The 57,671-nt window shown below is 50.9% G+C and carries 42 protein-coding genes; 18 read left to right on the plus strand and 24 right to left on the minus strand.

Going from position 1 to position 57,671, the window contains the following annotated elements:
• Positions 1-331: 331 nt before the first annotated feature.
• Both QWI17_RS00915 and QWI17_RS00920 read right to left on the minus strand, forming a co-directional pair.
• Positions 332-979, minus strand: a complete 648-nt coding sequence (locus tag QWI17_RS00915; protein WP_302720607.1) for a glutathione S-transferase — start codon at positions 977-979, stop codon at positions 332-334.
• 54 nt (positions 980-1,033) lie between these two features.
• Positions 1,034-1,954 carry a LytTR family DNA-binding domain-containing protein gene (locus QWI17_RS00920; RefSeq protein WP_302720608.1) on the minus strand — a complete coding sequence of 307 codons (921 nt, stop codon included), beginning with the start codon at positions 1,952-1,954 and terminating at the stop codon, positions 1,034-1,036.
• A gap of 267 nt (positions 1,955-2,221) precedes the next feature.
• Here QWI17_RS00920 and QWI17_RS00925 point away from each other — a divergent pair, with 267 nt between their 5' ends.
• Positions 2,222-4,627: a TonB-dependent receptor gene (locus QWI17_RS00925; RefSeq protein WP_302720609.1), complete on the plus strand. Its 2,406-nt coding sequence runs from the start codon at positions 2,222-2,224 to the stop codon at positions 4,625-4,627.
• 47 nt (positions 4,628-4,674) lie between these two features.
• Here QWI17_RS00925 and QWI17_RS00930 read toward each other — a convergent pair whose 3' ends face one another.
• Both QWI17_RS00930 and QWI17_RS00935 read right to left on the minus strand, forming a co-directional pair.
• Positions 4,675-7,068: a PVC-type heme-binding CxxCH protein gene (locus QWI17_RS00930; protein WP_302720610.1), complete on the minus strand. Its 2,394-nt coding sequence runs from the start codon at positions 7,066-7,068 to the stop codon at positions 4,675-4,677.
• Positions 7,069-7,070: 2 nt separating this feature from the next.
• Complete coding sequence (locus tag QWI17_RS00935; protein ID WP_302720611.1) at positions 7,071-7,766, minus strand: 3-keto-disaccharide hydrolase; 696 nt, start codon at positions 7,764-7,766, stop codon at positions 7,071-7,073.
• 526 nt (positions 7,767-8,292) lie between these two features.
• Between QWI17_RS00935 and rsgA the strand changes: the two genes are divergently transcribed.
• Both rsgA and QWI17_RS00945 read left to right on the plus strand, forming a co-directional pair.
• A complete protein-coding gene (gene rsgA / locus QWI17_RS00940; protein WP_302720612.1) occupies positions 8,293-9,327 on the plus strand; it encodes a ribosome small subunit-dependent GTPase A in 1,035 nt (344 codons plus the stop codon).
• 85 nt (positions 9,328-9,412) lie between these two features.
• The gene (locus QWI17_RS00945) at positions 9,413-10,276 is read left to right on the plus strand and encodes a 3-keto-disaccharide hydrolase (RefSeq protein WP_302720613.1); all 864 of its coding nucleotides are present in this window, start codon (positions 9,413-9,415) and stop codon (positions 10,274-10,276) included.
• A gap of 152 nt (positions 10,277-10,428) precedes the next feature.
• Here QWI17_RS00945 and QWI17_RS00950 read toward each other — a convergent pair whose 3' ends face one another.
• The 3 genes from QWI17_RS00950 to QWI17_RS00960 form a co-directional block, all read right to left on the minus strand.
• A complete protein-coding gene (locus QWI17_RS00950) occupies positions 10,429-11,376 on the minus strand; it encodes an alpha/beta hydrolase (protein ID WP_302720614.1) in 948 nt (315 codons plus the stop codon).
• A 144-nt stretch (positions 11,377-11,520) separates the two neighbouring features.
• Positions 11,521-12,498, minus strand: coding sequence for a hypothetical protein (locus tag QWI17_RS00955; RefSeq protein WP_302720615.1), 978 nt, complete (start codon positions 12,496-12,498; stop codon positions 11,521-11,523).
• 90 nt (positions 12,499-12,588) lie between these two features.
• A complete protein-coding gene (locus tag QWI17_RS00960) occupies positions 12,589-12,924 on the minus strand; it encodes an ATP-binding cassette domain-containing protein (protein ID WP_302720616.1) in 336 nt (111 codons plus the stop codon).
• Between the two features lie 65 nt (positions 12,925-12,989).
• Between QWI17_RS00960 and QWI17_RS00965 the strand changes: the two genes are divergently transcribed.
• The 4 genes from QWI17_RS00965 (at position 12,990) to QWI17_RS00980 (ending at position 16,109) form a co-directional block, all read left to right on the plus strand.
• Positions 12,990-13,547, plus strand: a complete 558-nt coding sequence (locus QWI17_RS00965) for a shikimate kinase (protein ID WP_302720617.1) — start codon at positions 12,990-12,992, stop codon at positions 13,545-13,547.
• Positions 13,547-14,122 carry a CPBP family intramembrane glutamic endopeptidase gene (locus tag QWI17_RS00970; protein WP_302720618.1) on the plus strand — a complete coding sequence of 192 codons (576 nt, stop codon included), beginning with the start codon at positions 13,547-13,549 and terminating at the stop codon, positions 14,120-14,122. The genes QWI17_RS00965 and QWI17_RS00970 overlap by 1 nt, the downstream gene beginning before the upstream one ends.
• A gap of 101 nt (positions 14,123-14,223) precedes the next feature.
• On the plus strand, positions 14,224-14,460 hold the full coding sequence (locus QWI17_RS00975) for a DUF5062 family protein (protein ID WP_302720619.1): 237 nt from the start codon (positions 14,224-14,226) through the stop codon (positions 14,458-14,460).
• 122 nt (positions 14,461-14,582) lie between these two features.
• Positions 14,583-16,109 (plus strand): cytochrome-c peroxidase, encoded by a 1,527-nt coding sequence (locus QWI17_RS00980; protein WP_302720620.1) that lies wholly within the window; start codon positions 14,583-14,585, stop codon positions 16,107-16,109.
• A gap of 8 nt (positions 16,110-16,117) precedes the next feature.
• On the opposite strand, the gene QWI17_RS00985 is transcribed toward QWI17_RS00980, so the two are convergent.
• From QWI17_RS00985 to QWI17_RS01015, 7 genes are all read right to left on the minus strand, one after another.
• A complete protein-coding gene (locus QWI17_RS00985) occupies positions 16,118-16,456 on the minus strand; it encodes a cupin domain-containing protein (RefSeq protein ID WP_302720621.1) in 339 nt (112 codons plus the stop codon).
• Positions 16,453-17,679, minus strand: coding sequence for a heme biosynthesis HemY N-terminal domain-containing protein (locus tag QWI17_RS00990; protein WP_302720622.1), 1,227 nt, complete (start codon positions 17,677-17,679; stop codon positions 16,453-16,455). Before QWI17_RS00990 ends, QWI17_RS00985 begins: the two co-directional genes overlap by 4 nt.
• A complete protein-coding gene (locus QWI17_RS00995) occupies positions 17,676-18,818 on the minus strand; it encodes a uroporphyrinogen-III C-methyltransferase (protein ID WP_302720623.1) in 1,143 nt (380 codons plus the stop codon). The genes QWI17_RS00990 and QWI17_RS00995 overlap by 4 nt, the downstream gene beginning before the upstream one ends.
• Before the next feature lie 95 nt (positions 18,819-18,913).
• A complete protein-coding gene (locus QWI17_RS01000) occupies positions 18,914-19,696 on the minus strand; it encodes a uroporphyrinogen-III synthase (RefSeq protein ID WP_302720624.1) in 783 nt (260 codons plus the stop codon).
• Positions 19,693-20,640 (minus strand): hydroxymethylbilane synthase, encoded by a 948-nt coding sequence (hemC, locus tag QWI17_RS01005; RefSeq protein ID WP_302720625.1) that lies wholly within the window; start codon positions 20,638-20,640, stop codon positions 19,693-19,695. The genes QWI17_RS01000 and hemC overlap by 4 nt, the downstream gene beginning before the upstream one ends.
• Positions 20,641-20,712: 72 nt before the next feature.
• Entirely contained in the window at positions 20,713-21,438 is a 726-nt protein-coding gene (locus QWI17_RS01010; protein WP_441294575.1) for a LytR/AlgR family response regulator transcription factor, read from the minus strand.
• Positions 21,439-21,461: 23 nt separating this feature from the next.
• A complete protein-coding gene (locus tag QWI17_RS01015) occupies positions 21,462-22,544 on the minus strand; it encodes a sensor histidine kinase (RefSeq protein WP_302720626.1) in 1,083 nt (360 codons plus the stop codon).
• Positions 22,545-22,750: 206 nt separating this feature from the next.
• Between QWI17_RS01015 and argH the strand changes: the two genes are divergently transcribed.
• The 3 genes from argH to QWI17_RS01030 all read left to right on the plus strand — a co-directional run bounded on the left by argH (position 22,751) and on the right by QWI17_RS01030 (position 29,721).
• Positions 22,751-24,142, plus strand: a complete 1,392-nt coding sequence (gene argH / locus QWI17_RS01020) for an argininosuccinate lyase (RefSeq protein WP_302720627.1) — start codon at positions 22,751-22,753, stop codon at positions 24,140-24,142.
• A gap of 210 nt (positions 24,143-24,352) precedes the next feature.
• Complete coding sequence (locus tag QWI17_RS01025) at positions 24,353-26,836, plus strand: PAS domain-containing hybrid sensor histidine kinase/response regulator (RefSeq protein ID WP_302720628.1); 2,484 nt, start codon at positions 24,353-24,355, stop codon at positions 26,834-26,836.
• Positions 26,836-29,721: a class I adenylate cyclase gene (locus tag QWI17_RS01030; protein WP_302720629.1), complete on the plus strand. Its 2,886-nt coding sequence runs from the start codon at positions 26,836-26,838 to the stop codon at positions 29,719-29,721. The genes QWI17_RS01025 and QWI17_RS01030 overlap by 1 nt, the downstream gene beginning before the upstream one ends.
• Here the strand turns inward: QWI17_RS01030 and QWI17_RS01035 are convergent.
• The 7 genes from QWI17_RS01035 to QWI17_RS01065 form a co-directional block, all read right to left on the minus strand.
• A complete protein-coding gene (locus tag QWI17_RS01035) occupies positions 29,713-31,215 on the minus strand; it encodes a tryptophan halogenase family protein (RefSeq protein ID WP_302720630.1) in 1,503 nt (500 codons plus the stop codon). The genes QWI17_RS01030 and QWI17_RS01035 overlap by 9 nt on opposite strands.
• Positions 31,216-31,231: 16 nt before the next feature.
• Positions 31,232-32,737 carry a tryptophan 7-halogenase gene (locus QWI17_RS01040; RefSeq protein WP_302720631.1) on the minus strand — a complete coding sequence of 502 codons (1,506 nt, stop codon included), beginning with the start codon at positions 32,735-32,737 and terminating at the stop codon, positions 31,232-31,234.
• An 8-nt stretch (positions 32,738-32,745) separates the two neighbouring features.
• Complete coding sequence (locus QWI17_RS01045) at positions 32,746-34,239, minus strand: tryptophan halogenase family protein (protein WP_302720632.1); 1,494 nt, start codon at positions 34,237-34,239, stop codon at positions 32,746-32,748.
• A gap of 78 nt (positions 34,240-34,317) precedes the next feature.
• Positions 34,318-37,635 carry a TonB-dependent receptor gene (locus QWI17_RS01050; RefSeq protein WP_302720633.1) on the minus strand — a complete coding sequence of 1,106 codons (3,318 nt, stop codon included), beginning with the start codon at positions 37,633-37,635 and terminating at the stop codon, positions 34,318-34,320.
• 480 nt (positions 37,636-38,115) lie between these two features.
• Positions 38,116-39,447, minus strand: coding sequence for a xylose isomerase (gene xylA, locus QWI17_RS01055; protein WP_302720634.1), 1,332 nt, complete (start codon positions 39,445-39,447; stop codon positions 38,116-38,118).
• Positions 39,448-39,513: 66 nt separating this feature from the next.
• Positions 39,514-40,458 (minus strand): aldose 1-epimerase, encoded by a 945-nt coding sequence (locus tag QWI17_RS01060; protein ID WP_302720635.1) that lies wholly within the window; start codon positions 40,456-40,458, stop codon positions 39,514-39,516.
• Entirely contained in the window at positions 40,424-41,908 is a 1,485-nt protein-coding gene (locus QWI17_RS01065) for a xylulokinase (protein WP_302720636.1), read from the minus strand. Before QWI17_RS01065 ends, QWI17_RS01060 begins: the two co-directional genes overlap by 35 nt.
• A 271-nt stretch (positions 41,909-42,179) precedes the next feature.
• On the opposite strand from QWI17_RS01065, the gene QWI17_RS01070 reads away from it, so the two are divergent.
• The 3 genes from QWI17_RS01070 (at position 42,180) to QWI17_RS01080 (ending at position 46,567) form a co-directional block, all read left to right on the plus strand.
• Positions 42,180-42,911, plus strand: a complete 732-nt coding sequence (locus QWI17_RS01070; protein WP_302720637.1) for an NUDIX hydrolase — start codon at positions 42,180-42,182, stop codon at positions 42,909-42,911.
• A 185-nt stretch (positions 42,912-43,096) separates the two neighbouring features.
• A complete protein-coding gene (locus QWI17_RS01075; RefSeq protein WP_302720638.1) occupies positions 43,097-45,967 on the plus strand; it encodes a glycosyl hydrolase 115 family protein in 2,871 nt (956 codons plus the stop codon).
• 159 nt (positions 45,968-46,126) lie between these two features.
• Entirely contained in the window at positions 46,127-46,567 is a 441-nt protein-coding gene (locus tag QWI17_RS01080; protein ID WP_302720639.1) for a DUF6491 family protein, read from the plus strand.
• A gap of 11 nt (positions 46,568-46,578) precedes the next feature.
• Here the strand turns inward: QWI17_RS01080 and QWI17_RS01085 are convergent, their stop codons facing one another.
• A complete protein-coding gene (locus tag QWI17_RS01085) occupies positions 46,579-48,171 on the minus strand; it encodes a sensor histidine kinase (RefSeq protein ID WP_302720640.1) in 1,593 nt (530 codons plus the stop codon).
• An 11-nt stretch (positions 48,172-48,182) separates the two neighbouring features.
• Positions 48,183-48,992 carry a substrate-binding periplasmic protein gene (locus QWI17_RS01090; protein ID WP_302720641.1) on the minus strand — a complete coding sequence of 270 codons (810 nt, stop codon included), beginning with the start codon at positions 48,990-48,992 and terminating at the stop codon, positions 48,183-48,185.
• Between the two features lie 181 nt (positions 48,993-49,173).
• On the opposite strand from QWI17_RS01090, the gene QWI17_RS01095 reads away from it, so the two are divergent.
• Positions 49,174-49,965, plus strand: a complete 792-nt coding sequence (locus QWI17_RS01095; RefSeq protein ID WP_302720642.1) for an AfsA-related hotdog domain-containing protein — start codon at positions 49,174-49,176, stop codon at positions 49,963-49,965.
• Positions 49,966-49,979: 14 nt separating this feature from the next.
• Positions 49,980-50,654 carry an HAD family hydrolase gene (locus tag QWI17_RS01100; RefSeq protein ID WP_302720643.1) on the plus strand — a complete coding sequence of 225 codons (675 nt, stop codon included), beginning with the start codon at positions 49,980-49,982 and terminating at the stop codon, positions 50,652-50,654.
• 62 nt (positions 50,655-50,716) lie between these two features.
• On the opposite strand, the gene QWI17_RS01105 is transcribed toward QWI17_RS01100, so the two are convergent.
• A complete protein-coding gene (locus QWI17_RS01105; RefSeq protein ID WP_302720645.1) occupies positions 50,717-52,816 on the minus strand; it encodes a putative bifunctional diguanylate cyclase/phosphodiesterase in 2,100 nt (699 codons plus the stop codon).
• 697 nt (positions 52,817-53,513) lie between these two features.
• Between QWI17_RS01105 and QWI17_RS01110 the strand changes: the two genes are divergently transcribed.
• The 3 genes from QWI17_RS01110 to QWI17_RS01120 all read left to right on the plus strand — a co-directional run bounded on the left by QWI17_RS01110 (position 53,514) and on the right by QWI17_RS01120 (position 57,547).
• Positions 53,514-54,974 carry a TolB family protein gene (locus tag QWI17_RS01110; RefSeq protein WP_302720646.1) on the plus strand — a complete coding sequence of 487 codons (1,461 nt, stop codon included), beginning with the start codon at positions 53,514-53,516 and terminating at the stop codon, positions 54,972-54,974.
• A 211-nt stretch (positions 54,975-55,185) separates the two neighbouring features.
• Entirely contained in the window at positions 55,186-56,493 is a 1,308-nt protein-coding gene (locus tag QWI17_RS01115; protein ID WP_302720647.1) for a beta/alpha barrel domain-containing protein, read from the plus strand.
• A 100-nt stretch (positions 56,494-56,593) separates the two neighbouring features.
• The gene (locus tag QWI17_RS01120) at positions 56,594-57,547 is read left to right on the plus strand and encodes a GGDEF domain-containing protein (RefSeq protein WP_302720648.1); all 954 of its coding nucleotides are present in this window, start codon (positions 56,594-56,596) and stop codon (positions 57,545-57,547) included.
• Positions 57,548-57,671: the final 124 nt, after the last annotated feature.

Genomic DNA, 57,671 nt, shown 5'->3' on the forward strand with positions numbered 1-57,671 from the left:
GCTTTTAGGCGCATAATTCATTCCGGGATAGGTGTCATGGGCTGATGCCTATCCCGGCTATATCCGTCACAGCTAAGTTATTGAAATACCGTTGTTATTTTCATTTTATCAAATAGTTTACCGAAATAGGCGTCGCGCCGACTATTTTGACTATCTGGATAGACCGTACTGCCCTACTTATGTATGCATAGTCAGTGTCACTTGCGAGTCGCTAGCCCCCTTTTTGATGGTTTTAGTAGAGCAATGGCAGAATGGCTTACCACTATAGGCACCATCAACGGCGAGCAAAGTTTACTCGGCTCGCCAGATTATAGTATCGGAACCTGGGCCTTTACGACGGGAATACAACCGGCTTATCACCTTGCTGCCATGCGGGCAACTTAACCATGGCGTGAACAAATAGCGGGTGCTGTAGCCAGTTTGTAAGCCAGCGTTGTAAATTAGGGTATGGGAGGCGGTAAAACATGTCTGTGTCGACATGGGCGAACTGTCGTACAAACGGCATTACGCCGATATCGGCAACCGATATGCTGGCACCTAGTAAGTAGGCGTTATGGGTAAGCCGACGTTCCAGCTCTTGTAAAAAAATTTCGCCTTTCTCCCGGTAGTCAGCCTGCGACATGTCGGGGTGGCGGTCGGCGTATTTGTAGCGATCCAGCCAGTGTTTGAATTCGTTGTCGTTTTGCGCAATCAAGTCGCAGGCCTTATGCCATTCACCCGTTTTGAGCAACCCTTGCGGGTCACTCTGGCTAAGTGCCCACACCAGAATATCCCAGCTTTCATCAATCACTGTGCCATCAACAAGCTCCAGTACCGGCACCGTCCCTTTAGGGCTAATCGCCAACATCGGCTCCGGTTTGTTTTTAAGCACCACTTCGCGCAACTCAACGTGCAATTGCGCAAATAGAAGCCCTAAACGGGCCCGCATAGCGTAGGGACAACGGCGAAACGAATACAATCGGTGGAGCGGTTCAGTCATGAGCGGTTAACTAATATATTGGCGTGTTGTTGGCGACGGCGCTACGGTATGGGTTTATTGGACACGTTTCAAGGGCGCCGCTGCATTGGCGCTGACTGCCCCCTGCAGAGCCACCGCCGAATGGTTAAGCTGACCAAACAATGCTTTAGCCAACTTGCGGTTAGCGCGGCTAATGGGAACACGCTGACCTGTGTGGGTTAAACAGTAGGCATCTTCGCGACTTATACAGACCTTTTTAACCTGTTTTTTCATCACCCAATGCGAGCGGTGCAGCTGTACCCCCTCTTCACCAAACGCCTCTGCAATGTTTTTAAGGCTGCCAAGCACCATCGCCTGCCCCAGCTCGGTGTATACGTTCAGGTAGTGCAAGTCCGAAGATATAGCGACGATGTCGGTGCCGATGACTTCGGGCAGGGAATCGAAGAACTGATCGCGCCGCTGCTTCATCTCTTGCTCTGTATCCGAGGTAGGCTCTGGATCGGACGGGTTATCGCCACCACCATCGCCGTATACCGTTGGGCGAGCGAACAATAAGGGTAAATTTATGGCAATCCAACACACCATAAATTGCGGCATTGCCTCGACAGCCTCTGCCGCTATGCCGTGCCATGGGCCACGCGCGCCAAGCACATCCCAGTAGCCATCCGGCTCGCTATGCTCCAGATGGGGCGCAAACCCCAATTCCAACAACCAATAAACAGGCGCTGAGAGCAGGCAGCCAAATAAACCCAAGCTTACCACCAGCCACCACAGTGGCCAGCGCGTTGGATTGAAGCGCCGAATAAGGGCGCTCACCACTAAAATAGCGAGTAGCGCTGTTCCTATGTGGGCACTCCAAAATAAGAGCCGCGCCAGCGCGCCCAAACCTGCCGAGGCCTCGGGCCTGGAAACCGTAAACAGAACTGTCAGTACTACGCCAGTACCCAGCAGGCTGTTTTGAATGGGCGCCAAGCCTAGAATTGTTCGTTGTAGCACCTTAGTGGCTCCTGTCATGTTTACTCGATCCTTGTATTAAGGCGCCACTATACAACTAAATAACGGTATGGTTTCAGGGCATTGTATGAAATGGCTCCGTCATGCATAAAGGGCATTGTCTTCATATAACCGAATCACTAACCCACTCGCGTCAGCACCATTACCCTTTATACAAAAAAACCACCAGCGGTACAGTAGCGGTCATCCAGACAGAAGTTCGAGCGTATAGTCACTGAGCTTCAGCCGCATGAATTCAAAGGACGATGTATGACTCAGCGCAAACACTCTCAACCACTCAAGCTCACTCGCGCCATTGGCCTCGCCACTGCCCTCACGGCCACGCCACTATGGGCGGCAGAATTAGTGGTAGATATTAGCGACAAAACCAGCCAGCGACCGCTGGGCGAGACCCTTATTACGATTACCAGCCGCGATAATCAGCAGTGGCAAATTCAGACAAACGAACAAGGGCGTGCCCGAATCGAAGCTCTTGACCCCGGGCTTTACGAAGTGACCGTCAGCCGTGTCGGCTATATTGGTGCTCGTTTGCCCAGCGTGCGTTTAGTAGACGATAAAGCGACGCCAGTGAGCCTCACTCTGGCCACATCGACCAAGCAGGTAGAAGAAATTGTCGTGGTGGGCAACAGCATAGGCGGCGACTGGCTCAGCTCAGCCGGTGCGAGCACGCGCGACCGCGAAGCTTTGCGCAGCTCTGCCGGCAGTGGCAGTGATGTATTGCGCGCTTTAGATGGCATGCCCGGTTTGTTTTCCGACGGCGAATTTTCCAGCTACACCGTGCGCGGCAGTGGCCCACGCGATAACTTAATACTGGTAGATGGTGTGCCCTTTGAGCGCGTTGTCCACTTTAGCGATAGCTTTGGCGAGCTGGCCGATGCGCAAGACGGTGGCCGTTACAGCGTGTTTGCTCCCAATACGGTGGCACAGGCAGATTTCCAGCCCGGAGGCTGGTCATCGGCCTATGGTGGCCGGGCGGGCTCCTTACTGCAACTGGATGTGGCCAACGGCAACCCCGAAACCCCCTCTTATACAGCGCGGCTGGATATTGCCGGGCTGGAAATCGGCTACGACGGGCCCAGCCGGGTGCTCGATAACACCAGCGTGCTGTTTTCCGCGCGGCAGCTTAATTTTGGCCGGCTGTTCGAGACGGTCGGCCTCGACGATATTGGCGAGCCAGAAGTGACCGATGTGATTTTTAAAACTCACACTGAATTTGCCAATGGCGATGAATTTAATGTGCTCGCCATTTACGCTCCGGAATCCTTCAGCCGCGACACCGACAATGTGCTGGCCTCCGACGAGGACGACCCCGGCAATTACGAGGACGTTGAGCTGGTGGAGCAGGAATCCGACAACACCTTACTGGTGGCAACCTACCGCAAACTGCTGGGCCAAAGTGCGCAGTTGACCAATAAGATTTACTACCGCCACTTTAGTGAAGACAGCCAGGTGGGCGAAGCCTACCCTGAGCAAGTCGCGCTGGATAGCAGCGCCTCCGATGTACCGCGCCGCTTTCCCATTATTACGGCCAGGCAGGACGACACCGAGTTCGGCTGGCGGTTAGACTTCAGTTACGACAATTCACTCGGTCGCTTCAGTGCAGGGACTCGCCTAAGCCAGTCCGACTTGACTCTGGAGCGATTCATTGACGGCCCATGGAATCGCTATGAATACGACACCGACAGCTTCAGGCCCAACCCGGAACAACAGTACGTTGTCTTAACCGGAGCCGGCGTCGACACCAACTTTAGCGCCGACGCACTACAATACGCCGCCTATTTCGATCAGGAATTATCGTTAGGTATTTTCGACGTGCGCGCCGGACTGCGCTACGAAGGTGATGAGTTTACCGAACAAAGTGGTGTATCACCGCGTTTAGCCCTATCGTGGCCACTGAGTGACTCGGCAAGTGTCAGCGCGACGCTCGGTCGCTATTTACAAATGCCACGCCTTGACGACTTTGCCAGCAACACCAACAGCACAACCCTTGACTACGAAATTATTGATCAAGTAAGTTTGGGGCTGAACTACCAATTGAGCGAACAGTGGGCACTTTTTGTCGAACCGTATTACCAACAACTCAATGACTTGGTTGTACAAACAGACGCAGTAACCCAATCGTATAATAACTTAGGTGAAGGCACCTCCTGGGGTGTGGACACCGCCATCACCCGCCAGTTCGGCAACGGCTGGTCCGCCAGTGTTGCCTACTCGTATAACGAAGCAGCTTTAAAAGATAGCCCCAATTCAGCCGAGTACGATGCCGACTACAGTCGCCCGCACTCCTTTAGCGTTGGCGGCGTGTGGGAAATTAATCAGCGCTGGAAGCTGTCCGGCCGCTGGAAGTGGGCCTCGGGCCGACCTTACGGTGAATATATTGTTCACGACAATGTGTTGGGCGACGGGCAACCACTGCGCTATAGCCGAGAGACATTAACCAACAATACCGAGCGCTTTGATGATTACGGCTCCATTAACGTGCGCTTGGATTACCGCCGTATGTTGGGCGGCACACAGGTTATAGCCTTTATTGATATCATCAATTTGCTGGGCGAAGAAAATCCCTCTGACATAGATTTTAACGAGCGCACCGGTGAAGTTCTGACTGAGGAGGGCAATCTTCTGCCACTCATAGGGTTACGATTCGAGTGGTAAGGATTTACAAAAATTGTTATACCGCTGCCAGGGCAGCGGTAGTTTACTTATTCAGAAAAGTCGTTTTCCGTATAAGGGATACGGCGGCTTTGCGTTTTCTGACGTAACTCCGCAAACACATCTGCAGTCATACCGTCGGCTTCGCCAAACTGATTACCCCAGCTATTGCGAATATAGGTTGCGATAGCACTGAGATCAGAGTCATTTATATCTGTGCGCGCCGCAAAACCAGGCATGACTGTGGGCGTTTCCCACCGACGGCCCGCCACCGCAATCGGCCCACTTAATCCGTGCAACAGAACTTTGGCCAGACGCTGCTCGCTCTCTACCCACTCACTGCGCCATAGCGTCGGTGCCAACCCGGTATTGCCATTGCCGTATTCACCGTGACAACCAGCGCAGGCAGCTCGCCCGTTGTAAAGCGCCTTGCCCTGATCGAACAGCTTTCTACCTTGGGAAGATAGTTGTGCCCTATTGGTTTCATCCTGCACTCGCTTACCTAAATTGTTCAGAAGATAAAGCGTTTTATGATCCGAAAAATTTTTCGGTAGACTGGACTTGAAACTATCAGCTTCACTGCCCAACCCGCTGATAACAGCGTCGCGTATGTAAGGTTTCTCACGGTATTCATCCAAAACGTAAAGCGAAATATTGTGCCCGCCCGGTATTGAGGCCACCGATATAGCCGCTTGCAACGCCCGCGGATAACTGTGTTGGGCCATGCGCATTAGCAGCGCCCGATACTGTTCTTGCATTGACGCGGGCAGTGCTTCCCCCACTGTCGCTGCCGTAATGGCAACCCAGTTGTCATCGTGATTAATAAACCGGCTAACCGTTGCCAGATCTACCGCATGCAAGCCACGCAAAGCCCAAAGTAAGTTAATAATGGATTTCGAATCCTCAGTGGCTTCGAGTGATTTTTTAATCGCACTGACCACTGCCGTTTTATTATCTAAGCTCGCTTCATTTTCAATAAGTAGCCGCCTCGCGGTATCGCGCTGCCAAGCATTTTTGTGACTTAAAAAGGCAACCAGGTCAGAGGCGCTCAGGGCCGACATGTCGGGAACTTTAGCGGCTTCATGCTGCTGCCAACGCAAACGATAGACCCGGCCCATAGTGTTGTTATTTTTATCAAGGTCGCGAGATTTTATTTGATCGGCCAGATAACTGGTTAAGAACTCCCGATGCTGCAAAATGCCGTGATACATATCGACGATATACAAGGTACCATCAGGTGCATTGTATAGATTGACAGGGCGAAATCGTTCATCCGTGGAGGTTAGTAACTCTTGGCCGGGGAAAACCGCCTCGCCGGTAAGCTCGCCGTCACCTTCTTTAATAAAACGCGCGGACAATAAATTGCCCGCAGGTTCGGGCGTAATGCCAATGCCATAATACTCAGAGGGAAAGTTACTGCCGCGATACACTATGCTGCCACTGGCGGCTGTAAAGTTAACCAGTTTGCCGCGATCTGCACCTTCTTTTACCAGTATGCCATCCATATAGCCGCGATTAACCCCCGGGTTCATGCGTGACGGGTATACACGATTACTGCCAATGGCGTGCGCCGGTGCATCCGGCCAGAAACCCGGATTGCGCCGCAAAGCTCCGGGCCGCAAAAACTCACCGTGGATAGGCGAGCTATTCCCGTTGTGGTAAAGCCTGCCGAGATCATCCATGGAAAGACCCCACTGCCCCCGGTAATCAGTTTCTGCCTTTACCAGCTTCCAGTACTGATTGCGGTAAATCTCTTCAGCACCCTGCGGCACGGCTGCAGTCAGAGGTAACGTTTGGTATTTCTTGTCGCTGCGGGCGTTGTAGTACCAATTGTCTATGCCATAGAGCATGGTATTGGTTTTATGCTCTAAGCTTCCGCCTGCGGCGTACTCGGCATCGACCACTTCGTGTAAGCCGAGCCTAATGCCCTGTTCGTCTTCTAGCACTTCGACAAAATACAGCTGGGTGTGGTCAGCGTAGAAAATACCACCCTTAACCATGGAAACGGTGCGGGGCAACAACACACCAGAGACAAACACCCGGCGCTTGTCCACCTGCCCGTCACCGTCGGTATCTTCCAGTAAGGTAATATTGCCTTGGGCCTGCATTTCTCCTTCGCCAAATACATCTGGCATATAGGTTGTCATTTCCGCCACCCACATTCGCCCCTTGGCATCAAAGCTCAGTGCGACGGGATTAAATATATCTGGCTCGGACACCACAGACTCAACCACAAACCCAGACTGAGCCTGAAAGGTTTGAAGGGCTTTGGCAACGGGTAATATTGGCGCGGCGGGAATATCTTCCTTTGGAATCACATCGACCATAGTATGGCCTTCACGATCCCCTTTAAACGCCGCCGACTCTTCGGCCTGCCCCGGCACACAGGTCAACAATATAAAAGCTGACACTAAGGTGTTCAGCCGATATTTTACAGATCTCATAATCACAACGCTTGTATATAAATATTGCGAAATTTAACGGTATTGGCGGTGTCACCCGACTCAGTAAAGGCTTCGCTGCCATGATGCTGAATACCGATATGACCTTCGCTGAACTTAGTATCTTTTATATGGGTCGTTAGTACACCATTCACCCAAACTTTTATCTCCGGACCCTGCGCGCGAATGCGGTAGTGATTCCAATCCCCCACGGTAAATGCGTTCTTTTTATCGTCGGTCCACTGCGGTGATAAATTCTCCTGTAAGTGTTCACCTGGCGCCGAGCGTTCGGCGTGTAGCGGAAACAACCATTGCCGCTCAGTGCCCTGCTCGTAAAGGCCCCCACTCCAACGGCGGTCCGATGGATCAACCTCGGCTTGATAGCCAAAGGTGTAATAGCTTTCGATACTTTCCTGATAGGCAATCTGAGAGCGGAAAATTATTCCGGAATTGACGTATTCGTCGAGTTTGGGCACCTTAACTTCGAGCTCAAGCTCAAAATCACTGTAGCGTTTTTTGGTGAGGAAAAACCAATTACCGGTCGACAACAAATGAATTTCATTACCCAACCAGTGGGCCTCACCGTAGGAAGTCACATTCATCCATAAATTGGGATCACTACCAATACTGATTTTTTCGGCCTGAGCAGCGGCACTCAGTAGGCATCCAATAAGAGCGGCTGTGAATCGATAACGGCGCATACTTAACCTGCTTAGTTATGTGTTATTTTGGTCCTACTCTAGCATAGAGATGCACCGCGCTCTCGCCACTTTTGCAAAGATTAATCAACCACCTCGGCCGACACATCATTAGCGTCGAAACCCGCTTGCATCGGGCCGCCCGCCGTGCCTATTCGCAGCAGGTGCCTTACCGCTTAGATTAGCTCCGTCGCTGACACTTTGCATAAACCGCTGTGCCAGTACTGACAACTACTCTAGACCGTCCTATCCGCACCGGCGCAACCGAACCAGCATCCCAGCACAAATGGCGCGCTGGCAATAGATACTGCGGTAGTTTCCTGCTACAGTTTGCCGCTAAACCCAAAAAGTTAGGAGATAGCTGATGATTGTCGTTACCCCTAACCGGGCGCGTGCCGCTTAACATCGTCTCGCCCGGTTTTAGTGAACCGGGGCTTTTGTAGCCCTCAACTTCTTATTACCCAGGCGTTCGGATAAGCTGAGCTTTTGGGTACAGAACATTACGGTATTAATACCGTAAGGGGTAGCTGTGGACGCACTTTCTCTGGCCAACTTAGGTTGGCATGCCTATTTTCAACAGCAACTCTCCCTCGAAGAGTGGGAGGTTGCGATACCTGTACGTGTAATCGCGGCCCACCGATCGCAACTGGATGCGACAGGCGATTTGGGCCTTATATCAATCCCACTTGCAACCGATATGCCAGCCATCACTGTGGGCGATTGGCTGTTGTTAAAGCAAGGCCGTTTTCAACGCCTGCTTGATCGAAGCAGCGTATTTACGCGCAAAGCACCGGGGCGAAAAGCGCAGGAGCAATTGCTGGCCGCCAATGTAGATACCGCTTTTATCGTCTGCTCACTGAACGATGACTTCAACCTTAACCGAATTGAACGCTACTTAACGCTTTGCCACGATGCGGGCGCGGAGCCTGTGGTTGTACTTACCAAGCAAGACCTCTGTATGGACGCGGATGAAAAACGCCAACAAATTCAACAATTGGACCCACTTCTGTGCGTAGAAACTGTGAATGGGCTCGATCCCGACAGTGCGGCACAACTCCAGCCTTGGTGTCGCGCAGGACAAACCATTGTCCTTCTGGGATCTTCCGGTGCAGGCAAATCGACTCTCACCAATACGCTGCTGAACAAACAAGAGCAAGTAACCGGAGGCATTCGCGAGGCTGACGACAAAGGGCGCCATACGACGACAGGCCGCACACTACTGTCTATGGCGGGCGGCGCCCTATTGATCGATACCCCGGGGTTACGCGAACTACAGCTTGCGGTAGACGATGAAGCAATTGCAGCGACATTTTCCGATATCACAAAGCTTGCCGACCACTGTCGTTTTAGCGACTGCCAACACAACAATGAACCCGGCTGCGCGGTACTCAAAGCTTTAGAGTGCGGCGACTTGGACGAGCGTCGTTACCGCAGCTTTGTTAAGCTTAGTCGCGAGCAGTCGCGCAATCAGGCCTCACTCGCTGAGCGCCATAAGGCGGATAGAGCACTCGGTAAATTTTATAAGCGCACTTTAGCCGATGGCCATCGCCTTAAAGGCCGGTAACCTCGCGGCGAGAGCGTCGGTTCGCGCTCTCGCCACTTATCCGCTAATATCCAACCAGCATAAAATTGAACTTTTGGGAGTCAGCATGTCCATAAATTCGGTCTTACACAAAATTAAGAATTACCCGTTAATCGCTCTATCCTGTGCCCTTTCGGTGAGCTGCTCGCAACAAGACAGTACGCCCCAGCAATCCATTAACGACCCAACGCAAGAGCAATGGCAAACCCTGTTTAACGGCCAGGATTTGGATGATTGGATTATAAAAATTGCCGGTTACCCATTAAATGAAAATGCACTGGACACCTTTCAGGTAGAAGACGGCAAGCTGATTGTTAACTACGATCAATACGACGAGTTTGAAGGCCGCAATGGTCACATTTTCTACAAAGAGCCGTTCTCTTATTTTCGCATCAAAGTTGAATATCGCTTTGTTGGCGAGCAGGCCAAAGACGCGCCCGGTTGGGCATGGCGCAATAACGGCATTATGTACCACGCACAATCACCAGAAAGTATGGCGTTTGAGCAAGGATACCCGGCCTGCATGGAGGTTCAACTGCTTGGCGGCAATGGTACCGATAAGCGTCACACCTCCAACCTGGTAACTCCCGGATCGCATTCTGTATACCAAGGCGAGTTTCGCGAGGATCACATTATTGAGTCATCGAGCAAAACCTACCATGGCGATATTTGGGTAGAAGCTGAAGTAGAAGTCCATGGTGGTGACCTGGCTGTGCACTACGTAGAGGGAGAGGAAGTGATTCGTTACAGTGGTATGCAATTGGATGATGGCACGCCATTAACGCAAGGCTATATTGCACTGCAAGCCGAAAGTGCGCCAATAGAATTCCGCAAGGTTGAAATTTTGAACCTCAAGGGCTGTATGGACTCGAAAGCGACGAACTACAAAACCTACTATGTCGCCAATGATATTGATAGTTGTGAGTACTGATTACGGTTGACGGTTGACGGTTGACGGTTGACGGTTGACGGTTGACGGTTGACGGTTGACGGTTGACGGTTGACGGTTGACGGTTGACGGTTGACGGTTGACGGTTGAAAGAATTATTCGCTAGCGGCATTTCTATGCCGCTAGCGCGTTGACTAAAAACCTTCGGCGCCCATCCAGTCAATCATTACCTCAAACCAGTCTATTGGGTTACGCATACCAAACCCGTGCCCTCCTGTAGGCATAACAACCACGGCTGCACTAACGCCGTTATCCTGCAGAGATTTGTAGTAAGTTAATGAGTTGTCCACAACCACGGAACCGTCGTCACCAGAGTGTGCCAAAAATGCAGGCGGTGTATCTTTTGTTACCTGAAGCTCGCTAGAAAAATAGTCGATTAACTCTTCAGTGGGGCTGTCACCTAATAAATTTCGGCGCGAGCCCATATGCGCGATGCTTTCATCAAAGCTAATAACTGGGTAGATCAACACCTGAAAATCCGGCCGGACATCGCCCGGCTGCCAGTGCGGCAATACGGGATCATCAAAATGCACCGCGACAGAGGAGGCAAGATGGCCACCGGCGGAAAAGCCCATAATACCGACCTTACCTGGATTAACTCCCCACTGCTGCGCATTGTCTCGTACTTGCACTAGCGCTTGTTGCGCGTCCTGGAGAGGGCCGAATTTTTTATCCTGCATATTGGCATCAAGTGGGTCACGATACTTCAACACAATCGCCGCAACTCCCTGTTCATTTAAGCGCTCGGCAACTTGATAGCCTTCTTTTACAACGGAAACACCGCCGTAGCCACCACCAGGCAGTATCACCACTGCTGTACCCGTTGCCTTATCGCGCGCGGGCAAATACACCGTCATAGTCGGATAGGTGACACGCTGAATAAATGTATCTGGGTGGCTCGGATCTCTAACAACTTCAAGATCATCCGTGGCTATCGAGCCGGGTATGTCACCCGTATAAAGATCCATTACCTTGGGTTCAGCCGTTTCCATTGCATGTGTGCTGCCAAATTTCTGACCGGTGGTACAACCAACCACGCTAATCATCACCATACTTGCCAATATACTCAGCAATCTATTCATTATTGAATACCTCAGAAATGAGCTCAGTATGCGACATCGCGAACACTGGTTAGAAGCGCGACAGTAAAAGCCATTTTTCAGTCATCTATTAAGCTTTCTTCGTAACTGTAAACTGACCCTGCCAATTCCCAACAATAGCCACACTCAGGCAGATTGAGACTCTGTTTCTGCCTTACTGCCCCCCACATAACTGGCAGCCTTCTCCCCCATTTCGCGGAATTTATCTGATGCACCCGACAGCTTTTGATCCCACTCAGGGTTTGGTGTTTGTCCTTCAATGGTTTTGAAATAAACCTGCATCATCGCGGCAACCGCAAGAGGCTCGAGTACGGCCGCCTTAATACTCCAGGCCAGTATCACTGCAAATATAACACTCAGCATAGCCCCGGGAGAGCCAGGGAACAGAGCGACCAATCCGGCAACAGGTGCCACCACAACCAGAAAAATAAGGAACGCCGTCACATACATAAACAACATTAAAAATACGGCATTTTTAAGCATGGTTTTATAGTTCTGGGCGTAAAGAATGAGTGCATCTTTACTGGACTGCCAGGGGTTGTCACTACCGATTTTAATGTTGTAGGCCAATATGACTTCATCAACGTAAGTTAAAGACACATTAATGATTTTGTTTACAAAGCCCACCAAACCACTCAGCCCGGGAATCGGTATAAAATTAGAAATCATCATCGTCATGCGGTTAAGCGCACGCAAGATACCCTTAATGAGCTGATCTAAACCGAAAAGAATGGATGATTCTTTAAAGCGCTCTTTAACCACTGCCTGGCCGTGTTCAATCTGCGAGCGCCCCTCAGGAAGTTCTTTGTCCTGAATTAGCTCTACCAATACGGCTATATGACCGGCCTTTATCAGGTACAGTAAGTATTCGCGCGCAAAGTAAAGCACAGCACTGACCAGGCCAAAACCGATAGCGCCACCGATAAAGGCGCCACCGCCTTGACCGTCCCCGAACGACGTAACCCCATAACCAATCCCGGCGCCAACCCCGGTTATCAGGATGTAGGCCAATGTAATTCCTACATAGACAACCAGGCGCATCAATAAAAATGGCACGGTTTTTCGCATTAGACCAATGGCTTCGCCAAGATTAAAATCCCACATACCGTCACTCCGTTACTGGTTGCATAAACTACGATCATACTCTCCTAACGCAGGCAATCAAGCAAAGGTACCTTGCCACTGAGGTCCAAGCTATTGCGCCGCGTCGCTACGACTTTCAACACGCATGCCTTCAAGTAAATTGAACCCATGGTAAAGCACCACTCGGTCACCCTGCGAGAAACCGTTGAACACTTGCAGTACGACGCGCCCAATGGTGCTATGGAGTGCACCGGTGGGTCCATCATAAAACCGTACTGTAGGCCGCCTGGCAATGGCCCGGGTAATGGCAACACGTTGTTGCTCACCGCCGGAGGGCTGCGCAGGAAAACGATGACGGCGATGTTCCAACCCGACCATGGCCACGGCGTTTGCCGGGGTCAGTGGCTGGTGTTTAAAGGCGTCGATATAATATTCCCTGTCAATCAATGCGCGCCCGTGAAGTTCGCAACAATATAGGATAGTATCCCCGACTGATCAGACCAATACAAACCATGCGAAAAATTAATGTTATCGGCACCAGCGGCAGCGGTAAAAGCACATTTGCACGCGCGTTAGCTCAGGCCCTTGATTATCCTTATATTGAAATGGACGCGTTGTTCTGGAAGCCCAATTGGCAGGAGTCCGGCGACGCGGAGTTCTTCGCCAAAATTCGCCACGCTACCGACGCGGATGCCTGGGTACTCGATGGCAACTATACACGCAGCCAGCCGATTAAGTGGCGCGACATTGATACCATTATTTGGATTGACTTTGGCTTACTTCGCACTTTTTATCAAGCCCTCAAGCGAGCTCTATCGCGCATTTGGACCGGCCAAGAATTGTGGCCCAATACCGGCAATAGAGAAAGCTTGCGCCTGTTGTTTTCACGCCACTCCATTTTGCTGTGGACCTTGCGGATGTACCCCATCAACAAAAAACGTTACGCCACTCTAATGAACGACCCGACACTGGCGCAGATTAATTTTGTGCGCCTGACATCGACTAAACAGTGTCAGCTGTTTCTCACTCAACTTGCCACTAGAGCTAAGCAAAGCAATTGGGACACTTAATGAACCGCAAGACCTTTTGGGTCATGGCCCTGTTTGAAGGAGGACTAGGCGTCGTAGCGTTGGTCGTTTTACTATTACTGCAGGCGCCAATCCCCCTGCTGGGCAATACAGGAGTTTGGAGTTTATTGTGGGGCGCCGGCGCGGCGTTACTAACCTACGCACTACTAGTGGCGGCGCTGCGACTTTGGCCTTTTTTTCAGGCCAAACTCTCGGCACATATTTGGCAGCTGCGGCAACTATTTGTATCACTCAGTTTGATCGAGTTTGCGTTTATAGCGACATTGGCGGGAATTGGGGAGGAGCTGTTGTTTAGGGTACTGCTGCAATCCTGGCTCGACACCTGGCTACCGGCAAGCTTTGCAATCATCATATCTGCCCTAATATTCGCCGCCATGCACTGGCTGTCTGTTACCTATCTCACGGTGACACTGGTCATGGGGCTGGTTTTTGGCGTCGTCTATCACATTACCCAAAGCCTGGTGTTGGTTGCCAGCTGGCACGGAATATACGACTTTATCGCGCTGGTCGTCGTCTCACGGCGGCCGCACTGGCTATTACCTACTAAAGACCAATAGCAAACAATGTGCTTGTGGGGGTTTCTATTGTATTCTAAGTACAAGACTCGCGGGCTGCAGAAATACCTTCATGACCCCGCCCAATTGACATAGGCCTTGCAATGAAAAAGCTCGACAATGAAAAAGAACTGGTCAAAAAGGCCCTTAGGGTTGGCTCGGTGTACGCAGAAAAACGGGGCGCGGCAAAGTTTGAGGCTAACGATTCAGCCGCTGACCGCATGCTGTACATCTATCGATTGCTGGTTCACGACAAGCTAGTCCAACCACTTCCGGAAGATCAGGTCTCACAAAAATCCATTCAGCATAAACTGGCCTTATGGGCATCTCGATTAGATTAACACCGCTAGGCTATGTTGAGCTGATACAATAATAGTGAGCGCTTTCCAACTCAGCGCGCACTGGTTTGCAGGATTTGGGGGCAAGCCAATAACAAAACAAAAATATACAGAGGAAGTACTCCGTGATTCGTTTTCTTTCCTTCTCGCACCGGTTAACCAAACTGGCGCTGGCCGGCCTTATTGCCGCTTTTTGCACCGCCTGTGGCAGCGACTCCGATAACACAAGCCAGCAAGATACACTCGACGACGCTGTTCAAGCAGAAATTACCGATCGCCAATTAACGGGCGACCCGAGCACTGGCCGTAATTTACCATCCATTGATACCCCCAAGGCGCAACTGGGCAAGCACTTATTTTTCAGTAAGGCGCTCAGTGGCGACATGGATACCGGTTGCGTCACCTGCCACCACCCAACGCTGGGCGGCGGCGATGATCTGAGCTTGTCTGTTGGTGTCGATGCCGACCTACCCGATGTACTCGGCCCCGGTCGGTTACACAGTGGCGCCGGCGACCATTTCGATGGCGGCCCAACCGTGCCGCGCAATGCCCCCACAACTTTCAATATTGGCATGTGGGACAAGGTCCTGTTTCACGACGGCCGAGTAGAAAGTTTGGGTAAAACAGCGAGTATGGGCGGCGCCGACGGCATGGGCATTCGCACACCCGATGTGCCTTTCGCCAGCGCTGACCCAGATGCTGGCGCAGGCCTCGTAGTGGCACAGGCCCGCTTTCCGGTTACCTCCCCCGAGGAAATGAAAAACTTTGGCTTCTTCAACGGCGCAACCAACCAGGAAGTGCGTCAATTTTTACAAGAACGCCTCGGTGACTACGGCACCCCACCCGGCGGCCCACTGGCCGTAAACAGTTGGCTGGAATTATTTCAGGACGCCTACGGCCCCTCCGGTAACTCTGAGGAGGTAGTCACTTTTAACAACATGGCCGATGCCATCGCCGCCTACGAAAACTCTCAGGTTTTTGTCGATACGCCTTGGAAAGCCTACGTGGAAGGTGATACGACTGCGCTGACCCAGGCGCAAAAACGTGGCGCTTTGTTGTTTTTCCGCTCTGTCGATGAGGGCGGCGCAGATTGCGCAGCCTGCCACACCGGCGATTTCTTTACCGATGAAGACTTCCACAACGTAGCGATGATTCAAGTAGGCCGGGGTAAAGGCAACGGAGCAACAGGTACGGAAGATTTCGGACGCTTTCGCGAGACGGGACTAGAGAAGGATCGCTTCGCTTTCCGCACGCCAACTTTGCTCAACGTCGGTGTAACCGGTCCTTGGGGCCACGCCGGTGCCTTTACCAGTATGGAAGCGTTTATTCGCCAGCACACCGACCCCGAGCGAGGCCTGGCCGAATACGACTGGCATCAAATCGACGCCAATGTTCAGGTTGACCACGCGCAGGCCAACTCACAGGCGGCACTGGATCACTGGCTGGACTTGTTGGCCAACGGTGAATCCTTACTGCCTATAGTTGAGCTAACCGATAGGGAAGTGAATGATCTGGTGGCATTTATGGACGCGCTTACCGACCCGTGTGTCGAAAGCCGCGAGTGCCTGGCGCCGTGGATTCCGGCCGATGATGAGTTAGATCCGGACGGCATGCGCGTCATAGCCGTCGATATGTATGGCGAGTATCTGTAGCGTTTAGGCTATGCCCGCACGGCTGGCGGTATAAACACCGCCAGCCATATTGTATTTTCATCGGCCAAAGTGCCTTCCACACGGTGACGAGTACCGGCGGGTATCATTACGTAATCCCCCGGTGCCAGCGCCTGCTCTGCATCGTTTTCCCAGCGCAGCACCGCGCCACCACTTAGCAGAATAATCCACTCGTGCTCGTCTTGCTGATACCAAAAGTCGGGGGCACTGCTGTGACCGCGCGAGACGATGCGCTCAATGCGAACACCGGCCACACTCGCTAACGTTGTAAACAACTCTTCGGGCAGCTGTTCGGGAATATCCGCCAATATTTGCCCAACAGGTATCACGACGCCGATTCAACCTTAGAATCTTGTGCCGCTAAATACTGTAAGCCCTGACGACACAGGTCGGCACTTTGCTCTGGCTCACCGAGCCGTTCAAGCAGCGCAGCGTAATCAAGATACACATCAGCGCCAGGTTTCATCTCCAGCGCCTGTCGAAAATAGTCGCGCGCCTTGCCCCACAGTTGATTGCGCACGCATAACCGCCCCAATGTTGCCATCATGGCGCCATCTGCATCGTGTTGTTTCTGCCAGCTCGTGGCCACTTTAAGTTGGTACGCAGCATCAGCTTGAACCAACCCATAGCGCTCTACCCAACACGAGTGCCACCGCTTTTGCAGTGCTTTGTGTAACAGCGGCTCTGCTTCATGATCACACCCCAAACGATGCAGTGCCATTGCAAAGGCCGCCATTAATTCAGGCTCTTGACTAAGCTTATTGGGAACCCGCTCCCATATTGCATCCAACTCCTGTTTTTGTACCGCGTCCGACCCGTCTTTCTTGCGACGGACCTCTAACTTTTTAAGTTGGCGCAGGTATACATCCACCTCCAGCTGAATAAGCCCTTCACTGCCTTTTGCAGACAAACGATGTAAGGTAGGCAACAGTTCCTCGAGTGCATCAATGTCATCCAGTGCCCAGTAAACATCTGCCAGCAAATCCAGCACCACCGGATGCTCCGGGGCCAACCGTTTAATTCGTTTTAGTGTCGCCAGACACTGCTCGTAACGTTTGCTTCCCAGCTGCATGCGCGCTTGGGTTAACGCCACCGCCAGTTCACTTCCCGGCTGACTCTTCTCAGCTTTGTGCAGTAAATCCAAAGCGCCAGGAAAGTCACCTTGCTCGTAGGCGCAGCGGGCAGCGGCAAGATAATTGACCAATGGGTTGGCCGAGCGGCTCGCGCTTTTCACCAATTGCTTGCGCGCCAATGGCCAGTTGCCTTCAATAAACTTCACCAGAGCACTGAATGTTTTTTGCTGGCTGCGCGGTGTCTGTTTGCGCTCCCCCAGCACAAATCGGCCAAAGCGACGCGAACCGCTAAAAAAACGCCACCCCCAATAGAAAATAACAAACCCTAGCAGCCATAGACCAAGGGCCGTCCAAATGCTCATTTCGACGCTGGTGTGCCCCCACGACAGCAATACGTAACCACGATCACTGCGCATCAGCTGAAATAATAGAGCGCCCCCCACCATGCTCGGCAATAGAAGTATCAACCGTTTTTTCACGAATTGCCCTCCGGCTGAACTTTATGCAGTCGTTCAATATAGTCTCGCAATAGTCGTTGAGCTTGATCGACATCTGGCAACTGCACCTGTACCTCAAGGCCAGATAGTTCCCTCAATTCAGAGACCAGTACATCCGCCGAATCCGACAAGGCGAAATAAGTATCCAACCAGGTAATCGCCTCGTGCATACTCTGCTGATACACAGGCTGCGACTCGCGCAACAATGCCGCCTGCGCTTGCTCTAACATTAGGCGTAAATTTTGACGCAGAAAATAGCCTTGATCAGGGGCAATGAACGGCTCTACGGGCACATCGTGGCGAGTGACACGAATCAAGCTTCCCAGGTTGCGCCATGCGCGGAGTACACTGTTTTGCACTTTGGGCCACACACCCGTTAGCTCTGCTGCCCCGTCACTTGGCTCTGCAACTGCCACTTGCCGCTGGTACGCTTGCAACAGGGGCAGTGCATCGATTTGATCAATAATCGCTTGTAAGCGCAGGTAGACTCCTTCTTTATCCACCGACTCGGCCAGCTGTAACCGGGACATCTCATCTGCCAGTACCTGACGCACGGCAAAAAGGCCCGGGTCATCTTGCTCTTTTAATATTGCGTCCGCCGCCCGGGTCATGGCTAGCGCTTCCACACTGTTATGCTCAAGTAGTACTTTTTGATTCGCCATTCGCAGCAAAAAGGCCGCTTCGGCCAATTTCCAATCATTACGGCTAGTGCCTGTCATCGCATTCAAACGACTGTCGACTGATGCGATTTGACGTGCCAATTGAGTCAGAGCACGCTTGCTAGCCTCGTCATCGCGCGCCTGTTCCGCTGGATTTTCCAGACTTAGATAGCGCTCGTGCAACTCAGCCAGTTGGCGCTCAAACGGAGCAGGGTCAAACGGCACTACTGGCTGTGGCTCGGCAATCGCGTCCATTTGCTGCTCGAGCGTTTGCACCTGAAGCCACAGTTGCCAGCCGTACCAGCCGCCAACCCCACCGACGGCAATCAGCAAAAAGAGGCTTAACATTGCCAGCCCCGCGCCAGAGCGCCTCGGCGGTGCAGACAGTGACGGCTGCTCCTCCCCGCTTACCTTGGTTTCTACCGGCAATTTTTGATCGTCATGTTGCGGCGTTTCAGCCATGGTATTGAGTCTCCTACCAAGCGCTATAAGGGATTAATTACATCATTGAATATTTTGACACGGGTTGTCTTAATCTCGGATGCCAAAATAGTACGTCATTTCACAAGCGTCTCAAGCGCTTTTTGCATTGCCTCATCACTGGCATTGAGCGCTGTTACCACAGGGTCAAAGCACAGTTTTTGCGCGATTGCGGCAACCCGCTCACCTGGCACCACTAACGGCTGTGCCTGAAGTTTTTTTAAAGCGTCGACCGCATTGGCCACTGCAACAAGATTTTCTAAACTCTCGCCACTGTGAACAGTTATAACAGCGTCATCGGGCGCGCAGTCTAACAGCCACCAGCGCAGCTGATTGGCAGCTTGGTCGGGTATCCGCCTGCGATACAGCGGGCAGGCGTTCACCTTGGCGCCTCGTGCCGACAAGGTGCGCTCAATTAAATCGCGCCCCCCTTCGCCTTTACACAGCAAAATGCGCTCACCTTCGACCCGCTGCAAACCAGCACTGGCCAGCAAAGTTTCACTGTTCATCGGCGAGCCTACCCCGCCCAAAACCTGCGGTGTAATGTCGGCGTCCCGAAGTGCCTGCGCCGTACTTTCACCAATAGCAAAGTACTCAATACCGACCGGCAATTGTGGCCAATATTCGTCGAGCCAATTAAGGGTATAAGCCACGGCATTGCGGCTGACAAAAATCACCTTGTGAAATTCATCAAATGCCAACACCTGATTTTTAATCGCTTGCGCAGCGGTGCGATCGGTGAGCGCCTCAATCGCCATACAGCTGACAATATCCGCCTGCCAACCTCTCGCCGCTAAACTCGCTTGCCATTGATCGGCCGCCGGTTGTGGCCGGGTAATTAATATGCGCATTCGGGTCATTGCAGCTCGCGGCCGTAAACCTCAGCCAGAATTTTATCGGCGCCGGCGGCGAGTAAGCGTTCGGCGAGCTCAATCCCCATGGCGTTTGCCTCAGCTACCGGGCCTGTGACCTCATCAAACAAAATAGTCGAGCCATCGATAGCACCTACCAGCCCGCGCAACCTGAGGCCGGCCTCACAATGCTCTGCGTAGCAGGCAATAGGGACCTGACATCCACCTTCTAAACGACGATTCATAGCCCGCTCGGCTACGACACACTCCGCTGTGGAGGCGTGATGCAGAGGTGCCAGCAGCCGGTGCAGCTCCTCGTCGTCGCTGCGACACTCAATGCCCACGGCGCCCTGACCGCCGGCGGGCAGCGATAACTCCGGAGCAAGGTAGCTGGCAATACGCGGCTCAAGTTCGAGGCGAAGCAGGCCGGCACTGGCAAGGACAATGGCATCGTATTCGCCGTTGTCGAGCTTTTGCAGGCGAGTTTGTACATTGCCGCGCAGAAATTTGATTTCAAGATCGGGTCTGGCGGCCAATATCTGGCACTGCCGACGTAAACTAGAGGTGCCAACAACCGCACCTGCGGGGAGTTCATCCACCGTTTTGTAGGTATTGCTGACAAAGGCGTCGCGCGGGTCTTCCCGTTCGCAAATAACCGACAAGCCCAAGCCCTGCGGAAATTCCATAGGCACATCCTTCATTGAATGCACGGCGATATCCGCACTGCCATCGAGCATGGCCTGCTCCAACTCCTTAACGAACAAGCCTTTGCCGCCGACTTTGGCCAGAGGAACATCGAGAATTTTGTCACCCTTGCTTTTAAGTGGTAGCAACTCGACACCAAGGCCGGGGTGATGCCGCTCCAGCTCAGCTTTTACGTATTCTGCCTGCCACAGTGCCAATAGGCTTTTACGGGTGGCAATTCGGATTCGTCTTGGCGCAGCTACACTCATAGTCGTCTCTTTTCTGGAAAGTCTGTGTCCGCCGAAGCAGGTTGAGGCCGAGCGGGGCCACATGATACCAATTCACAGGCTTTGTAACAGAGCCTTCACTTCACTCGCATGACGGCGACTGACCACGGGCCGGGTGTCGATATCTGACAGCCGCACCTGATAACCCCCTTCGGCGGTTCGCTCAAGGGCCTCAATAAACTGGCAAACCACCAGCGCATTGCGATGCACACGAATCATTTGCCCCGCAAATTCTTCTTCCAGCTCCTTTAGGGTAGTGTCGAGCAGGTGCTGGCCTTGGGTATGGTAAACGGTGACGTACTTTTGATCCGCGAGAAAATAGCGAATATTAGCCACCGGAATACGCTCCATACCCCGGTGGGTTTTAGCGGTGATACTGGTACGTGCGTGCTCATTAGTTGCCGCGGCACGCTGTATTTTGTTGAGCTGGGTTATTTTAGCCAGCGCTTGTTGTAACTGCCCCTGACGTACAGGTTTTAACAAATAGCCAACCGCTGAGGTGGAAAACGCGTCCAGCGCATACTGCTCGTATGCGGTGCAAAAAATAACCGCCGGAGGATCTTCCAGCGCCTCAATCTGTTGCGCCACCGTTAGGCCACCCGGCCCAGGCATTTCAATGTCCAGCAGTACAATGTCCGGGTCGAGCCGCTCAATTTGCAACAGAGCCTGACGGGCATCAGCGGCCTCACCGGCGACATGATACTCTTCGAGGCCCTCCAGCATGCGCATTAAGCGAGAGCGCGCCAGAGGCTCATCATCGACAATTAGCACTTCCAACATTCTCGCCTTCCTTACCTTAGTTGTTATCTCGCAGACGGTTCACGCGAACAGGCGCTAAGACCTATATTGATAGAAACCGTAAATTCATCTTCTGTCGCATTCAGCTTAAGCTGGGCCGCACTACCGAAATGCGCAGCGAGCCGGTGCTGTATATTCAACAATGCCATACGATTGCCATCGGCAGGCTTATCAGAGCGTTGAGCTGGCTTGGGGTTGGTTACCGAAAGAGTCAATTGATCACCCTCGACTGCGGCGCGAACTGTTAGTGCGCCCCCTTGGGTGGAGGGCTCTATGCCATGCTTAATGGCATTCTCTACCAACGGCTGCATTAATAAATTAGGCAAAACCAGCCCGGCTGGTAACTCCTCCACCTGCCAGCCGACCTTCAGCCGCTCACCCAGCCGCGCCTGCTGAATGTGCAGGTAGCTTTGGCACAACTGCAGTTCGCGCTGTGCCGGAATGAGTGCGGCCTCGGCAATACTGGCGCGCAACAGGTCGCTCAGATCCTCCACCTGCCGCTCGGCCAGTATCGGATCCACCGCTATTAGACTAGCGATGCTGTTCATGCTATTGAACAAAAAATGGGGCTCGATGCGCGACTGCAAAGCCTGAATACGGGCCCTCAACTCAGCCTCCTGTTGATGCCGTAGCAATTGCTGTAAATACAGATAGCGTAAGACAATGCCGGCTAACAGAGCGGCAATAACCAGGTTATTCGCGACCGGCCACCAATCGATAGAATGCTCATCGAGGCCGCGCAACAACCATTGCCCAACGATAGAATAACTCGCAGTGACCAGTAACACGATGGCGTAACTGATCAGGCCTGCAGCGACGGCCCCCAAACGTATTAATTTCGGCTGCAGGTAACACAGTATGGCTGCGGAGCTAAGCACCACCCACTGTACTAAAAAGGACACCAACCCCAAATGGGCCCAGGTGATATAGCGCAGCCCAGAACTGCTAACGGCCAATAACACCGCTAACAGCTCGGCGGCGAGTACGAGCAGTAAAAGAGCATAGCCCGAGCACAAGTTGGGTATTAACCCCCCGCTGCCACCGGGGGTCGTCTGCGCGCTGTTATGCTGTTTCGATCCTTGCCCCATGCTGCCGAGTTCCGCTGATTAATTTATTACGCCCTGCTTTCGGTCACTTTGCTTAGTATAACGGCGTATACGCCACTGCACGTCACGTTCGCCTGAACCAGAAGGGCGCAGCTCTCGTCAGATACGCTATAATGCCGCCACTTTTTATTTTCTGGCCAATGTTCACACCGGTGACTGCGCCACCAACGACTGCTGTGAGAGAAATTATGAGCGATACCGATCAGACCAACAAATCCTGGGGTGGGCGCTTTAGTGAAGCGACTGACGCGTTTGTTGAGCGCTTTACCGCATCCATTGGTTTTGACTGGCGACTGTATCATCACGACATCAATGGTTCTATTGCCCACGCCACAATGTTAGAGAAAGTCGGTGTGCTCAGCGCCGAGGAAAAGCAGCAAATCATCACTGGATTGGAAGAGATCCGCGCCGATATTGTCGCCGGTAACTTTGAGTGGTCTGTTGCGCTGGAAGATGTCCACATGAACATCGAAGCCGCCCTCACCTCCAAAATTGGCATCACCGGCAAGAAGTTACACACAGGGCGCTCGCGTAACGATCAGGTAGCCACTGATATTCGCCTCTACCTGCGCGATGAAATTGACGCCATTGCTGTTGAGCTCAAGCGCCTGCAAGTCGGTATTTTGGGTGTCGCCGAGCGCGAAGCCGACACCATTATGCCCGGCTTCACCCACCTGCAAACCGCACAACCCGTTACTTTTGGTCACCACCTATTGGCTTGGAATGAGATGCTGACCCGCGACGCCAGCCGCCTCAGTGACTGCCGCAAACGTCTTAATCAGTCGCCCTTAGGCGCCGCCGCGCTAGCGGGTACCACATACCCAATAGATCGAGCCTACACAGCGCAGCTACTGGGTTTTGATGGCCCCACCGCCAACAGCCTGGACTCGGTATCAGATCGCGATTTCGCCATTGAATTCTGTGCCTTCGCCAGCATCCTCTTGACTCACTTGTCTCGCGCCAGCGAGGAGCTGGTGCTCTGGACCAGTGCCCAATTCAACTTTATCGATCTGCCCGACCGCTTTTGCACAGGCTCATCGATTATGCCGCAAAAGAAAAATCCGGACGTACCTGAGCTTGTGCGCGGCAAAACGGGCCGCGTTAACGGCCACTTGATTAGCCTCCTTACCTTGATGAAATCACAGCCACTGGCTTACAACAAAGACAATCAAGAAGACAAGGAACCTCTGTTTGACGCCATCGACACGGTCAAAGATTGCCTGCGCGCTTTTGCCGATATGATACCGGCCATTACGGCCCGTAAAGAGAACATGTACGAAGCCGCGCGGCGGGGATTCTCGACTGCAACCGACCTGGCTGACTATTTGGTGCGCAAAGGTATGCCTTTTCGCGACGCCCATGAAGTCGTGGGCAAATCGGTCGCCTACGGCATCGAAACCGGCAAAGACCTGTCGGAGATGAGCCTGGAGGAGCTCCAGCAATTCTCCGCCACCATCGCCGCTGATGTATTTGAGGTACTCACGCTGGAGGGCTCGGTGGCGGCCCGCAACCATATTGGCGGCACTGCGCCGCAACAGGTTGAAGCCGCGGTAGTGCGCGCACGCAGCTTGCTGGGGTGATCAACCCTTCCCTCCCCTCGCCGTCAGGTCTTCGGCCCTGACGGCTCTCTCCGTGATTTACGCCAATAACGTCCGCTCTCGAGCCTGGGATGGTGGATTTGACGCAAATTTCTACTATTATTAAGCTATCCCGCATGACGGCAGGGCGGTGGTTGCGCGCCCCAAAATCACCACAAGCGAGTCTAGTGGCTAGCACAGGACAGTCAAATTATGACGAACCAAGGCAAGGATACAAGCGCGCTAGAGGCGCGAGTCGCCCAGCTCGAACAGGCCCTGGCGATACTAACCCAGAGCGCGGGCGAATCTAGCGGGCAAGGTTCGTCTGCACTGCAGCGGCATTTCGCATTGCTGCTGGGCGAAGCCAGTCTAGACGATATTCAAGCCAGCTTGCTGCTGCTGAGTGAACAATTGAATATTCAGCCTCTAACCTTGTGGTCCGTCGATAAAACCATTAACCACTGGCAACTGATTGCCAGTCAATCTGAAGACACTCCGCCGGCACTAGAGAGCTCAGCGATACAGGTGCTCAGAGACGGCTTTGAACTACCCTTGCCCGGTGGCAATCTCATACCGATTCAAATCCGCCAGCACACCCTGGCAGTGCTGTGCCTGCCTACCGATATCATCGAGCCACTTTTACAGTTCGCCATAAAAATCGCCACCTTGATGTGGGAAGCGTTCGAGCACAACCAATTGATTCAAAAACTGCGCGAACGTGACAAGCGCTTTCGCTACGCCATGCGAGCCTCAAGCAATGGCCTGTGGGACTGGGATCTGACGCGGAACAAAATATACTTCAGCAGTGGCTACTTGCGTATGCTCGGTTACGATTACGAACCCATGCCAGGCACTTTAGAGACACTCAAAAACTATTTTATTCACCCTGACGATCTCGATAACGTACTGCAAGAATTCAATACAGCCATTCATAATGGACGCGAACACTTGCGTCTAGAACACCGCGTTCTGCACAAAAATGGCAACACCCTTTGGGTTCATTCTCAATGCATATTTGTGGAGCCAGACCCACATGGCACACCAACTCGCTGTGTCGGCACCAATGCAGAGATAACACAATCGATTGCCGATCGCGAGGAGCTGCTGAAAGCCAAAGCCGAAGCCGAGTTGGCCAGTCAAACCAAGAGCAAATTCTTAGGCAGTATGAGCCATGAGATCCGAACACCGATGAATGCCATTCTTGGCCTTGGCCACCTACTCAACGACACCGCACTGGACTCACAACAAAAAAGCTATCTCGACAGTATTAATCACGCCGCCAATTCGTTGCTGCAAACGATAAATCAGGTTTTTGATTACGCCAAACTCGAAACTGGCCACATTATTCTCGAAAATGCTCATTTTGACTTAGAGCATGTTTTCGAGCGCCTGTCCCGCATGTTCGAAAGCGCCACAGTACACAAACCTGTTAATATTATTTTTGATATTGCCGATGAGGTTCCTCGCTTTTTACGCGGCGATGCCGTTCGCTTAGGCCACATCATAAGTCACCTGGTTACCAACGCCTTGCAATACTCGAACAGTGATGAAATTGTTGTTAATGTTGAAAACCTCAACATGCAAAGCGATAAAGTCCAACTTAGATTTAATATTATCGATCATGGTAAGGGTCTGAAGCCTAAAACACTACAAGCTTTGCAGCACGACCTCAACACCCGGCCACACGCTGGCGCACCAGGAAAAAACGGCTTCGGATTGCAAATATGCAAACTCCTGGTTCAGCTGATGAATGGACAAATTGATATAGTTAGCAAACCGGGTAAAGGCGCGAAATTTTCATTTAGTGCAGACTTCGAACATAGCCATATAGGCGACCACCGAATAAGCAGCGAACACAGCAGTTGCCGGGCACTTCGCCTACTGGTGATTGATGACAACCAGCTCGCCCTCGACATACTGGCGAAATCTGCAGGCAAACTTGTGGACCATGTTGACACAGCTTCCAACGCGGCGGATGCATTGAAAAAAATAATCGCAGCAGAAAAAGATCATAGAGCTTACGATTTGCTGCTGCTTGACTATAAAATGCCATTAAGAAATGGCCTCGAAGCAGCGCGTGAAATCAAAAAATCTAATAAGATAAAGCAAAAACCAAAAATCTTTTTAGTTTCATCTTTTCAGCGCGACGAAATTTTTCTACAGCACAAGGATGCCGACTTCGTCGATGATTTCCTCAGTAAACCAGTAAGCGAGTCCAGATTATTCGACGCCATATGCAGAGCACTTCCCGAGTGCTTAACCGGCGATGATCAAAGTTCCGATGACGAGCAACATACGCTTCTTAAGGGTAAGCGGGTACTTCTGGTCGAAGACAACCTCGTCAACCAACAGGTTGCCTGCGGAATCATGAAGAAAAAAGGCATTACGGTTATCAATGTAGACAACGGCCAGCAAGCCGTCGACCGATTAACAGGCGAAGAACACTTTGATGCGGTATTAATGGACATTGAAATGCCAGTTCTGAATGGTCTGGAAGCAACAGCGGCCATACGCATAATGCACCACCGAAAACATTTGCCTATAGTGGCGGTAACCGCTCAAGCTATGGCAGGAGACCGGGAACGTTGTCTGGAGATAGGCATGAACGATTATATTAGTAAACCAATCAACCCCCAGATACTATACCAAACGCTTGCCGATCTGCTCAACGGACATAAATTCACCGTCAATCACTGATGTCTGATTTCTCGGAAATTCATCCAGACAATGGTATCGACCGCAAGCAGCTTAAGCAGATCAAGCAGCGTTTTCTCGATTTAAACAGTGCCCGACTAGACCGAACTCGCGAAGCAATTGGCATTCGGCAGCAACTTTTTCTAGACGTATTGCCGCTACTGCTTCACGTCAATCACCCTATGCTACCCGGTTATCAAGGCGCATCCACCCCATGCGGTATCCCATATTTCAAGCCGGACCCCATTCAGATCAGTGCCGCTAAAATAGTCGCCAGAAGCTTTGAGCTCAAGAAGAACTACTCACAGCGCGATTTGGCCATTGACGCCGTCTTCATTATGGGTAGTGTTGGCACCATTGCCCACAGTGAACGTAGTGACTTTGACATATGGGTTTGCCATAAGCCCAAAATTAGAAAAGACGACCTAACGAAGCTCATAAAAAAGTGCGAAGACATCAGTGTCTGGGCTGAACAAGAATTGGGGGTAGAGGCACATTTTTTCCCTGTTTACGGAGACAATCCAGACGTTCACCAAGCATCCAGCTCAATGTCTACAGAGAGTAGCGGCTCAGCTCAACAACACCTACTGCTGGATGAGTTCTATCGCAGTGCGATTTGGATTGCCGGCAAGGTGCCACTTTGGTGGTACGTTCCGGTGAGAGAAGAAAGCAACTACAATTATTTCACCCAACAACTGTTACACAAGCGATTTGTTCGCAAACAGGATGTCGTCGATTTTGGACCCATCACGCATATTCCTCACCAGGAGTACCTAGGCGCCGGAATCTGGCAGCTTTACAAAGGCATTAATTCACCACACAAGTCAGTATTAAAATTGATGCTGCTTGAAGCCTATGCCAGCCAAGGAAAGGCAAAACCTCTGGCTCTCGACTTTAAAGAAGAAATACATAAAAAATGTCCCGAAGTAAATGATCTTGACGGCTATTTGCTTATTTATTATCGCATCGAAGACTATTTTCAACGAACCGACCAACAACAACGTCTGGAGCTGGCAAGGCGTTGTTTCTATTTTAAAGTCGACAAACCTTTAACCCGACCACCGACCAACCGGCAAAAATCCTGGCAGAGACTCATTCTTGAGCACTTGGTTGAGTCCTGGGGATGGGACAACACACAGCTGCTGCGACTCGATTCGCATAAGCTGTGGAAAGCCAATCGGGTTATACAAGAAAGAGATTTACTTATTAAGGAATTAAGCCAGAGCTACCGTTTGCTCGGTGGCCTATCACGACAATCCTTTGAAGAGGCAACAATTAGCTCACAGGAACTGGCCATTCTTGGCAGAAAGCTACATGCGGCGTTTGAGCGAAAATCGGGAAAGATTGAAAAAATTAATCCGGAGATCTCGAAAGACCTGAGCGAAGCATTCCTCACCCTGAGGCAATCACAACACCATCAGCGCAAGTGGAAGCTTTACCGGGATCAACGTTCCTATAGCGATTCGACAAGCCGACAAAGAGTACAGCTGTACGAGTCGGAGTCTTTGCACTCTTCACTTATATGGGCCATTTGCAACGGAGTCTTGGATACGGCCACACATATCGACATAATCGGTGATCGTTTACTACAGGAACCTGAAAAGCGATGCATCTTGCAGCGAACGCTCAAATGGCTGCCTAGATTAAGCGAACAACCCTCCCACGATGCCTTCCTCGAAGCCGCAATTGTGACTAAAGTCCAGGCAGCAATTAACCTTACTATTACCCCCTACGAAACCCTCGACAAACAGGGGCTGAAGCTGCTTAGCGAACAATCAGATGCTCTTAACTATAGTGGGCTGCACGATAATTTAGTGCAATCTGTCGATTTGGCGCACCTCAATAGCTGGCACGAAATAATTGTACGCAGTTACAAAAAAGACGCCCTCAGTCAGTTTATTCTAGCCTACCTTAGATTTGCCCCTCCGCATTTGATTGATACGCCACCGGACATCGACATTGTCTGCCCTGATCAACAGTTTGGTGCATTAATTGAAAACCGGCTGTGTGAATTAATAAGCAGAATAAAGCAGTGCTTTTATGGCAATAATGGCAACCCGTATGCGCGCTACTTAATAGAAACCCACCGCCAATTCTATGTTGTACAGTTTCACCAAAACACACCGTCAATCATTCGCCTGCACTCTACCGAAGAACTGTTTGAATATCTGGAAACACCACAGGCTCACGATCGGCCATTGATTCTCGACTCCATGGCGCTACTCAACACATCGATTCGCAGCATAATCGAAACTGTGAAGCCGGGCAGCCACTATCTTTACTACGAAGTGAATGAAGACCAAGTCTTGTATACCTACAGTGATGTCAGCGGAGCGCTGTTTCGCTTCAGTGCCACTCACCTCGAGAAAAATGCATTCCCAACACCTATACTGAGTTTTATAGCAGCGGTCAACGCACGCCTATCTTCCCAGGGAGGTGTGTTTTCCCTGGAGCACTTCGACTCCATGAGCAATGTTAAACGGGTAGGCATTCGACGAGTTAGCAAGAAAGGACAGAAATATGTCGTAGAAGAGGATGCCGGCAACACTCTATCCAGCAACATAACCTACACCGACATTAAAGTCATCGTCGAACCCGACGATGACGGCCAACTTCACTACACAATATTCTGTGATAATGAAGTGTACCGAGATGAGAATCAGGATCCATTTGAGAAAGCAGCGAAGTACATTGCATCCCAGCGACAAGGCCGACAATCTTACCATTGTTATATCAATGATCTGGATCTGACGGCCTGCGCCGAATTAATTGCCCCTGAAACGGGCTTGCAACTTCTTCACTACCTACAACAAAAACGCCTGATAGAAAACCGGCTCAACCATAAGCTAAGCGTTTTAAACTCAGATAAGATTACGGCCTCACATTGATTTAGCACGACAGTGCTGATCGATAAACGCATTGTGCTCCGGCATCATTTCAATTCGTTTTTTGACACCGTTTCGAATATTGGTTAAGCGAGTTTGCAGCTCATCGTCGGATATTGCATCAGCCACCCTGTGGTAGGATTCGGGCATCATTCCCTGCCCCACTAAGACCGAAAACCAACTTACCTCTTTAAACAACTCTGTTTGACGTACTAACGCTTCGCCACGCGCTTTAAAAATTTCCAGACGATCCGCGAGAGTTTGCGGAATTTGCATATTGCGTACATAACGCCAAAACTCCGTATCGTCTCGCTCTGTAACATGGTAGTGCGCAATTAAAAAGTCTTTGATATTGTCGTAGTCGGCAGACATTTCTTCGTTGAACCGAGCACGCATTACGTCACTGATCTCTTCACGCGGAAACATTGCTAGCAACTTAGCAATAGCCACCTGTATAAGATGAATACTGGTTGACTCTAAAGGCTCTAAAAATCCACCTGACAAGCCAATTGCCAAACAGTTCTTTTCCCAGCAAGATTTCCTCTTACCAGTGGTGAACCGCAATATTTTGGGATCCGCCAGAAGCTCGCCTTCGAGCGAGTTAACGAACCGATTATGCGCCTCATCGTCACTTATGTACTGATCGCAGTAAACGTACCCATTACCAACGCGATTTTGCAGGGGGATTCGCCATTTCCAGCCGGCTTCAAGAGCGGTAGACTTAGTGTAAGGTACAGCCTTTGTTGCCGCCTCACAGGGTGCAGCAACGGCTTTATTCACCGGCAACCAGTGTGACCAATCATCAAAACCTGCGTTAAACACACCCTCGATTAACATCCCTTTGAATCCAGTGCAATCAATAAAGAAGTCACCACTTACACTATTACCATCGGCTAACACCAACTCATTGATATTACCGGTCACCTCACACTGCTTAACGTGATCAACTTTACCTTCAATTCGAGTTACGCCCAGCTTTTCACTAAATCGTCTAAGGTATTTTGCAAATCTTCCCGCGTCGAACTGAAAAGCGTAGTTGATTGATGGCATCAGTTTCGGGCCTGTTTCACCCTTAGTACGAATAAACTTAGCCGCCCTTGCCGCTTGCGTTTCTGCATTGAATATCGTGTAGTCAGGACTTCCCCCCATCTTCATCCACCGATACCAATAGTGGGTAAAGCTAATACCATCCATATCGACACCAAGAAGACCAAAAGGGTGGAAATAGCTGTGACCCTTCTTTCGCCAATCACAAAACTCAATGCCGAGCTTGAATGTCGCGTTGGTCTCGCGAATAAATTCATTTTCGTCAATTCCCAGCACATTGTTAAACAGGGAGATCATTGGAATGGTGGCCTCACCGACTCCAACCGTTCCTATCTCTTCCGACTCCACCAGGGTGAGAGATATATTTTTTGTTCCCACGGTCTTGGCGATGGCCGCCGCCGTCATCCAACCCGCGGTTCCACCGCCTAGAATTACTACATTTTTAATCATTGTTAAGCCCTTACGCCTAAAACATGGAGCCAGAAAATTCTTGTTCAGTATTCAGCTCGACAAAAGTCGCCAGATCGGTCATTTGGCCGGATTCATTAGCGACAAATTTGAGCATATCTTGCATCAATTGAATTTGACTTTGCTCTGGAATCGTATTTACAAGAGCACTGTAAGCTTTCGGGATGATGCCAAACCCAGCGAATAGTGCTTGCCACGCCTCCTCCTGAAAGGTTTCACTTTCATTCATTGGTATAAGACCTAACGATTGAAAAAGGTCAATTTTCTGTGTGAGCGAATCGGGTAGCGAGTCATTACTTAGCCTTTGCCAGAATTGGCCCGGGCGGTTCCGGCTCAACCAATAGTAGGCCAGCTGATAGTCCCGAATATTCTCTGCGTGCTGGCGTATTTTCTGATTGTATCTTCTTGCCTCTTGGCCGCAGTCGGCATCAACAGGCAACAATGACACCAGGTGTGCTAGCGATGTGTGTAATAGATGCATGTCGGCGCCACAGAGCGCATCAAGACTCACTGCTGACGACCCAAGGCATACACAATTTGCACGCCAGGGTGTTGCCACAATACCCGAGTTCACCGAAACGACTTTGCCGTCTACCATATCTTGTCCCGTAGCGGACTTTATCCAGTTCGGTGCATCATTAATATCAGCATAGCCTGCGCCGGTGTTCACGACAACGCCCGTACGTGCGGCCAGCGGGTATACGCCCATCCAGCCGGCCTCAAAAGCAATATGCTCACTGAATGCCGGAACATTGTTCATTTTTCCAATGCTGGCAATAACTTTGCTGTCGGCTGGAAACCAGTGGCTCCAGTCTTCATTGTGCAGGTCACCTAACGCAGAGCGCAATACAGCCTCGGGGCCAGTGGCATCAATAAAAAGGTCTGCCTCAATAACATACCCATCATCCAGAGTAACGTTTGCAATATTGCCTTCTACGACCGTCACGTGATCCACGCTCCCGGCCCGATGATTAACGCCTGCAGCCGTGGCTTTTTGAGCTATGCTCGTTAAGTATTCCAGGGCCGACAAATTAAAACCGTAACTGGCATTGCTGTAGTCAGCGCTCGCCTCCGTATGCAAAAATTTCTTGCCTCGCTTGGCGCAGGCACTGCCCAAAGAGAACTCCTCGAGGGCCACATCCAATCCATTTTGCCTACCCTTAGTCCACAAATGAATAAAGTCTACACCGCCCTGATTTATACCGGCCGTATCATAAGGTACAACAAAGCTACCGGCTTGACCTGACCAGCCAGAGTACCTTTGGGCCAATGAAGGCAAGCTTTTACAACGGCCCATGATGTCAAAATCACTGATACCCACCATGCGATTCAATCCGCGCTGACTGGGCAAGGTTACGTAAAGATCCTGCGGCCCTAACGTTGACGGTAGTTCTACCAAGTCAATTTCAACCGGTTGAGACTCACTGTGCAAACTTAACTTCAAAACCAAAGATGCCAACCAAGCGTCCGCGTCCCGGCCAACAATGGCTATTTTTTTTATCATGTTGACCTCTACGAGTTATACGGGCAATAGCCGTGCAAGAAATGGTGATGCGAACTCATTTGAGCCACTTTCCCCTCGATACTTGATTGTAATTCACGCATTTTAGCTTGCGCTTCCGACAGGTTTATTTTTTCGGCCATGGGCTCGGCACACTTGGGAACTCCCCCTTGCCCCGATAACACTGCCAGCCAACTCGATGGCGAGAAAAGTCCATAACGGTATTGGTCTATATAGCCACGCTTCGTGTACAGTTCGATTTTTTCCTGCAGCGAATCTGGCACCTCCATATTACGACAATACTGCCAGAACTCGCTGTCGGAGCGCTCAGTTAGCTTGTAATGCAGTATCAGAAAATCCCTGACTCTATCGTACTCCAGGTCAACTAAACGATTAAACTCTCGCACCACGGATTTATCAGCCACCTTGCCATGCAACAACTTCAGAAAGTTTACGATAGCAACCTGAATAAGATAAATACTGGTTGACTCTAACGGTTCAAGAAAGCCACTGGACAGTCCGATGCCAATACAGTTTTTTACCCAAGACGCTCGACGCCGCCCCGCTTCAAACTTGATCTGCTTGAGATCACTCAAGGGAGACTCAACACTCTGCATTATCTCATCAGTCGCCTTAGCATCACTGATGAAATCTCCCGCGTATACAAGGCCGTTGCCCACACGGTGCTGCAGCGGAATACGCCACTGCCAGCCGGCCGATTTCGCCGTAGCTCTGGTATAGGGCGGAATGTCGTCAATGCCTTCACTTTGCACGGCCAATGCCCTATCGCACGCCAGCCACTTTTTCCAAGATTCAAACTCGACCCCGAGCTCCTCCCCGAGCAGAAGGGACCGAAAGCCGCTACAATCGATAAAGTAGTCACCGGCTAACTCCTTACCGTTTTCCAGTTCAATCGAGCTTACATTGCCATTCTCCGCACGATTAATTTTGATAACCTTGCCCTCAACACGTGTGGCTTTACGTGCGACGGCAAACTCTTTTAAAAAATTAGCGTAGAGTCCTGCATCGAAGTGATACGCATACGAATAGGTTGAACTGACCGAGTCGGCCGTTGCAGGGAACTCAAAGCGATTGGCCCGTGCCGCCTGTATTGCGTACGAGTAACGCTCTAACGGTAGTTGGCCGCCAGCGGCTTGATCGCGCTGCCAAAGCTGATGAAAGTCGACGCCTTTATAGGTTTCACCATAGGTACCAAACGGGTGTATGTACGATGATCCCAAACGACTCCAATCGACAAACTCAATGCCGAGCTTAAAAGTCGCTGCGGTTTTTTGCATCATCTCCGATTCAATAATTCCCAGCCGGTCATTAAACTCTTTAATGGCCGGTATAGTGGCCTCACCCACCCCCACCGTGGCGATTTGATCGGACTCCACCAAAGTGACTTCACACACTTTGTCCGTCGCGATAGAACTCAGTGCCGCCGCCGTCATCCAGCCTGCTGTACCGCCACCAACAATAACAATTTTAATTTTTTCTGACATAGCTACTTCCGCTTAAAAAAAATGCGCTGCTATAAAATAGCAGCGCATTTCGATCGAATTGGTAATTCGCGCGCAGTATTAGAACTGCATTTGAACACCAACGGTATAACGTCGATCATTCTGGAACCTAGCGTTAGGCAACAACAAGCCGCCGTCTTCTACGTTCGTTACCTGCTGCTTCAGAACTGTCTCTTCATTCAACAAGTTACTCGCCTGGAAACGAATGTCAATGTTATCGGTTAACTCATACTTGATAGAGCCATCCAAAGCGCCATAGGCCTCGTTCCAGATTGGGTAAGCCACACAACAGTCAATGGCGGTAACCATAAACTCATCGCGCCAACTGTAGGCTAGACGAGCGGCAATTGGGCCTTTCTCATACATACCCACAATGTTGAAGGCATTATCACTCAACCCTTCAAGGCGATCTACCGAGATCTGGTCAGGTGCCTGACCGGTGATTGTGGTCGCCTCACCACCTACGTTACTGATGTTGGTATTGGTAATACCTTCGTTTTCAATGTAGGTGTAGTTAGCCTGAATACCAAGGCCATCAAATGGCTCTGGCAGGAAGTCGAAGAAGGTTTGGTAAGCCACCTCGAAGCCCTGAATATCAGCACCGTCACCATTTACCGGGCCATTAATCTCAGCCGTACGAGTCACACCGTTGTTGGTGAATTCACGGTTGTAGGTGCTGAACTGAATGTAATCTTCAAACGACTTCTGGAACAATGTGAAGGTAAATGAACCCACATCGGCAAAGTAGTACTCCAAAGCCAAGTCAAATTGAGTTGCCTTGATGGGCTTCAGGAAGGGGTTCTGCGCACCACCGTTGTAGCGCACATTGGCACCGGTGATTTCGCCATTACCGTCTTTTATCCACAGAGGGTCATCGGCGTTATTACGATCTGGCATGGAACTACCCACGCTCACATAGTTACGCAGATTACCAATATCAGGGCGAGCCATAGCCTTAGACGCGGCAAAACGCAACACTAGCTCATCGGTCAAGTCAAACTTGATGTTGAAGCTCGGCAAGAAGGTTTCATCGTTCGATTCCGCCACACTGGTTTGGTCGGCACCGTCCATAAAGGCAACGTCATCATCACCGAGGTAACAGCCCATGCTGTTGGGCACCTCTGGCGGTGGCGCATCCGGATCAACCGGGCCCGCACCAATTTCACAACCCAAATTCGTACGGGTTGGGTCTGGTACGCGCTCGCCCTCATCATCAATGGTAAAGAAGAACTCATCACCCAAGCGTGGCAGCGCAATACCACCCGAACTGGTAATGTCGGTTTCAACGTAGCGCACACCCAAGTTACCGGAGAAGGGTATACCGAACAGCTCGGCATGCTCACCGCCGAAGTTGAACTGAATATAAGCGGCAGAAGTTGTTTCTACAATATCGACAATTTCAGAGGGCGTATAACAAGTACCGGCCACCTCATCGGCGCGGTCGCCGGTATTGGAACAGATTGGATCCCAGCCGGTACCACCGGAAAAGCCTAAGGCTTGGGCACTCATGGTGCTCGCCATCAACTCTTGATCTTGCAGAGTATCCATATTGGCAAACACGAACTCGTTCATGTTTATATCGTGATAAGACGACTCACCAAACAAACGTGTTTCGGCAAAATCAGACGGGTAACCGTTGAAATCAGGCTGCGCACCCTCACCGTTGGCTGGCTCCGTGCGGTCGACGTTGTAGTATGGCGCCTGATCACCGGTCCATGTATTGGCAACGTTTTGCCAGTTGTAACCACTCCAACGCACTTCCTGGTCGCGCTCGGCCCAGCGCGCACCGGTTTTGATCGATTCCAACCAACCGTTATCGATGTCGAACTCAAAATCGGCTTTCAGAGCAAGCTGGTCACCGGAGCTGTCTTCCACGTGATCCATAATATTATGGATACGATAGTTATTCGGATTCGCCCACTTGCCTGGCGACAAGTTCACATTGGTTGGATCCAGCAAATTTACGCTAGGCAATTCACCGCTGATGTCCAGATCGACATCGGCGTAGGTGCCCATACCGACTTCAATATCGTAGTTTTGCACAGTTGAGTCGACGTACTGAACATCGAAGTTAGAGCGAATAGAGTCGCTAATAGACCACTTCAAATTTACCGAGAAATCTTGGGTCATATTCTGGTTGTTGTTAGAGCGGGTTGCCGCGGTCATGTCTGAACCACGCGTGGCAGGCTCACAACCATTCCAACCGTAACACGCATTGACCATCGGCTGGCCCGCCGCATTCGCCGCGAAGCCTGCAGATTCGGCGTTGTCGTTACCCCACCAACCGATTTGCGAATTCATCACACCGGTCTGGAACAGGCCTTGATCATCAAACACAAAATCACCGGCGCCTGGCGCAGGTACAGGTGCACCTCCAGCATCTTCTACTTCAAAGAAAACACTCTCACCAAACGATAAATCGGCCGGGGACACCTGAACCACATACTCTTCCCAAGCGTTATCGTACTCCGAACGGTTGTACTGCGTGGTCAATACAACAGTCTCCGAAGGGTTTTGGTACTGCATAGCCAAGGCAACACCCTTACGCACGCGGTCATAGATGTTTTCACGCATATTAACCGTCGCGGGGATGTAGCGCAGAGTATCTTCACCGTAAATATTACGGAAACGGTTCATCCGGAAGTACTGAACACCCTCGGTTTTGGTGGTTACGTCGGAGTAAGCGAAGTTACCTAAGAAACCAAACTCACCTGCGCTTGTCTCCCAGCGGTTGCTGTAAAGGCCTGAAACTTCAGGAGTAAGCTCTTCGGAAAGGTCGCCGTAGTTACCATTAATGGTAAGCGCCATCATTTGACCGTCTTGATCAAAAGGCAGGCGGGTACGCATATTCACAGTACCGGCGATACCACCTTCAATCAGCTCAGCCATTTGGTTTTTGTAAGTGTCAACGCCGGCCATCAGCTCGGGGGAAACATCACCCCAGCTCAAACCACGTGACGAGTTGGCACTAAAAGAAGTGCGGCCGTTAAATTCGGTGCGAACCTGATTCAAACCACGCACCACAACGCCCGAAGGCTCCGCGGAGAAGTGAGCGGTATCAGACGATGCAGCGAAGCGGTTTACGGTAATACCGGCGACGCGCTGAAGCGCCTCTGCAACTGATTTATCCGGGAACGAACCCAAATCTTTTGCCGTAATAGAATCAACAACGGTGGGGGCGTTACGCTTGATGTCTTGCGCTGATTCCAGGGACTGGCGCATCCCTTTAACAACGACTTCCTCAAGCATCATATCTTCGTCAGCTGCAACCGTTTCCGCTTCTTGAGCGGTAGCAACAACACTGGTCAATACGAGAAGGGAGGACGCAAGGCTAACCATACCGGTCTTTACACCCGGCTTACGAGTTCTAATTGTCATAGCATGATCTCTTTTATATTTATTAAGTTCATGAGCTTTTTGTGGCTGTACTTTTCGCCGCTTGATTATCACATCCCAATGGGCTTGGGATGTTAGCGATAACCTAAACGATCGAATCGTCACACATTCAAATAATGCGCGAAATGTGATGATTAGTCAAACACACAAACTCCAAAGCTCGGCACTTCGTAACCGATTACAACAGGCGGATTTAAAAAAGGGCCGACCGCCCACCCATCAGAAACTGTGCCGATTACAACCAATTTTGGCGCCTAATTGATTCCTAGTCAAATAGACTATTAGGCTAAAACTCACACGACCCGATCAATTTTAACTATAAGTGAAAGTTTTACCAATAAAAGCATCTAAGAGTTGAGATATTTATAACCAAAAAAATGTTAACGCTAACAGAGGGGGGAGGGAAATGCAAAAAACCAGCCTAAGGCTGGTTTTTTTCTTTCGCGCCTAAACAATCGACACTTAACGCACGTAACGGTTAATAATGTTTTCGTACAACTCCTGCTGACCACTGGTTTGTGCAGGCTCACCACCGGCATTACCGATCGCAGCGAGCGCTTCCAATGACAGCTCGCCTGCCTCAAATTTGGCGCCATCGCCGCCATCAAAGGTCGCGTAACGCTCTTTGCGCATCGCCTCAAGGGGTGATTTCTGCAGGATGTCGTCAGCGATAACCAAAGCACGGGCAAAGACATCCATACCGCCAATATGACCGTGAAAGGTGTCAACCAGGTCAGTGGAGTTACGACGACGCTTGGCATCGAAGTTAACACCACCGCCTGCCCATCCACCCGCGCGCAATACGACCAACATCATCTCAACGGTTTCGTTGATATTGTATGGGAACTGATCGGTATCCCACTGGTTTTGATAGTCACCACGGTTGGCGTCAATGGAGCCCAGCATGCCAGCGTTAGCCGCCACCTGCATTTCATGGTCCATGGTATGACTGGCCAAAGTTGCATGGTTGGTTTCAATGTTAAGCTTAAAATCTTTGTCCAGGCCATGGTGGCGCAAGAAACCAATTACCGTTTCGCTGTCGAAGTCGTACTGGTGCTTGGATGGCTCCATTGGCTTGGGCTCAATCAAGAAGCTACCGGTAAAGCCATTGGCACGACCGTAGTCACGAGCCATGGTCAAAAAGCGAGCCATATGCTCTTGTTCGCGACCGATGTCTGAGTTCAGCAAGCTCATGTAACCTTCACGGCCACCCCAGAACACGTAGTTTTCACCGCCAAGCGCAATGGTCGCGTCAATAGCGTCTTTCAATTGCGCGCCGGCGTAGGCAACTACATTAAAGTCTGGGTTCGTCGAGGCGCCATTCATAAAGCGTGGATTCGTGAACAGGTTAGAGGTGCCCCACAGCAACTTCATGCCAGAAGCGGCCTGTTTTTCTTTCGCCCACTCAACCCACTGCGCCAAACGAGCACTGGTTTCCGCGCGAGTGTCTGCCTCTTCAATCACGTCCACATCATGGAAGCAATAATACGGGGTACCCACCTTAGTGAAGAATTCGAACGCTGCGTCCAACTTCATGCGTGCACGAGTTTCAGAATCCTTACCTTCACTCCAGGGAAAATGGAATGGACCAGGGCCAAATGGATCGTGACCAGCGCCACAGAAGGTGTGCCAGTAACAGGTGGCAAAACGCAGATGGTCTTTCATCGTTTTACCCGCTACGACGCGGTTTTCGTCATACCACTTAAACGCCAGTGGGTTGTCCGACTCTGGACCTTCATAGGCGATTTTCCCTACGCCCTTGAAATACTCTTTATCACCAATGAGTACGCTCATAATTTTTCACCTTTAAAAACTGCAGCCACTGTTGAGTCACCGCTATTACAAAATTAATTGCCGAACCTATGGCTCGATCACCCGAACGCCATAGGCGCTACGAAACGTCTGGCCAGGCTTCAACCGAATCAAGCCATCACCAGTATTCAATGCATCGATACCGCAACTCATAGGCTCAATCGCTAAAGATTGACGCTCAGGCGGCGTATACAGCTGCACAAAATTCATACCTTGTGGCCCACACCTCTGCCACACCTGCAGGCCGAAGCCCGCCTCATCACTAACATAGTCGACATCAGCCCGGGTAGCTTGCGAATCGAACTCAAAACATGTATCCAGATCAATTCCCACAAGACTCACGCTTTCACGAAAACGATCGTCCTTAAGCTTGCGCCCCGTCGGCAACAAGCGCTCATCGACTTCGCTGCGCTTGACCTCGGGTAACCGCAACCGACACCGCTCCAAAGGCTGCCCCAGAGTGAAGTAAGGGTGCCAGCCGAATCCCACCGGAATGTCAACCACATCCGTATTGCGAACAGTAATCTCAACATCCAGGCTACCGTTCGCAGCCAAACGATACTCGATTTGAATCTGAGCCTTAAAAGGATAGCCTGCCGCAACACCTGCCAATTCATAATTGGCCAGCAGTGTATCGGCGCCAAGAGTTACCTGGGCCGGCTCCCGATACAAAAATCCGTGCAGCGCGGTTTGCGTTGCGACTTCACTGACTGAAAACTGATACGAATGACCGTCGAAGTCATAGCGCCCATCACGCAAGCGATTGGGAAATGGAAACAATACCGCCCCACAAAACCGCGGGTTAGTTGCCAGCTCTTGCGCAGTCACGCCATCAATCACTTCACGTAAACCGCGCGGCGTCGGCACCACCAAACTATTGAGCAAGCCGCCAAAATTTGGCTCAACGCTTAAGCTGGCAGCGCCGACGGTTAATGTTACCGAGTCAGTCAACACGCTCTCAATCCAGTGCGGGCAGCATTTTTTGCCAGGCATGATAAGCCTGCTGATATTGCTCTGCGGCCGCCGCATTCGGCTCGATCACACCCAGCGGCTGCAGTCCCGCGAAAGCCTCCTTCGGTGACGAATAAAATCCACAGCCTAACGCCGCACCACGCGCCGCACCTGCCGCACCATCGGTATCATAAAGCTCAACCGCAGCCTGGGTCGTATTGGCAAAGGTTTGAGCGAAAACGTCACTCAAAAACATATTGCCCTTGGCCACCTTGATGACCTCACAACTGCCGCCCAAGCTTTTGAGAACGTCAAAGCCTTGATTAAGAGCGAACACAATGCCCTCTTGCGCAGCGCGAACCATGTGACCCAAACCGTGCCGGTTAAAGTCGAGATTGCGAATATGTGCGCCCATATTGCGATTCTGGAAAATGCGCTCGGCGCCATTGCCAAACGGGTGGAAAATTAAGCCATCACTACCCACCGGCACATCAGCGGCTAAGTTATTGAGCGTCGGGTAGCTGACCTCGCCCCCGGTTGCCAACATTTGTCGCAACCAAGAGTACAAGCGCCCGGTACCATTGACGCAAACCAAAACACCATTGCGGCGATTGTGCTCAGTATCGGTGACGTGTACAAAAGTATTCACACGCGACTGATGATCGGCGACGTTTTTATCCGTTACGCCATAAATCACACCAGAGGTGCCCGCCGTTGCCGCTACTTCACCTGCCTCAAGTACATTCAAACTGAAAGCGTTATTAGGCTGATCGCCACCGCGATAGGAAATTTTCACGCCCGCTGTTAAGCCCAACTCTGCTGCCGCCGCATCACTTACCTGGCACTGCTCACCAATGGTGGGAACAATATCCGGCAGCAAATCAGCATCCATTCCCCAATGCTGAAGCAACTCGGCGGCAGGCGCTCGCTTCTGGTAATCCCAGAAGGTGCCCTCGGACAATCCGGTAGCGGTTGTGTTGATCTCGCCCGACAACTTCATCGCTATATAATCACCGGGCAGCATGGCTTTGTGCACCTTGGCAAACACTTCCGGCCGATTCTCCTGCACCCAGCGCAGCTTGGCAGCCGTAAAATTACCCGGCGAATTGAGCAAGCGGTCGAAGCAGTAATCGGCACCCAGCGCCTCAAACGCGGCCTCCCCATACGGCACAGCGCGACTGTCACACCAAATAATGGCCGGACGCAGTACCTGCTGCTGGGCATCCACCAGCACCAGACCATGCATCTGATAGGAAATTCCAATGGCTTCAACCTGCTTAAGGTCAACACCTTGCGCAGAAATTTTCTTCAAGCCCTCTTGCACACAGTGCCACCATGTTGCGGGATCCTGCTCGGCAAAGCCGGCCTCAGGGCTGTCGATGGCGAGCTCGGCCTCGGGATGTGAGACCGCCGCCAGAGTGCGGCCTGTCGCACCTTCTATAACCGAAAGTTTCGTTGATGAGCTACCTATATCGAGACCGAGAAATAACATGGCTATCCAAATCTAATTATGTTGTTTTGCGCCCAACGCCCGCACAGCGGACCCATTAGCGCCGAGATTCTGCGAAGTATACTCTTATTGTCCTTTTGACCACAAGACTTTTTCGCTTGAATTTTGAACCGATTTCATACAAATTAGCTTGCCTGCGGCAAGGCCACCTATAATATGGTATATTTGACCATAATTATTCAAATATAAATTATTAATTATATTTAACGCCACCCTTTGTTGCGCTAACCCATACTAATCGCCGGAAATAAACGTGTCGGAAAACTCTTTATCTTCTTTTAGCAGTCATGTTGACCCTGCCACCACACCAGACAACGTGATTAAGGCTCTGTCTATCGACAACCTGATTTTTGGGCTAGACCACGGCCAGCTCGATATTTTGCTTATCAAGCACCGCGAGGGCATAAGCGCCGGCCGCTGGGCCTTACCCGGGGGCTGGATTCGCTACGATGAAAACCTGCGGGATGCCGCCAGCCGCCACTTGCTGGAGCTGACTGGGGTATCAGATCTGTACCTGGAACAACTGAAAACCTTTGGGCGGGTAGACCGCTTCCCAAATGAGCGCGTAGTCACGGTTTCCTATTACGCCTTGGTCAGCGCCGAAGATTATGATCTGGCGGCTGGCCACAATGCCGCTGACGCTTGCTGGTTTAATGTACGCGCGCTGCCAGAACTGATATACGACCACGCTGAAATCATTCAATACGGTATCGAGCAACTTCAGCAAAATGTGCGCCGACGCCCGATTGGATTCAACTTACTGCCAGAGAAATTTACCTTATTGCAGTTACAGGAACTGTACGAGTCCATACTCGGCACCAAACTCGACAAACCCAACTTTCGCCGAAAAATCATGAAGATGGGCTTACTTGCGAGCTGTGATGAGAAGCAAACCGGCGTCGCGCATCGCGCCGCCAAGCTGTATCGATTTGATGAACAAGCCTATAACACCCTAATGGAAAAAGGCTTTTCCTTCGAAATTTAAAGCCCTACACGGCAATAACGCCAGAAAAACTCCACCCACTCGCGTCCCTCCCCCAGGGCTTGTATACAAGCTCGTTTTCGTCTATCTTATGGTTTATGTGACTATAAGAATGTGCTGAGACTTTGCTCGCTTCCGCTTTTTGCTATGCCGGTGAACGGTGAATTCAACTTTATACAGTTTGGGCTATGAAATTAATCAAGAAATTATCGCTACTATCGAGTTTTTTATTGACGCTAAGCTCTGCCAATATTGTTTTGGCGTTGGGCAACGCGCCGTTTGTTACCGACACACACTCTACCAATGCGTTTCATTTGGTACACGCAGGCAAAACGGCAACGTTACTGCACCACTCGTCAGCCGATCCCGCGGTGACGATTGCACTGACAAATCTGCAACAAGATATAGCTCGAGTCAGTGGTGCGCAGCCGCTAATGTCAACGCACCTTAACGACGCAGCTAAACATGTCGTTATAGCCGGCCAAATCGGCCACAACCCTCTGATCGATCAGCTCATTGCCGAGGGCAAGCTCAAGGTCAACGCCATCGCTCAGCGCTGGGAAGGCTACGTTCTGCAAACGATAGATCAACCGACCAGCAACGTTGATAAAGCACTGGTAATTGCAGGCAGCGACCGCCGCGGCGTCGCCTATGGGATTTATGAAGTTAGTGAACAAATTGGTGTGTCACCTTGGTATTGGTGGGCGGATGTACCCGTCAAACAACGTGAAAATCTATATGTGGAAGGTGATCTGCATTTTTCTGATTACCCAGAGGTAAAATACCGCGGAATTTTTCTCAATGATGAAGCCCCGGCTTTAACCGGCTGGGCCACAGAAAAATTCGGGGGCTACAACCACCAATTTTACGAGAAAGTCTTCGAGCTATTAACTCGGCTAAAAGCCAACTATCTTTGGCCCGCGATGTGGAACAACGCCTTCAACGATGACGACCCGCTGAACATGGTGCGCGCTCACGAATACGGGATTTTTATGGGTACATCGCACCACGAACCCATGATGCGCGCCGATAAAGAGTGGAATCGCTACGGCGAAGGCCCTTGGGATTATGCCCGCAACCCAGACAAGCTGTTTGATTTTTGGGTTGAAGGCGCCAAACGCAACAAGCCTTATGATTCCATTTACACCTTGGGGATGCGCGGCCAGGCCGACACCCCAATGAGCGATGAACAAAATATTGGGTTACTGGAAAAAATCGTTGCAGATCAGCGGGAAATACTGCTCGACGTTTTCAGTGACCGCGACATCACCGACGTACCGCAGGTTTGGGCTCTGTATAAAGAAGTTCAGGGGTACTACGAAGACGGCATGCGAGTTCCCGATGACGTCACCCTGCTCTGGGCTGACGACAACTGGGGTAATATCCGACGCCTGCCAACACCGGACGAGCGCACACGCAGCGGCGGTGCTGGCGTTTACTACCACTTCGATTACGTAGGCGGCCCGCGCTCTTATCGCTGGACGAATGTAACGCCCATTGCCAAAATCTGGGAGCAGATGAATCTGGCCGACGCCTTTGACGCCAAGAAAATCTGGATCGTCAATGTTGGCGATTTAAAGCCGCAAGAATTCCCGATGGAATTTTTCCTGCGTATGGCATGGCAACCGTCTGATTGGCCCCAACAGCGCCTGCAAGAGTTCGGAAGATTATGGGCCGAGCGCGAATTTGGTGAACAACATGCTGAGCACATTGAGCAGCTGATATCGGGCTACACACGCCACAATGGTCGCCGCAAGCCGGAGCTAATGGGGCCCGACACCTATAGCCAGCTCAACTATCGCGAAGCGGATCGCATTAGCTCGGAACTCACAGGGCTAGTCGAATCAGCTGAGGCGCTGTACGCGGCATTGCCCAAGGAGTATCAAAGTGTCTTTTTTCAGTTGGTGCTGCACCCGGTAAAGGCCACTTACCAAATTAACGAACTGTACAACAGCGTCGCCAAGAACCGGCTATACGCACACCAAGGGCGAGCAAATACGAACGACTTCGCCCAACGTGCTAAAGATTTATTCAATGCCGACGCAGAGCTCAGCGAACAGTACCACACCATTAACGATGGCAAGTGGAATCATCTGATGTCACAAACGCGCATTGGTTACACCCACTGGAACAATCCACCCGCCAACACCATGCCCGTAACGTATCACTATCAACCCCACAATCAACCTGACATGGGCGTAGCCGCGGAAGGTCAAGCTGTGGCGTGGCCAAATACAGGCGAGCTGCAGCTGCCTGAGTTCTCACCCTACGGAGAAACCAGTCACTATATTGATATTTATAACCGCGGCACCAAGCCCTTTGAATACTCCGCTGTAGCCGCCGCCCCCTGGATCAGCCTTAGCCACACCGCCGGTGAGGTAAGAACACAACAGCGCATTTTTGTCAGCGTTGACTGGAGCCAAGCGCCAGCCGGTGCTTTCAACAGTCATGTATTCATTAAAGGTACCGGCTGGGGAGGAGCACGCGTGCAGGTGAAGGGCTTTCTTCCTACCGAAAAGACCCGAGCCAAGGTTACAGGGTTTGTTGAACACAATGGCTATATATCGATTGAAGCGCCCAATTTCAGCAAACGAAAAGGTGCGGCTGACGCAAACTGGGAAAAAATTGCGGGCCATGGTCGCACACAAGGCTCCATCACCGTGCTTCCAGTTACTGACAATAGCTACAGCGATTTAAAGCAAGCCCCCTGGGTCGAATACGACATCTTTGTTTTTTCTACGGGCGATATCGAACTTACCGCCTTATTTGCGCCAAGCCTGGAAATAACACCGGGCAAGAAACTGCGCTATGCAGTAGCTATAAATGAAAATGCCCCTCAGGTTATTGAACTGTTAGCTGACAGCTCGCACAGGGCCTGGCAAGAGGGCGTGCGCAACGGCGTCAGGTCAAGCGTTAGTACACATAACGTCGCAAGGCCAGGCGCGCATAAATTACGGGTATACGCCATTGACCCGGGTGTTACCCTGCAAAAATTGGTACTGGATTTGGGTGGACTGAAAGAGAGCTATCTCGGACCGCCACAAAGCCATTTTCAGTAGCAAGACCTGGAGCAACCTCAGGAAGCTTTCCCCGGTTAGAGTCCTTCGCCGGGGATTTTTTTATCTTTACTATTCTCAGCAATAAAATGCTATAAAAAGTTTTGATGGATGGCATTAACTGGTAGTTTGTCTTACTTACAAACAATTGCGAGGTCTTCAATGAATTATTTATCTACTGCGGCAATTGCATCAGCATTAATTGTTGGTCTTAGTAGCTGTGCTACTCAAGACTCGAAATCGTCAGTGAATATCTCTACCGCGCTGCTAGAGACAACCGGTCAAAATGGCCGCGCTTGTGTGCGCGCAAGTGACATTCAGGGGTTTGGTGTACTAAAAGACGACGTTTTGTCCATTGACGCCTTTGGCAATGAGTACTACCTCGCGACTGTTATGCCTGGCTGCACAGATTTGGGGCTATCGGCCAGGGGCATGTTTGAAGAGCGCTTTGGCGATGTCTGTGGCGGCGGAATGAACAGGGTAAAGACTGGCTCAAGCCATTGCCGTATTCGTCATATTTTTGAGTTCAAGACCCGGGAACAAGCGTTTGCCGCCCACGATACCGCTCTGGAGTTTAAGCACAGCGCAGAACAGGAGGAATAAGCACCAACGAACTAAGAATCTACCGGCTCGTTTACTTTCGGCAAGCCACTGATCGACTGGCTCATCTTATGGCTGTGCTGCTCCCAAAGCGTAAAGAAAAACGCAGCACCGTCATCTGGCGAAGCTTCAGCCCAAACATGGCCGCCGTGGCGAGCCACAATACGCTGTACGGTGGCCAGTCCGATGCCAACGCCCTCAAACTCATCTTGGTGGTGCAACCGGGTGAACGGAGAGAAGAGCCGATTGGCGTACTTCATATCAAAGCCCGAGCCATTATCTTTAACAAAATATATGTGCTGGCCCGAATCTTCGGTATAAGCGCCAAATTCAATTTCTGCGTGCTCACGCTTAGATGTGTATTTCCAGGCATTAGACAGTAAATTGCTAAACAACATGGTAATAATACGTTGATCTACTTCTGCATAAACATCCGCCTGAATTTTTAAGGTCACCGTTCGCTCAGGCTCTTGCGCTTTCATTTCATTGAGTATTTTCTCTACAATAGTGGATACGTTTATATTTGCGACTTGCATCTCACTTTGCGTTGCTTTAGATAGCTGCAAGAAACTGTCAATCATTTCACTCATTGAATGACTTTCGTCTGCGATCCGGTCAAGAAAGTGCTTAGATCTTGCGGATAACTCACTACCTAAGCGCTCCTCAAGCACTTTCTTCAACCCTTCTATACGTCGCAACGGCGCACGTAAATCGTGAGATACCGAAAAACAAAAGCTGCCCAGCTCCCGATTCGCCGCCTCAAGCTCCGCCGTTCGGCGAGTGACACGAGCCTCCAGCTCGCGGTTAAGCCGAGTCACCTCAGCCTCCGCATGCTTGCGTGCAGCGACGTCGTTGGCCAGAGCAATATTTATCGACTGTAAGCTATCATAGGCATTTACAAGATTGTCAGTGAGGTGATTAAAAGCCTCTACCACCTGATCCAGCTCGTCTTTGTGAGATGTTTCCTCACGCTTCAACGCCAAACGTGGTGCTGGCTCAACAATTTTATAGCGCCCCAAATGTTCGGCAATAGCCTGCAGGTGAACGGTGACCAGACGATAAAACATAAAGAGAATAAACAGCGATACTAAAAATGTTTTAATGCCTTGACTCAGTAAAATAACTACAGCCTTATCGCGTAGGCGGGCATACACCTCTCGCAGCGATGCCTGTACTTTCAAAACACCTATGACCTGACCTGTCGAACTGTCAGGGTTAACAATACTGTACTCTCTGACGATTGCATTGGCGTCTCGGAAATCACCAGACTCAACCACCAGGGGATTAATAACATTATTGGAAACTTCGTAAACAGCTACGGCGTCAACATCAGGAAGATGACGTACCCCTTCAATTTGAATATAAAGCTGATCGACGTCCAAATTCCATAAGCTGGCGCTAATGGCACTCAGGTGGCTACTTTGAATATCATTCAGGCGTCCTTTGATCTGACCAATGTCGCGCTGGTAGTCGGTATACAATTGAACAGCCGTGGCCAGTAAAGTTACCAGAGAGCTAAAAAGGATAATATAGAGTAGCAAGCGCCGACCAATACCTTTGTGGTCAAATGCTTTGCCAATATTCCTGAAGAAGTCCACTTTCCTCATTGAGCTGTCCCTTAAAAGTAGTACTGTTGACGAATACGCTCTATAGTCCCGTCTTCTTTCATTTGTCGAATCGCATGATTAATTTTCTTCATTGCATGTAAATTTTTAGACTGCCGAGAACACTGAAACACCAGAGGTACATCCCCTAACACAAGCTCCTCACCGATCGCTGCCGACAGGCCGTTATTGTCCGCCAAATATCGAATGGTTGGAATGGCCCCAGCAATAGCATCGACACGACCACGCTCAAGTTTACGCAAAGCGATTAAATAGTCGGTGTCATATACCTTATCAAGGGTATCGTCTGAATCGAATTGCTCGGTTATCGATGAACCTCTCAGCACAGAGACGGTTAAATCACTCAAATCCGAGTAATGGTCCAGTACAACACCCGGTCTTCCCAGCAATCCGATCTCATGAAAAGCAACCAGCTCACCAGGCTTTACTATCTCCTCACTGCGAGGAATGAGAATAGTGCAATCATGACCACCGGTTTCAAGCTCCCGGTCGACCCGGGCAAAAGGCGTTAACGTGATAGCAATATCAAGCTCAGTTCGCTCGGTAATACCACGCACCATTTCTATAAAGGCGCCTTTCATCTCGCCGTTAACGTTGCTCGCCCAAGGCTCTACATCAATAGAAATAAACTTCAGAGCGCCGGCGTGCGCATGCCAAAAAGGCGTCAAACTTGCCAGCACCAGGAACAAAACTTTGACACTTACAGACTCTCGCACGCTGAACCCTTTTTCTTCATAGGCTTTGTACACGTCATCAGACACCGAACTCAGTAAAAATGCAACATTTGGCGTCAATTTACTCACTTTAAGGAAAGTTCTTCTACTCAGTATAGGCTTTCGTCAATTTTTGGCCTGAATAATGCGATAAAGACCACCGAGTACACAAAGTGATCATTTTTTGACACGCATACTCACGAGTACTGATCAGGTTCCACTGATCACGGACGGATAAACCTTAATCTCATCGCAATAGAGGATCAGAACCATGAGCAATCGTATCATTTTGGTAGTCGGCAACAAGTTTGCCAGTTACGCACTTGGCAAAGATGCCATCACTGTATCGCAATTAAAAGGGCTGTTATCTCTGCCCGTGCAAATGCTGCCCAACCAGGGGAAAACAACACTGCTCCCGGGCCAAGGCATGGGTGAGCAATGCATTGCCGATTTACTCAAGGAGGCGGAGAATTCACCCAATTATAAAATGTTTGATTTTAGCTTATGGCGCAACTTGCCGAAACGAGCCGGTCAAAATATTAGCCATAAACACAAACCCGAGAACACCTTAATCTCCCATCCGCGGCAGATCAGCCAGGACATCTTTGAGCTTCAACTGCTGATTGACGAAAACTGTGAGCTTATGAGTGATCATCAAAGCGGTCAGCATGTACAAGGCATGATTTTAATAGAAGCTGTACGCCAGGCAACGGTCGCAATCACCGAAACCTACTTTCTCAAGGGCAGCACAACTCAGTATGCCTTTGTCCTTAACGACATGTCGGTAAAGTACAATAACTTTTCTTTTCCTGTTACAGCCAGCATTACCTGCCGGATCACTGAAAAGGATATAGACAACCCAAAACGCTTGAGCTTTGCCATTGAGGCCGACGTAGTGCAGTGCAACACCTGCGTATCCAGCCTGTGCTTCAACATTTCAGCTATCGATAAGCTTCGGATTGATCGCCAGGAAGAACTGCAGGCAACTAAGGCGCAAAAACGTTACCTGGCCCATGCTTACAGTGATTACGCCAACACAACATCAACCCAGATTGCCAGTTAGCAGAGGGCGCAGCTATGTTTACCCGTATCGAGCAAAAGCGCTACGCCTTCTTTGATGTCGACGATACGTTGATATCCGTTAAAAGCATGCTTAGCTTTCAAGATTTTTGGTACCAAAAATATCCCGACCCAGAAAAGGAAGCGGCCTATCGCAATGACCTAACTACCCACATGCAACCTAATGCGTGCTGGTCTCACCTAAACCGGCTGTACTACTCGCATTTTTCCGGCAGAAAAGAAAGTCAAATTCGCCAGGTCTCGAACTTATGGTTCGAAAGAATGAGAAGCGAGATGCCGCACTTTTACCATGAAAATGTCTTGCGACGACTCAAGAATCATCAAGCTCGCGGAGAAATTCCTGTATTCGTTTCAGGGTCATTCACCCAATTGCTTGAGCCAATCGCTATCGAACTTGAAGTTCAACATATCCTAGCCATTAACCTGAAAACTATTGACGGAATATGTACGGGCGAGACACTCGCGCCACAAACAATTGCTGAGGGCAAGGCTACAGCCGTGAGAGACTTTCTCGCCAAACGAGAAGTCCTGGCAAGTACCTGCTTTGCCTATGGCGATGACATTTCTGATCTACCCATGCTAAAGCTGGTTGGCACGGCCAAAGTTGTAGCCGGCGGACGCGGCCTGAAAAGCGTCGCCATCAATAACGGATGGGAGCTTATTAATCCATAAATGACAATAATAAGGTGCAATGAATGATTTTTTAAATAGCTCCCTGCTAGCAGGGAGCACTCTTACTCATTGCCGGCAACTTCACTTTCTAAGCTGTTAAGCACATAGCGCAGCGCCATCGGTTTCGCCAGCATAAAACCCTGGGCATAGTCACAACCAATCGACTTCAAAAACGCCATTTCCTTTTCTCGCTCGACCCCCTCTGCTACAACATCCAGATTCAAGCCGTGAGCCAAAGTCAGAATCGTCTCAATCAAGCGGCACGCACTACCCTCGCCCGAAATATTGCTGACGAAGCTACGATCAATCTTTAACGTTTGGAACGGGTACCGCTGCAAGTAACCGAGAGAAGAGTAGCCTGTACCAAAGTCATCAATGGATAAGCGCACCCCCATTTCACACAACAGCTCTAAGTTTCTTTTTGTGTTTTCGGTGTCCTCTACCAATACCCGCTCGGTGATTTCCAACTCTAATTGCTCGGGTTGCAAGTCATTGAGGGTCAGTTGTTCGCCAACAAATTTCGCATAATGTGGCATATCCAGTTGCTTAGACGATATATTGACCGCAAGGCATTTCGCTCTATCTTTTAGTACATCTTTCAATTCAAGACATGCCGTCTTCAAAACCCAGCTGTCAATTTCATGAATTATTCCGATCTCTTCAGCTAATGGAATAAAATCGCCCGGCATGCGCAAATCACCATCACGCTTATTCCAGCGCACCAATGCCTCGTAACCGACTACCCGCTCTGTTGCTAAATCGAAGATTGCCTGATAATGCAACAGCAGCTCGTCTCGTTCCACCACAAAACGAAGATGAGCTTCCAGCTCTAAACGAGCCAGTAAACGCTCATTAATATCCTCAGTGAAAAAGTGGTACCCATTTCGGCCATGTTCCTTCGCCTTGTACATCGCAAGATCAGCGTTGCGCAGCAAAAGGTGTGGGTTCGCACCATCACCAGGGTAAAGAGCCACGCCAATACTGGCCGTGACAAAATAGTTTCGACCAAAAATGACGAACGGCTGTTCAAACTGTCGCAGTATTTTCTCTGCGGTTTTTTGTGCATCACGCGGATCGTTTATCTGCGGCAGCAGCACCACAAACTCATCGCCCCCCATTCGAGCCAGGGTGTCACCACCACGCACGCACGCAGACAAGCGGTCTGCCGCTTCTTTTAACAAGTTATCGCCAATGCTGTGCCCCAGGCTGTCGTTAACGTTTTTAAAATGATCGAGGTCAATGCCCAGCAATGCCAACATACCCTGTTCGCGTTCGGCATTCTCCACAGCGAGATTCATCCGATCCATCAGCAGCACGCGGTTGGCCAAACTGGTCAGTTCATCGAAGTGAGCCTGACGCAACAGTTGCTCTTCGTAGCTGCGACGAACCGTAATATCCTCTTTAATGACGATAAAATGGGTAATACTGTCGGCGCTGTCAGTCAGCGGAGATACCGTCACTTTTTCCCAAATCAGCTGGCCCGCACGTGTCCGACTGGCAAATTCACCCCGCCACTCCTGCCCCTCACGCACTGTTGACCACAGGTGCTGCAAAGAATCATCGGATTGCTCATCCTGGAGCGTAAAACCAATATGTTGGCCGATAGTTTCATTGGCTTGATAGCCACTGGACTCCTCAAATCTGGGGTTAACGTATTCAATCATTCCTGCCGGGTCAGTTATCAATACCGAAACCGGGCTCTGCTCCAGAGCGCGTGAAAGAATGCGCACCCGCTGCTGGGCTTCACGTTGGCTACGGCGAACATCGGCCTCGCGCAGCTCCCGCTCGATTGCGGGTACCAGACGTGCGAGTGCCCGCTTGTCCATAAAATCATGGGCCCCCTGTTTGAGCAACGAGACAACATCTTCCGCGCTAACGGCGCCTGATGTGATAATGAAGGGCAAATCCTGGCCGCTCTCATGTAATGTGGAGAGCGCCTCTTCGGCGGTGAACCGAGGCATTTTGTAGTCACAAATGACCACATCCCACTGAGTATCCCCAAGCGCTGCCAACATTTCGCTCTGAGTCTGAACTTGCTCTGAGCGCGGCACAAAACCACCTCGCTCGAGCTCTACCAGAGTTAATTCTGCATCAACGTCGGAATCTTCTACGAAAAGTACTTTTAACGGTGTTCCCATAATGTAATTCAGTCTCTTCTCCATCGCCGGTTAATCTCACCGACAAAATTCCCTGACTGTGAACCTAGCAGGCTGCTGAATACCCCAAGCGTACTCAGGCGTTCAGGCTGGCTCGTAACCTAGGCGGCCTTTTGAAGGTCTGGTCCACCCATCGAAAAGTGGCAACGACGAGTGTGGGCCAGCCTGAAAGCCCCGGAGGGCCTCGCTGAGCATGCAAAGGGTTTTCCAACAGCCTACTAATAGTCTCAAAGCTACTATGCACCAGATAACGTTGGCTCTAACTCACTCAAATTAAAGCGAGTACGCCCAAGCCTAAATGTAGCCTGCCGACAGAGAAAATGCGACCCATTATCAGATAAATCTTTGATCTGCATGGCACACGATATCAGCCCCTGCCCCCTAGCAAGGCTGTTGAAAACCCCCTTGCATGCTCAGCGAGGCCCGAAGCGTGCAGATGTCGTGCCTTGTCTCGACGGACAGGGTGGTTCCCTTTGCTAGAGGCAAGGTGCGGCAGATGTGCGCTTCAGGCCTCGCCCTGCGGGACTTCCAGGCTGGTTCGTAAGGGGTTCTTCAACAACCTGCTAGGTTAACAAAATTAAACTGGGCGAAAACCCGCCTAAGCGGTAACCTCAGTGAATATAACAAGATTGTGACGGACCCACGGGAACCTTCCATGACCCACTGCGCCAGACACTTACTGCTTTTGCTAACGGTTATACTTATGCCCATCCTCACTCACGCTAATTCTGTCGGCCAATTCCAACATTTTCAGGACATCGGCAACGTGCAAAATAGTGGCAGCCTTAGCTATAACGAGTCGCTTCAAACCTACCGAATGAGCGGGTCTGGGGAAAACATGTGGCTTGATGAAGATCAGTTTGCTTACGCATGGCGAGAAGTCGCAGGCGACTTTATCGTGCGGGCCCAATTTACTTTTACCGGCAAGGGACAAGACCCACACCGAAAAATCGGCTGGCATGTACGTGAAGCGCTCACCACTGACGCTAAGCACATTAACGCCACTACTCATGGAGATGGTTTGACAGCCCTACAGTTTCGGGCAAAAGCTGGCGCGAGCACCGAAGAGTACCACCTGGCGATCACCCAGCCCGATGTCCTTCAGCTCGAGCGACGCGGCAACCAATTTATTATGTCGGCAGCGCGGATGGGAGAACCGTTTCAGGTGACGTCAGTATCACATATCGAATTCGACCAAACCGTGTACGTGGGATTGGCGCTATGCGCGCATAAATCGGATGCTGTAGAAACCGCAAACATAAGTAATGTGCGCTTTATTAAACCTGCCGCAGCCGATTTCGTCCCTTATCGAGACTACATCGGCAGCAACTTAGAAATACTCGATTTAACAACACTCCAGCGGCGCGTGGTCTATCAGGCAGAAGGTTCCATTCAAGCGCCAAATTGGACTCCCGACAACCAATCTCTCATTTTTAACGCCGACGGCAAACTGTTTAAGTTTAATCTTAACGATCATAGCATTCGCGCCATCAATACCGGCTTTGCTACTAACAACAACAACGACCATGTTTTGTCGTTTGATGGCAAATATATTGGTATCAGCCATCACGCGCAGGAAGAAGACGGACGCTCGACGATTTACACGCTCCCTATCACCGGAAGCGATGAACCTCGACAAATTACCAAACCCGGCGCCGGCCACTCTTATTTGCACGGCTTCTCACCCGACGGCAGTACGCTGATTTTTACGGGCCACCGCAAAGGGCAGTATGATATTTACGCTGTGGACATAGCAAACGGCGAGGAATCTCAGCTGACCAACACCAAAACACTGGACGACGGCTCCGAATACGGCCCCGACGGCGAGTTTATCTATTTCAACTCTAATCGCACCGGCACCATGCAACTATGGCGTATGCGGCCAGATGGAAGCGGCCAGCAACAATTGACCTTTGATCGCTACAACGATTGGTTCCCACACGTATCACCGGATGGCAAAAGTCTGGTATTTCTGTCCTATATGGCAGACATCGACTCCGGAGACCACCCGTTCTATAAGCCCGTGTATTTGCGTCGTATGCCCGCCGAGGGAGGCGAACCAACTGTTATTGCCTATGTGTACGGCGGCCAGGGCACCATTAATGTACCCAGCTGGTCACCGGACGGGCGTTATATTGCGTTTGTCAGTAATACCCGGCACTAATACCGAACGCAGTGGCGGGATCTGCCGCCCACCATCGGGTCAAGGCAGCGCCATGTGTCGATGCCTTGCTACCCAGATTGCGATTGAAACTAACAGCACCGTGGGGCCTAAAGTTAACGTGTAACGAAGCTTAAAACACTGTCATGTCTGCATATTCAGACTGTGTAATACTGGGAGATTGCTAGCCCGATAACTTTAAGAGGGACTCACAATGTCAGCAAGATCAAGTGCCCAAATAGCCTATAGCGCTATTGAGGCCGCCTCAGCAAAGCTCGCACGACTGCAATCGGTAGAACCCTTTTTTATCGATCTTTCCCTAAGAGAGAATCCGGTAGGCGACCGTGTAGGCCAAACTCTGGCGGACAAACTCGCCATTCTGCCCAAAATTCGGGAATTTGGCTTCGATAACATATTGCTTGGCACCCTCGACTATTCAATGCCCGAAGAGCTGGAAGTCGATGACGACTTTATGATGCACCTGCGCGACCACAATATTGACACGACAGGATGCTACGCCTTTACCGATGTCGGATTGGTCGACTCCCATGGCGACTTCACACCGTCGCCGTCCATGCTCAAGCTGCGCGACTATAACGTACCCAATACCCTACATGAGATCTACCTCAGCAAAGAGGGCATGCAAGGCCAATACGATTTTGCCACGCTCAAACAAAGCTTGCCGGTTAGCATTAACTGGATCAAGCAACAGGTCAACGGCGACCAAGGGGCGGAGCCCAAGATCTTTATTAATATCGTCGACGGTTGTGACGCTTTCGCCCAAGCCCCCGAGCAGACTTTTGAAATATTGCAGTTACTCGGCGAGCTCAACATTACCGGGCTTAGTTTTGAAGACGACCGGGGCACCTACTTACCCTTCCAGGTCGGCGCCTATGTAGCCGCCGCGCGCGCTTTGTTGCCCAGCGACTACAAAATCTTGGTTCACATGCACTCGGGCGGTGGCTTTGAGAACGCATCCGTCTTAGAGGCACTGGCAAATGGCGCAGACGGTGTTTGGGGCGGATTGCCAAAGCGTGCAGCCATAATTGGCCACGCCTCGCTAGGCGAGCTGATTGCCAACCTGGTGCGTCTGGATAACCCCCACATGCAGGCGTATCAACTGCAGCAGCTAATGCCTTTGGCTACTGGCCTGCAGATTACCGACGAAGAGCAAGCCGTGCCCGATGATTTACCCATTCTGGGCCACAACGCCTACCGCCTTCCGCTGAGCTTTTTTCGACAAATTAAAGGGCGCCCTCAGGATTTGGTACCCGAAGCCATTGGCGGCACATACGGCTATCGAATTTGTCCGGTAGTGAGTGATCCGGGCGTCATCGCCGGACGTTTATCTGAAGTAACAGGCCAGCCTGATACAGATTTTGCTCAAGAAGATCTTGAACAAATGGTGCGGTTAATGCGGCGCGATTTACGCGCGGGCGAGAAAATTGTTTACGATAAACCTGGCAACCTGTTAGCGCTGTACGAACGAGCTAAAGCAAGCGCTCGCGCAGCCGCCCATTGAAGCTCAGCACAACGCTTTACAAGCCCATACCAAGCTGCAACTATTAGCACCTAGTTTCAGCAATTTACGCAACCCTAAGTCCGAGTAAGGGTAAAGAGATATGTCAGAAATGGATGCTGTCAGTGCGATCAGCCCCAAGCTTGATATCGCATTTTATAAAACCCTGTTGGAATCCACTAACGCCATCCCCTGGCAAATTGAGTGGAGTACACTCCAATTCTCTTATATTGGGCCACAAATCGAAGCGTTACTCGGTTGGAGTCAGGACAGCTGGAAATCTGTAGAGGACTGGGCCGAACGTATGCACCCGGAGGACCGCGACTGGGCGGTTGATTACTGTGTATCACAATCCAAGGCCGGCGCCGACCATGAAGCCGACTACCGGGCTTTAACCAAAGACGGCGAATATATCTGGATTCGAGATGTCGTCCACGTTGTTAGAGACAACGAGGGCGCGGTGAAGTCACTGATCGGGTTTATGTTTGATATCAGTGAGCGCAAGAAAATTGAGGACAAGCTTTTCGATCTGCAAAAGGAACTGGAAGACTTGTCGTTTAAAGACGGACTCACCAATGTTGCCAACCGCCGCATGTTCGACTCCGTAATTGAAGTGGAGTGGACTAACGCCCGGCGCAACAACCAGCCACTATCGCTTATTCTGTTCGATATCGACTTTTTCAAACAATTTAACGACATTTACGGCCATATTCAGGGTGATGACTGCCTCAAAAAAGTCGCTAAAGTCTTGAGCCAGGGCGCCACTCGCTCGCGCGACTTTTTCGCCCGTTACGGCGGCGAAGAGTTTGTCTTGGTGCTGCCCGAAACCGACAACGAGGCCGCGCGCAAGGTGGCCGACCGCTGTCGCAGCCTGGTATTCAGGGAACAAATTCCCCATCAAGGCTCAAGCGCCAGCCAAGTCATTACGGTGAGTATGGGGCTTGGTTCAACAGTGCCTCAGCACACCGACAACCTCAAAGACTTCCTGCACCTGGTTGATCAACGACTCTACCTCGCCAAACAGCAGGGGCGCAATAGAATGGTGGATGCCGGATAATTCCGAGCCAATTATTTAAATCCGGCCAACCACAGCAGCATCGCCACTTGTCCATTGGAGTGATAACCGATATCCTTATGGTTTTATGGACTATAAGAAATTGCCATTCGCTTGTTCTTACACC

Origin of the sequence: Gilvimarinus gilvus (assembly GCF_030518155.1) — a bacterium.
Lineage (GTDB): Bacteria > Pseudomonadota > Gammaproteobacteria > Pseudomonadales > Cellvibrionaceae > Gilvimarinus > Gilvimarinus gilvus.

Bases quoted from the DNA above. Each gene is read 5' to 3' on its own strand.
- hemC (WP_302720625.1), bottom strand. From the start codon at position 20,640: ATGAGTGTAGCTGCGCCAAGACGAATCCGAATTGCCACCCGTAAAAGC.
- QWI17_RS01035 (WP_302720630.1), bottom strand. From the start codon at position 31,215: ATGATTAAAAATGTAGTAATTCTAGGCGGTGGAACCGCGGGTTGGATG.
- QWI17_RS01120 (WP_302720648.1), top strand. From the start codon at position 56,594: ATGTCAGAAATGGATGCTGTCAGTGCGATCAGCCCCAAGCTTGATATC.
- QWI17_RS01085 (WP_302720640.1), bottom strand. From the start codon at position 48,171: ATGAGGAAAGTGGACTTCTTCAGGAATATTGGCAAAGCATTTGACCAC.
- xylA (WP_302720634.1), bottom strand. From the start codon at position 39,447: ATGAGCGTACTCATTGGTGATAAAGAGTATTTCAAGGGCGTAGGGAAA.
- QWI17_RS00930 (WP_302720610.1), bottom strand. From the start codon at position 7,068: ATGAGATCTGTAAAATATCGGCTGAACACCTTAGTGTCAGCTTTTATA.
- QWI17_RS01030 (WP_302720629.1), top strand. From the start codon at position 26,836: ATGTCTGATTTCTCGGAAATTCATCCAGACAATGGTATCGACCGCAAG.
- QWI17_RS01075 (WP_302720638.1), top strand. From the start codon at position 43,097: ATGAAATTAATCAAGAAATTATCGCTACTATCGAGTTTTTTATTGACG.
- QWI17_RS01100 (WP_302720643.1), top strand. From the start codon at position 49,980: ATGTTTACCCGTATCGAGCAAAAGCGCTACGCCTTCTTTGATGTCGAC.
- QWI17_RS01015 (WP_302720626.1), bottom strand. From the start codon at position 22,544: ATGGGGCAAGGATCGAAACAGCATAACAGCGCGCAGACGACCCCCGGT.
- QWI17_RS00915 (WP_302720607.1), bottom strand. From the start codon at position 979: ATGACTGAACCGCTCCACCGATTGTATTCGTTTCGCCGTTGTCCCTAC.
- QWI17_RS01045 (WP_302720632.1), bottom strand. From the start codon at position 34,239: ATGTCAGAAAAAATTAAAATTGTTATTGTTGGTGGCGGTACAGCAGGC.
- QWI17_RS01065 (WP_302720636.1), bottom strand. From the start codon at position 41,908: ATGTTATTTCTCGGTCTCGATATAGGTAGCTCATCAACGAAACTTTCG.
- QWI17_RS01010 (WP_441294575.1), bottom strand. From the start codon at position 21,438: ATGTTGGAAGTGCTAATTGTCGATGATGAGCCTCTGGCGCGCTCTCGC.
- QWI17_RS01050 (WP_302720633.1), bottom strand. From the start codon at position 37,635: ATGACAATTAGAACTCGTAAGCCGGGTGTAAAGACCGGTATGGTTAGC.
- QWI17_RS01000 (WP_302720624.1), bottom strand. From the start codon at position 19,696: ATGACCCGAATGCGCATATTAATTACCCGGCCACAACCGGCGGCCGAT.
- QWI17_RS00965 (WP_302720617.1), top strand. From the start codon at position 12,990: ATGCGAAAAATTAATGTTATCGGCACCAGCGGCAGCGGTAAAAGCACA.
- QWI17_RS00955 (WP_302720615.1), bottom strand. From the start codon at position 12,498: ATGTGGGATTTTAATCTTGGCGAAGCCATTGGTCTAATGCGAAAAACC.
- QWI17_RS01025 (WP_302720628.1), top strand. From the start codon at position 24,353: ATGACGAACCAAGGCAAGGATACAAGCGCGCTAGAGGCGCGAGTCGCC.
- QWI17_RS01080 (WP_302720639.1), top strand. From the start codon at position 46,127: ATGAATTATTTATCTACTGCGGCAATTGCATCAGCATTAATTGTTGGT.
- QWI17_RS01095 (WP_302720642.1), top strand. From the start codon at position 49,174: ATGAGCAATCGTATCATTTTGGTAGTCGGCAACAAGTTTGCCAGTTAC.
- QWI17_RS00935 (WP_302720611.1), bottom strand. From the start codon at position 7,766: ATGCGCCGTTATCGATTCACAGCCGCTCTTATTGGATGCCTACTGAGT.
- QWI17_RS00950 (WP_302720614.1), bottom strand. From the start codon at position 11,376: ATGAATAGATTGCTGAGTATATTGGCAAGTATGGTGATGATTAGCGTG.
- QWI17_RS00975 (WP_302720619.1), top strand. From the start codon at position 14,224: ATGAAAAAGCTCGACAATGAAAAAGAACTGGTCAAAAAGGCCCTTAGG.
- QWI17_RS01060 (WP_302720635.1), bottom strand. From the start codon at position 40,458: ATGCCTGGCAAAAAATGCTGCCCGCACTGGATTGAGAGCGTGTTGACT.
- QWI17_RS00925 (WP_302720609.1), top strand. From the start codon at position 2,222: ATGACTCAGCGCAAACACTCTCAACCACTCAAGCTCACTCGCGCCATT.
- QWI17_RS01110 (WP_302720646.1), top strand. From the start codon at position 53,514: ATGCCCATCCTCACTCACGCTAATTCTGTCGGCCAATTCCAACATTTT.
- QWI17_RS00945 (WP_302720613.1), top strand. From the start codon at position 9,413: ATGTCCATAAATTCGGTCTTACACAAAATTAAGAATTACCCGTTAATC.
- QWI17_RS01040 (WP_302720631.1), bottom strand. From the start codon at position 32,737: ATGATAAAAAAAATAGCCATTGTTGGCCGGGACGCGGACGCTTGGTTG.
- argH (WP_302720627.1), top strand. From the start codon at position 22,751: ATGAGCGATACCGATCAGACCAACAAATCCTGGGGTGGGCGCTTTAGT.
- QWI17_RS01115 (WP_302720647.1), top strand. From the start codon at position 55,186: ATGTCAGCAAGATCAAGTGCCCAAATAGCCTATAGCGCTATTGAGGCC.
- QWI17_RS00970 (WP_302720618.1), top strand. From the start codon at position 13,547: ATGAACCGCAAGACCTTTTGGGTCATGGCCCTGTTTGAAGGAGGACTA.
- QWI17_RS01105 (WP_302720645.1), bottom strand. From the start codon at position 52,816: ATGGAGAAGAGACTGAATTACATTATGGGAACACCGTTAAAAGTACTT.
- QWI17_RS00995 (WP_302720623.1), bottom strand. From the start codon at position 18,818: ATGGCTGAAACGCCGCAACATGACGATCAAAAATTGCCGGTAGAAACC.